The organism is Bacillus sp. FSL K6-0042 (genome assembly GCF_038006685.1).
Classification (GTDB): domain Bacteria; phylum Bacillota; class Bacilli; order Bacillales; family Bacillaceae_G; genus Bacillus_A; species Bacillus_A pseudomycoides.
In genome coordinates, this window is record NZ_JBBOVS010000002.1 from 1 (window position 1) to 57,671 (window position 57,671).

General features: G+C 32.7%; 49 protein-coding genes and 7 pseudogenes. 31 read left to right on the forward strand and 25 right to left on the reverse strand.

The window, feature by feature from the left end; genetic code table 11:
- Positions 1-27: 27 nt before the first annotated feature.
- Positions 28-507, reverse strand: a complete 480-nt coding sequence (locus tag MHH45_RS25610) for a hypothetical protein (protein ID WP_088094544.1) — start codon at positions 505-507, stop codon at positions 28-30.
- A 640-nt stretch (positions 508-1,147) separates the two neighbouring features.
- Here MHH45_RS25610 and MHH45_RS25615 point away from each other — a divergent pair.
- Positions 1,148-1,723, forward strand: a complete 576-nt coding sequence (locus MHH45_RS25615; RefSeq protein ID WP_088094543.1) for a DUF5710 domain-containing protein — start codon at positions 1,148-1,150, stop codon at positions 1,721-1,723.
- A gap of 787 nt (positions 1,724-2,510) precedes the next feature.
- Here MHH45_RS25615 and MHH45_RS25620 read toward each other — a convergent pair.
- On the reverse strand, positions 2,511-2,876 hold the full coding sequence (locus MHH45_RS25620) for a hypothetical protein (protein WP_088094542.1): 366 nt from the start codon (positions 2,874-2,876) through the stop codon (positions 2,511-2,513).
- Positions 2,877-3,785: 909 nt separating this feature from the next.
- On the opposite strand from MHH45_RS25620, the gene MHH45_RS25625 reads away from it, so the two are divergent.
- Positions 3,786-4,607 (forward strand): ParA family protein, encoded by an 822-nt coding sequence (locus tag MHH45_RS25625; protein ID WP_088094541.1) that lies wholly within the window; start codon positions 3,786-3,788, stop codon positions 4,605-4,607.
- Position 4,608: 1 nt separating this feature from the next.
- Complete coding sequence (locus MHH45_RS25630; RefSeq protein ID WP_088094540.1) at positions 4,609-4,980, forward strand: hypothetical protein; 372 nt, start codon at positions 4,609-4,611, stop codon at positions 4,978-4,980.
- 66 nt (positions 4,981-5,046) lie between these two features.
- Here MHH45_RS25630 and MHH45_RS25635 read toward each other — a convergent pair.
- A pseudogene (locus MHH45_RS25635) lies at positions 5,047-5,184 on the reverse strand (DUF3967 domain-containing protein); the annotation flags it as partial.
- 159 nt (positions 5,185-5,343) lie between these two features.
- Here MHH45_RS25635 and MHH45_RS25640 point away from each other — a divergent pair.
- From MHH45_RS25640 to MHH45_RS25660, 5 genes and pseudogenes are all read left to right on the forward strand, one after another.
- Positions 5,344-5,736 carry a DUF5412 domain-containing protein gene (locus MHH45_RS25640; protein ID WP_088094538.1) on the forward strand — a complete coding sequence of 131 codons (393 nt, stop codon included), beginning with the start codon at positions 5,344-5,346 and terminating at the stop codon, positions 5,734-5,736.
- A gap of 266 nt (positions 5,737-6,002) precedes the next feature.
- Positions 6,003-6,131 (forward strand): annotated as a pseudogene (locus MHH45_RS25645) (GNAT family N-acetyltransferase); the annotation flags it as partial.
- Positions 6,132-6,204: 73 nt separating this feature from the next.
- Positions 6,205-6,519 carry a hypothetical protein gene (locus MHH45_RS25650; protein ID WP_088094537.1) on the forward strand — a complete coding sequence of 105 codons (315 nt, stop codon included), beginning with the start codon at positions 6,205-6,207 and terminating at the stop codon, positions 6,517-6,519.
- A gap of 148 nt (positions 6,520-6,667) precedes the next feature.
- On the forward strand, positions 6,668-7,012 hold the full coding sequence (locus tag MHH45_RS25655; RefSeq protein WP_249922733.1) for a hypothetical protein: 345 nt from the start codon (positions 6,668-6,670) through the stop codon (positions 7,010-7,012).
- 12 nt (positions 7,013-7,024) lie between these two features.
- Positions 7,025-7,675, forward strand: coding sequence for an IS6 family transposase (locus MHH45_RS25660; protein ID WP_249922732.1), 651 nt, complete (start codon positions 7,025-7,027; stop codon positions 7,673-7,675).
- Between the two features lie 1,007 nt (positions 7,676-8,682).
- On the opposite strand, the gene MHH45_RS25665 is transcribed toward MHH45_RS25660, so the two are convergent.
- On the reverse strand, positions 8,683-8,844 hold the full coding sequence (locus MHH45_RS25665) for a hypothetical protein (protein WP_167332935.1): 162 nt from the start codon (positions 8,842-8,844) through the stop codon (positions 8,683-8,685).
- 324 nt (positions 8,845-9,168) lie between these two features.
- On the opposite strand from MHH45_RS25665, the gene MHH45_RS25670 reads away from it, so the two are divergent.
- Positions 9,169-9,369, forward strand: coding sequence for a hypothetical protein (locus MHH45_RS25670; protein ID WP_088094536.1), 201 nt, complete (start codon positions 9,169-9,171; stop codon positions 9,367-9,369).
- A gap of 78 nt (positions 9,370-9,447) precedes the next feature.
- Here MHH45_RS25670 and MHH45_RS25675 read toward each other — a convergent pair whose 3' ends face one another.
- The 7 genes from MHH45_RS25675 to MHH45_RS25705 all read right to left on the reverse strand — a co-directional run bounded on the left by MHH45_RS25675 (position 9,448) and on the right by MHH45_RS25705 (position 16,880).
- A complete protein-coding gene (locus MHH45_RS25675) occupies positions 9,448-10,092 on the reverse strand; it encodes an ATP F0F1 synthase subunit alpha (RefSeq protein ID WP_088094535.1) in 645 nt (214 codons plus the stop codon).
- 306 nt (positions 10,093-10,398) lie between these two features.
- Positions 10,399-12,078, reverse strand: coding sequence for a helix-turn-helix domain-containing protein (locus MHH45_RS25680; protein WP_088094534.1), 1,680 nt, complete (start codon positions 12,076-12,078; stop codon positions 10,399-10,401).
- A 449-nt stretch (positions 12,079-12,527) separates the two neighbouring features.
- The gene (gene istB / locus MHH45_RS25685; RefSeq protein WP_088094545.1) at positions 12,528-13,289 is read right to left on the reverse strand and encodes an IS21-like element helper ATPase IstB; all 762 of its coding nucleotides are present in this window, start codon (positions 13,287-13,289) and stop codon (positions 12,528-12,530) included.
- The gene (gene istA, locus MHH45_RS25690; RefSeq protein WP_088094533.1) at positions 13,279-14,832 is read right to left on the reverse strand and encodes an IS21 family transposase; all 1,554 of its coding nucleotides are present in this window, start codon (positions 14,830-14,832) and stop codon (positions 13,279-13,281) included. Before istA ends, istB begins: the two co-directional genes overlap by 11 nt.
- A 28-nt stretch (positions 14,833-14,860) precedes the next feature.
- On the reverse strand, positions 14,861-15,571 hold the full coding sequence (locus tag MHH45_RS25695; RefSeq protein ID WP_088094532.1) for an ABC transporter permease: 711 nt from the start codon (positions 15,569-15,571) through the stop codon (positions 14,861-14,863).
- On the reverse strand, positions 15,564-16,274 hold the full coding sequence (locus MHH45_RS25700; RefSeq protein WP_088094531.1) for an ABC transporter ATP-binding protein: 711 nt from the start codon (positions 16,272-16,274) through the stop codon (positions 15,564-15,566). The genes MHH45_RS25695 and MHH45_RS25700 overlap by 8 nt, the downstream gene beginning before the upstream one ends.
- Positions 16,275-16,340: 66 nt before the next feature.
- Positions 16,341-16,880 (reverse strand): PadR family transcriptional regulator, encoded by a 540-nt coding sequence (locus MHH45_RS25705; protein ID WP_088094530.1) that lies wholly within the window; start codon positions 16,878-16,880, stop codon positions 16,341-16,343.
- A gap of 1,143 nt (positions 16,881-18,023) precedes the next feature.
- Here MHH45_RS25705 and MHH45_RS25710 point away from each other — a divergent pair.
- The 5 genes from MHH45_RS25710 (at position 18,024) to MHH45_RS25730 (ending at position 22,952) form a co-directional block, all read left to right on the forward strand.
- Entirely contained in the window at positions 18,024-19,724 is a 1,701-nt protein-coding gene (locus MHH45_RS25710; protein ID WP_335357334.1) for a hypothetical protein, read from the forward strand.
- Between the two features lie 909 nt (positions 19,725-20,633).
- Positions 20,634-20,930, forward strand: coding sequence for a hypothetical protein (locus MHH45_RS25715; protein ID WP_088094527.1), 297 nt, complete (start codon positions 20,634-20,636; stop codon positions 20,928-20,930).
- 1 nt (position 20,931) lies between these two features.
- On the forward strand, positions 20,932-21,117 hold the full coding sequence (locus MHH45_RS25720) for a hypothetical protein (RefSeq protein WP_003203313.1): 186 nt from the start codon (positions 20,932-20,934) through the stop codon (positions 21,115-21,117).
- Between the two features lie 100 nt (positions 21,118-21,217).
- Positions 21,218-22,399 (forward strand): FtsK/SpoIIIE domain-containing protein, encoded by a 1,182-nt coding sequence (locus MHH45_RS25725; RefSeq protein ID WP_088094526.1) that lies wholly within the window; start codon positions 21,218-21,220, stop codon positions 22,397-22,399.
- Complete coding sequence (locus tag MHH45_RS25730) at positions 22,338-22,952, forward strand: replication-relaxation family protein (RefSeq protein ID WP_088094525.1); 615 nt, start codon at positions 22,338-22,340, stop codon at positions 22,950-22,952. The genes MHH45_RS25725 and MHH45_RS25730 overlap by 62 nt, the downstream gene beginning before the upstream one ends.
- Here the strand turns inward: MHH45_RS25730 and MHH45_RS25735 are convergent, their stop codons facing one another.
- The 9 genes and pseudogenes from MHH45_RS25735 to MHH45_RS28130 all read right to left on the reverse strand — a co-directional run.
- Positions 22,953-23,183: a helix-turn-helix transcriptional regulator gene (locus tag MHH45_RS25735; protein WP_033799359.1), complete on the reverse strand. Its 231-nt coding sequence runs from the start codon at positions 23,181-23,183 to the stop codon at positions 22,953-22,955.
- A gap of 334 nt (positions 23,184-23,517) precedes the next feature.
- Positions 23,518-24,567, reverse strand: a complete 1,050-nt coding sequence (locus MHH45_RS25740) for a hypothetical protein (protein ID WP_088094524.1) — start codon at positions 24,565-24,567, stop codon at positions 23,518-23,520.
- Positions 24,568-25,372: 805 nt separating this feature from the next.
- Positions 25,373-26,083 (reverse strand): 4'-phosphopantetheinyl transferase family protein, encoded by a 711-nt coding sequence (locus MHH45_RS25745; RefSeq protein WP_088094523.1) that lies wholly within the window; start codon positions 26,081-26,083, stop codon positions 25,373-25,375.
- Between the two features lie 88 nt (positions 26,084-26,171).
- Positions 26,172-26,675 (reverse strand): thioesterase II family protein, encoded by a 504-nt coding sequence (locus MHH45_RS25750; protein ID WP_088094522.1) that lies wholly within the window; start codon positions 26,673-26,675, stop codon positions 26,172-26,174.
- On the reverse strand, positions 26,647-26,931 hold the full coding sequence (locus MHH45_RS25755; protein WP_088094521.1) for a thioesterase II family protein: 285 nt from the start codon (positions 26,929-26,931) through the stop codon (positions 26,647-26,649). Before MHH45_RS25755 ends, MHH45_RS25750 begins: the two co-directional genes overlap by 29 nt.
- A gap of 271 nt (positions 26,932-27,202) precedes the next feature.
- A complete protein-coding gene (locus MHH45_RS25760) occupies positions 27,203-27,550 on the reverse strand; it encodes a ribosomal-processing cysteine protease Prp (RefSeq protein WP_088094520.1) in 348 nt (115 codons plus the stop codon).
- Positions 27,551-27,723: 173 nt separating this feature from the next.
- Positions 27,724-30,771 carry an amino acid adenylation domain-containing protein gene (locus MHH45_RS28120; protein ID WP_416076155.1) on the reverse strand — a complete coding sequence of 1,016 codons (3,048 nt, stop codon included), beginning with the start codon at positions 30,769-30,771 and terminating at the stop codon, positions 27,724-27,726.
- A pseudogene (locus MHH45_RS28125) lies at positions 30,754-33,837 on the reverse strand (amino acid adenylation domain-containing protein); the annotation flags it as partial. The gene MHH45_RS28120 and the pseudogene MHH45_RS28125, both read right to left, overlap by 18 nt.
- A gap of 66 nt (positions 33,838-33,903) precedes the next feature.
- Positions 33,904-35,289 (reverse strand): annotated as a pseudogene (locus MHH45_RS28130) (condensation domain-containing protein); the annotation flags it as partial.
- Between the two features lie 511 nt (positions 35,290-35,800).
- Here MHH45_RS28130 and MHH45_RS25770 point away from each other — a divergent pair.
- From MHH45_RS25770 to MHH45_RS25780, 3 genes and pseudogenes are all read left to right on the forward strand, one after another.
- A pseudogene (locus tag MHH45_RS25770) lies at positions 35,801-36,498 on the forward strand (IS6 family transposase).
- A 184-nt stretch (positions 36,499-36,682) separates the two neighbouring features.
- Complete coding sequence (locus MHH45_RS25775; protein WP_006096976.1) at positions 36,683-36,856, forward strand: hypothetical protein; 174 nt, start codon at positions 36,683-36,685, stop codon at positions 36,854-36,856.
- A 336-nt stretch (positions 36,857-37,192) separates the two neighbouring features.
- Positions 37,193-37,558, forward strand: a complete 366-nt coding sequence (locus MHH45_RS25780) for a carboxymuconolactone decarboxylase family protein (protein WP_006096975.1) — start codon at positions 37,193-37,195, stop codon at positions 37,556-37,558.
- Positions 37,559-37,682: 124 nt separating this feature from the next.
- On the opposite strand, the pseudogene MHH45_RS28135 reads toward MHH45_RS25780, so the two are convergent.
- Positions 37,683-37,790 (reverse strand): annotated as a pseudogene (locus MHH45_RS28135) (hypothetical protein); the annotation flags it as partial.
- A gap of 428 nt (positions 37,791-38,218) precedes the next feature.
- On the opposite strand from MHH45_RS28135, the pseudogene MHH45_RS25785 reads away from it, so the two are divergent.
- Positions 38,219-38,611: pseudogene (locus MHH45_RS25785) on the forward strand (IS6 family transposase); the annotation flags it as partial.
- A 178-nt stretch (positions 38,612-38,789) separates the two neighbouring features.
- Here the strand turns inward: MHH45_RS25785 and MHH45_RS25790 are convergent.
- Positions 38,790-39,950 carry a tyrosine-type recombinase/integrase gene (locus MHH45_RS25790; RefSeq protein ID WP_088094681.1) on the reverse strand — a complete coding sequence of 387 codons (1,161 nt, stop codon included), beginning with the start codon at positions 39,948-39,950 and terminating at the stop codon, positions 38,790-38,792.
- A gap of 354 nt (positions 39,951-40,304) precedes the next feature.
- Here MHH45_RS25790 and MHH45_RS25795 point away from each other — a divergent pair, with 354 nt between their 5' ends.
- From MHH45_RS25795 to MHH45_RS25810, 4 genes are all read left to right on the forward strand, one after another.
- Entirely contained in the window at positions 40,305-41,288 is a 984-nt protein-coding gene (locus MHH45_RS25795) for a DNA-binding protein (RefSeq protein WP_088094679.1), read from the forward strand.
- Positions 41,289-41,444: 156 nt separating this feature from the next.
- Entirely contained in the window at positions 41,445-42,380 is a 936-nt protein-coding gene (locus MHH45_RS25800) for an Rpn family recombination-promoting nuclease/putative transposase (RefSeq protein WP_416076154.1), read from the forward strand.
- Between the two features lie 333 nt (positions 42,381-42,713).
- On the forward strand, positions 42,714-42,818 hold the full coding sequence (locus MHH45_RS25805; protein WP_000505684.1) for a YjcZ family sporulation protein: 105 nt from the start codon (positions 42,714-42,716) through the stop codon (positions 42,816-42,818).
- Between the two features lie 535 nt (positions 42,819-43,353).
- Positions 43,354-44,748, forward strand: coding sequence for an IS4 family transposase (locus MHH45_RS25810; protein ID WP_340863557.1), 1,395 nt, complete (start codon positions 43,354-43,356; stop codon positions 44,746-44,748).
- 148 nt (positions 44,749-44,896) lie between these two features.
- On the opposite strand, the gene MHH45_RS25815 is transcribed toward MHH45_RS25810, so the two are convergent.
- Both MHH45_RS25815 and MHH45_RS25820 read right to left on the reverse strand, forming a co-directional pair.
- The gene (locus MHH45_RS25815) at positions 44,897-46,108 is read right to left on the reverse strand and encodes an IS110 family transposase (protein ID WP_016132771.1); all 1,212 of its coding nucleotides are present in this window, start codon (positions 46,106-46,108) and stop codon (positions 44,897-44,899) included.
- 562 nt (positions 46,109-46,670) lie between these two features.
- Positions 46,671-47,480, reverse strand: a complete 810-nt coding sequence (locus MHH45_RS25820) for an alpha/beta fold hydrolase (protein ID WP_088094693.1) — start codon at positions 47,478-47,480, stop codon at positions 46,671-46,673.
- 348 nt (positions 47,481-47,828) lie between these two features.
- Between MHH45_RS25820 and MHH45_RS25825 the strand changes: the two genes are divergently transcribed.
- The 8 genes from MHH45_RS25825 (at position 47,829) to MHH45_RS25860 (ending at position 55,327) form a co-directional block, all read left to right on the forward strand.
- The gene (locus MHH45_RS25825) at positions 47,829-48,716 is read left to right on the forward strand and encodes a thymidylate synthase (RefSeq protein WP_088094692.1); all 888 of its coding nucleotides are present in this window, start codon (positions 47,829-47,831) and stop codon (positions 48,714-48,716) included.
- Positions 48,713-49,243: an inosine/xanthosine triphosphatase gene (locus MHH45_RS25830; RefSeq protein ID WP_088094691.1), complete on the forward strand. Its 531-nt coding sequence runs from the start codon at positions 48,713-48,715 to the stop codon at positions 49,241-49,243. Before MHH45_RS25825 ends, MHH45_RS25830 begins: the two co-directional genes overlap by 4 nt.
- Positions 49,240-50,127 carry a DMT family transporter gene (locus MHH45_RS25835; RefSeq protein WP_088094690.1) on the forward strand — a complete coding sequence of 296 codons (888 nt, stop codon included), beginning with the start codon at positions 49,240-49,242 and terminating at the stop codon, positions 50,125-50,127. The genes MHH45_RS25830 and MHH45_RS25835 overlap by 4 nt, the downstream gene beginning before the upstream one ends.
- A gap of 13 nt (positions 50,128-50,140) precedes the next feature.
- On the forward strand, positions 50,141-50,821 hold the full coding sequence (locus MHH45_RS25840) for an HAD family hydrolase (RefSeq protein WP_088094689.1): 681 nt from the start codon (positions 50,141-50,143) through the stop codon (positions 50,819-50,821).
- Positions 50,773-52,077 (forward strand): amidohydrolase family protein, encoded by a 1,305-nt coding sequence (locus MHH45_RS25845; RefSeq protein WP_170927986.1) that lies wholly within the window; start codon positions 50,773-50,775, stop codon positions 52,075-52,077. The genes MHH45_RS25840 and MHH45_RS25845 overlap by 49 nt, the downstream gene beginning before the upstream one ends.
- Positions 52,078-52,080: 3 nt before the next feature.
- The gene (purN, locus tag MHH45_RS25850) at positions 52,081-52,710 is read left to right on the forward strand and encodes a phosphoribosylglycinamide formyltransferase (RefSeq protein ID WP_088094687.1); all 630 of its coding nucleotides are present in this window, start codon (positions 52,081-52,083) and stop codon (positions 52,708-52,710) included.
- 99 nt (positions 52,711-52,809) lie between these two features.
- Positions 52,810-54,432, forward strand: a complete 1,623-nt coding sequence (pyrG, locus tag MHH45_RS25855) for a CTP synthase (protein ID WP_088094686.1) — start codon at positions 52,810-52,812, stop codon at positions 54,430-54,432.
- Positions 54,433-54,760: 328 nt separating this feature from the next.
- Positions 54,761-55,327, forward strand: coding sequence for a plasmid pRiA4b ORF-3 family protein (locus tag MHH45_RS25860; RefSeq protein ID WP_088094685.1), 567 nt, complete (start codon positions 54,761-54,763; stop codon positions 55,325-55,327).
- 352 nt (positions 55,328-55,679) lie between these two features.
- Here the strand turns inward: MHH45_RS25860 and MHH45_RS25865 are convergent, their stop codons facing one another.
- Positions 55,680-55,865 (reverse strand): aspartyl-phosphate phosphatase Spo0E family protein, encoded by a 186-nt coding sequence (locus MHH45_RS25865; RefSeq protein ID WP_088094684.1) that lies wholly within the window; start codon positions 55,863-55,865, stop codon positions 55,680-55,682.
- 240 nt (positions 55,866-56,105) lie between these two features.
- Between MHH45_RS25865 and MHH45_RS25870 the strand changes: the two genes are divergently transcribed.
- Positions 56,106-57,536 carry an IS4 family transposase gene (locus MHH45_RS25870; protein WP_016113305.1) on the forward strand — a complete coding sequence of 477 codons (1,431 nt, stop codon included), beginning with the start codon at positions 56,106-56,108 and terminating at the stop codon, positions 57,534-57,536.
- Positions 57,537-57,671 lie beyond the last annotated feature (135 nt).

Here is a 57,671-nt window from a genome sequence, read left to right on the forward strand (position 1 = left end):
TAGGTGCAATCCTGAAGGTCTTTTTGTTTACTTCAATATAGAAATGAAAAAGGCTGAATCTGCCGTTTTCTGAGCTTTTTTTGCTGCTTTATGGACTTTTGCTAAATCTTGTTCTAATACCTTAATTTTTTTATTTGATTGAGCCTCTAATGCAGTGATTTTATTTAACTGTTCTTGGTGATGCATTTCAGCTACATAAAGATTAATTGCCTCTGGTATTGTACTTGCTCTCCTCTGCTTAATCACTTTATTTAAAAACTCTAAAATTCCCAAGTCTTGAAATTCTGCTGGAACATATGAATTTACCAACACATGATTTAGTTCATTATATTTATCTTGAAGGACCTTCTTTTTATACAATATTTCATTTAATTTTAATCGATGTGCTGTAGTTCTTCGAATAAACAGTCCAAAAATATAATTTAAGAGTTTTACAAGTATACCTACTACAAATAAGATTAGTGCTAATACAATAAGTGCTATTACAAATAATATACCCAATAGCATAAAAAATACTTCCTAATAAAGAAGTTGTAGATATAGTTTGAAAAAACTCTGATCCAAGAACTAAAACAATAAAAATTAAACCAATAATCCCCAAAACTCCCAAAGTCCAATATGAAGAAATAACATTACGTGGTTTTTCAGAAGCAACTAAATCAGAATATTCCTTTTCAAGTTCCTTCCGTTTATATAGTGCAGTATAAGTTTGTAATAAATCAAACATATCTCAATTCCCCATTTCGTTCAAAATTCAAATGTTACAATTTGAATTTCTATATTTTTGAACTTTGAGCTTGTATATTTGTATAAATAAATTCCAAGAGTTCAATTTTGAGATTGGATGTGAATGAATATTGAATGGAGCCTGTATTGAATGATATCGTAGGTAGTCTAATTTGATATGAAGATATTCTTAAGAAAAAGAGAAGTTTCTACGTTTAATAAATGTTTTTGGCGATAAGCGATTATATCACTTTAACTTAAATCTTGTATGATCATTATTTTATATATTCATTGTTATAAAGATCTATCTTGTAATACACATTATTCCAAATTATGGAAAGTGTTACAATTAAATAGTTAGAATTTTTAGTTATAATTGATCTGAAGTGGATTAAAATAAAATTTTCTGGGGGGAATTAACTTGCCACGAATTAATCTGTGTGTGCCTTACGCTCAGAAGGAAACAGTAAAAGACCTTGGTGGAAAATGGGACATGAAGAATAAGACATGGTACATCTTTGCAAAAACCTACAAAGAAACAAAGCCTTTTTCGAAATGGATTTATACTGCACAATCATCTGAATTTTGGATTATAGAATTACATAGAGCATGCTGGAGATGTGGGAAACAAACTCCTATTTTTGCTTATTGTTTTCCCAGCGGATACATTTCATTAGAATTTGAAAACGAAGATGATGAAGACTGTTCATTTTTTTGGGAGCCTATTCAATTTTTCACACTATTAACCTATGTAGATTGTATCAGTCGTAATGCATTACAAAACATGAAAAAAATCACAAATAACTATTATCTAGATTCTACAAAGATGGGCGGAGAATATTATTTAAATCATTGCAAACATTGTAATGCAAAATTAGGGGATTTTCCATCTTTTGAGGATAACCCACTGCATACAATAGAAAATAATGAGGATATAAAAATTCATAGATTTTCTGCAGCCATTGAGATTAGTGCTTGTTATTCCTGGTATGTGTAAAACAAAAGGATACAACTATGCATTTTTTATAAATAGTTAATCTTTTTTCAAAACGGTACATCTTTTTTTCTAATCGATGCGACTTTATTTCAAATCCACAGCTGATTTTATTGCATGTACTAAATATCACTGCTATAAATCTCTTTACAATATAAAAATATCCCTATTTCTATAAGTGGATATTTCCCTACTTTCCTACCTTTGCTATCAAAAATATTGAGATAGATCATTGCCATCAAGTTACGCTCATGCAACATCGATTATAGGAAAGCTTGTTTCTTTTTTATAACGCCCCTAAACAAAAAAAATTGTACAGTCCACCTGCAGATGTCAATTCTCTCGTTTTAGGATATTTGCTTTTCTTAGCTTGATGGGCATGAGATAAAGGGCTATAAGAAATTTTTCAAAAAATAAATGGAGTGGTATAAATGACAGATTCTATTGCATGTACCACATATCACTGCTATAACCTTCTATAGAAATAGGGAAATATCCCTATTTCTATAATTAGATGTTTCCCTATATATCTAATTTCGTTATCCAAAATATAGATATAAGGATTCTTTTAGAAAGTAACTAGATTGGTAGATTGGACACTCCCCCCAAAACGGGCGCTGTCGTATCGTAGTGAGCTTTCTCGTTCGGAACATCTGTCAAATGACAATAAAGTTATTTATTTTCGATATAAAAATATAAGAGCTTTGCTACATTTTTTGTAGTAAGGCTCTTTAAAATTGTTTAATTCCTATTAAACTAAAGCGCCTGTTACTCTATTTAGTTAGATAAGTTATTTATTAGAAAAATTGTCAATCCCTTGGATAGCTAGTTTCAACGCTTTTATTCTTCTTTCTAAAAGCGTTCTTTGGGGACTACCAGCCTTTGACTTATCATAAATGTTCTCAATTGATGGAAGCAAATCAGTAAGAACATTGCGAGCTTCCGCTATATATTCCTGGGTGTAATGATAGGTTCTTTGATTCCAAACGTTTTCGAGCATTGCTAAGCCGATACAAATAGCTTTGAGTCGTTTCTTTACTAAGGTAGTATTTGCGCCTTTCTGAGTCATTTGTGACAAGGCATTTTCGAGTTTACTGATTGTCGATTGTAAAGATTTTATTGATTCCAATTTGTCTACATTTGATACGTTTTCCATGTTAGCACTGTCCCTTCTTCGTTTCTGAATTATTTTGCTTGATACTTGATAAAATCGTTAAGAACCTGATTTCACTCGCAATATTTTAACATAAATAACCAACTCTCTTTGAGAGGGATTCTCAATAAACCGGCCCAATTATTGAACACAAGTTAACTAACCCTCCTGTTAGTCCAATAAGAATTAAACAACTCTATTATTTTTTAAACTACTTTATTGAAAATTAAACAACTTTTTGGCACTTAACAAAATACTTTCATGTACAGAAAACACCTTATCAGTCTACAACTACTTTTTAACAGTCTAATGCTTTTTTCTATAGTCTAAAACATTTTTTTAATGAGACAATATCTCTGCTTTTGTTATCAGAAATGGAGGTATAGGGGGAAATTTCGAAAAATTACTGGAGTAATATAAATTGCTGATTCTACTGCATGTACCACATATCACTACTATAATCATCTTTACAATATCAAAATATCCCTATTTCTATAAGTGGATATTTCCCTATGTCCCTGCTTTTACTATCAAAAATATTGAAATAGGTCATTGCCACCTGGTTAAGCTCATACAACGTTGATTATGGAAAAGTTTTTTTATAACGCTCCTAAAACAACCTGTACATTCCCACCTGGAGATGCCAATTTTCTCGTTCTAGGATATTTGCTTTTCTTAGCTTGATGGTGATATGGGTATGAGGTATAAGGGGGGGGGTTTTAAAAAATAAATGGAGTGGTATAAATAGCTGATTCTATTGCATGTACCACATATCCTTGCTATAATTTTCTTTATAATATAGAAATATCCCTATTTCTATACATGGATATATCCCTATTTCTATATTTAGTTATCGAAATATAGAAATAGGGATATAGGTAATTTTTTAAAAAGATAAATGGAGTGGTATAAATGGCTATTACAATTACTGTTGGGAATTACAAAGGGGGCGTTGGTAAAACCACTAATGCTGTATTAAACTCTTATGAATTCGCAAAAAAGGGGAAACGAACTTTACTCGTTGACCTTGATCCTCAAAGTAATGCAACAAAGTCTCTAATGTTAACGAAATCTATCCTTAATCCTGACGAAAATATAAATGTTGAAAAAACATTAATGAAAGGAATTCAAGAGGGGAATTTAGATGGATTAGAAGTTGAAATAATGGAAAATTTATATTTAATTCCTTCTTATGTTGATTTTCAAGATTTCGCAAAATTTCTATATAAATCTTGTTCTTCTGAAGCTGAAGAAGATTACTATTTTAAGGGATTACTTGAGAAAATAAAATATAAATATGATTACATATTTATCGATGTTCCACCTATGTCAATTGAAGTCACAAAAAATGCAGTTGTAGCTTCTGATTATGTTCTTATAGCTTTACAAACACAAGAACGTTCTCTTACAGGTGCAGAAAACTACATTAACCAACTAATAAAATTAAAAGAGCAATATAATCTTGATATTGAAGTTGTAGGTATTCTTCCAGTGCTATTAAAAAATAATGGTAAAGTGGATGAATACATTATGGAAAATGCTCGTGAAATTTTTGGTGAAGAAAACCTATTTAAAAATATCGTTCCACAGATGGAACGTATTAAAAGGTTTGATGTTAACGGTATTACTGAAAATGATAGACATGATTTAAATGTAATAGAACTATACGAAAAGATTAGTGATGAATTATTGTCTCGTATCAATATTTTTGAAAGTCTGAAGGTTGGTGTATAACATGGCAAGAACTCCTGGATTATTAGGCAGAAAAAAGAGCAATTTTGACCCAACAGATCCTTATATCCCAAACGAGGATTCAGTTGTAACAAAAAGTGGCGAAGATACTCCTACTTTTTCACCTATAAATGAACAAGAACAAGTGAATCAGCAGGCGAAAAAGAAGGAGCTGACACCGGAGAAAAAGAAATTTAAAAACCAACAAGGCAGTATTAAAATTTCTAGTCAATCTAAGGAAGAGCTTGGGGCACTAATGAAACTCGCTAATAAAAAATATACTCATGAAATAATTGATTTACTTATACATCATTATGTAGAAAATCAATTAACCCCTGAACAGAAAAGGAAATTTAAATTATTAACAGAGATTTAGAAATATAGAAATATCCCTACTTAGAAATAGGGGTATTTCTATATTTTGTAGTTTAAAAAAATATCATCAACAGAACTTCTTCCACGACTTTCTCTTCCCTCTCGTCGCCGCAATTTCCTCATGATATTCCTTCATCAATCGTTTTGTCTCTTGAAGCTCCCTTAATGTTTTCATGAGATTCTCATCTCGTTCTTCTAACCTTTTTAATTATCATTTCTATTCTTACTGATAGTGATAGGTTATGTTAACATTACATGAATAAAGTGTGTAACTGTTTTTTTATTTTTATAGCTTATTCTTTGTGATGAAAATGGTATAATATTGTTTTTATGGATTTATATTCAATATTATGGAGTTGATTGAATGAATGCTATAAATGCTGAAAAGGAAATAAAAAGAACTAAAAGGAAAGTAAGAATTGTATTGCTTTCTATATTAGTAGCCGTTGTTGGATTGGGATACTGGAAGTTTTTTAGTTTGCAAGGTGTTCCAGAAGGAGAATTGATTCAAACAGTTAAATCCCCAGATGGTACATATACGTTAAGAGCATATGTTGTAAATGGTGGAGCGACTACTAGCTTTGCAGTTAGAGGAGAACTTGTTTTTAATAAACGAAAGATACTTAAAACAAAGAACATTTATTGGAATTACAGAGAAGACCAAGCCAATATTGAATGGAAAGATGAAGATACTGTTATTATCAATAATCATAAGTTACACGTACCAGATGAAAGATATGATTTTAGAAATGATTAAAAGTAAAATCTACTTCTGATAAGTGAGATTATTTAGGTATATAGGTAATAGAAATAATTATTAAACGAATATATGAGACACCGCCACATGCCCATCGCCTTAAGAATGTTTACTACCGGCATTATCCGTTCATTCTATGATTCTATTACATGTATCACATATCACTGCTTTAATCTTCTTTACAATATAGAAATTTCCCTATTTCTATAAGTTGATATTTCTATATATCCCTACCTTTGTTATCAAGTATAGCGGTATAGGGGGGAAGCATTCCTCTAATTATGATTGGGTATAATCCTAAAAATCTTTCAGCAAAAATTGTTTATAAAAAGGCTGGATTTGTTGAAACTGAAGTATCTTCATGGGATGAACAATTGGCGAAGTTCTCTTTATAAACTCCGATGGAGAGATAGGGACTATTTTCCCAGATGCTACTCAACAACCGTAGATAGAGTTTGGAGGATTAATATGAATATAGAAAATAAAATGGAAGTAATATTAGATAAAAGAAAAAAATTAAATTTAAATGATGATTATGGAATACAAAAAAGTTGGAATGAAATAATAGAAGTTCTCTCAGAAAATGCGGAAAATACTATAAAATATTTTGAGAATTGTAGTAAAGAAGATTTATATTGGATAAGTGAAGTTTTTGAAGATATAGTAGAAATTGTGCGAAGTAAAGAATTTATTAATTGCTTAAGAAAATTAGATAAAAAATTTCCAGAGTTAGAAATGACAAAGGATATTGATATAGCAGAAAGTTATATAGAAAATCTTTAACACCCGCCTAAAACTGAGCGGCTTTCTTCATTATCTAAGGGGGTTTTATCTTAGAGAATATTTTATTTGGATGATGAGATTATGACACTTGAATTTATAGCACTTCATAACAATATATCACAAAATAAAATGGGGGATGAGCTTGAATATGAAAACAAACACTGAATATGGATTAGTAACTGAACGAAGAGAAGAGAAAGTAATTATTAAGCATCTCAAACAATTTTTAGCTAACGATAAACGGACAATTTCAAAGATTAAAAACCCTTCATTATTAGAATCCAAATTACCCTTTAAGTATAAATATTTTTACTTTAATCTTAATAAAGAAATGGGTACATATATTGCCTTATTTCCAAATCGAGATGAAGATTCAAATTATAAATATCCCGATAATAAAGAAGGGTTCTGTTGCAAAGTTTCCTACATGAAGCTACACTCTAGAAAACAGGATCTAGGAGAATCAGACATGAGATATTTTAAAGGAAAATAATTCAAGAAAGATATTATTTTAGTAGCTGTCGGCTACTACTGCCGTTTTTCTTTAAGTTATCGCGATGTATCTGAAATCCTGAAAGAACGTGGTATTTCAGTTCACCCAACAACTATCATGCGATGGGTTCATGAATATGGCAATCTCATCTATCAAATTTGGAAAGTGAAAAATAAATCTGCACGCTTATCTTGGCATTTGGATGAGACTTATATCAAAGTTAAGGGAGAATGGCGTTATCTCTATCGTGCAATTGATAAAGATGGACACACATTGGATATTCAACTTCGTAAAAAACGGGATCATCAGGCTGCCTATGCCTTTATGAAAAGATTAGTAAAACATTTTGGAAAACCAACAGTTCTCACTACAGACAAGGCTCCGGCCTTGCTTTGTGCGTTCAAAAAACTGAAGAAAAACGGCTTTTATGTACGTACAAAACATTGTACCGTTAAATATCTCAATAACCTGATTGAACAGGATCATAGGCATGTAAAGAGACGTTTTGCCAAATCCGCAGGATTTCAAAATCTTCGTCATGCTTCACGAACTATAAAAGGGATTGAAACGATTCAGGCCATATATAAACAAAGACGAAGTCTTGAATCAGACTCCGTCTTTTCAGTGTACAAAGAACTACAGCAATTAGTAGCGATTGCTTAAAGCCTATTTCCAATCTGTAGACCTCTCTATATTTTTTCCAACTTTGCAACAGAACCTAAAGAAGCTAGTTGGATATTACAAGTAAGATTAAAAAAATATTCCCCTGGTTACGCTCAAGAAAAGACAAGCAATTATATAAATTCACTTTTAAATTCTCTTAACTGTGAGTTCACTATTGTATTTGAAGATGATGAAATTGATAATAATTAATAAAATCACTACCTTTTAAATATTTTGCGACACTTTAATATAATGTTTACTAAAGGTGCCTTCGTGTACAGAAAACACCTTTTCAGTCTACAACTATTTTTTAACAGTCTAATACTTTTTTCTATAGTCTAAAACATTTTTTTAATGAGACAAATATAAATTGCTGATTCTATTGCATGTACCAAATATCACCGCTATAAATCTCTTTATAATATAGAAATTTCCCTATTTCTATAAATAGATATTTCCCTAAATCCCTAATTTTGTTATCAGAAATATAGAAATAGGGATATGTTTTTTTTGGGAAAAGAGCTAGAGTGGTATATTTGACACTCCCATCCCTAAAGAAGTCTCTGTCGCACCGTAGTGAGCTTTCTCGTTCGAAACATCTGTCAAATGACAATAAAGTCGTTTGACAATCTAGGTTTTATTCAAAAAATAACGCCCTATAATTGGATAACATGGATACTGAACTGAAATTTGCTAATGCAAAAAATCCTAAAGATTGTCTGACTTACAATGAAATAGTCCTGATATCATTACTATAATTCCTTTTATAGAAATAGAGAAATATCCCTATTTCTATAATTAGATATTTCTCCATATCCCTCAACCTAATATTTTGAAGTACCCCCAAAACGAAAAGTCCCTTCATCTTCTGAAGGGACTTTCTCTAGAAGCCTAGAGACATGGACTTCTGATAAGTGGGATTATGATAACTAAATTTTATAAAAATAACCCCTTACCACTTCAAAGGTAAGGGATTATTCTACTACTGTTGTGTAATATAAAAGATGTTATTTCTTTTGCTTTATTTTAGAAACTCCAAATCCAATAGCAACACCAATCATCATACCAAGAGCAAGGTTATTAATAAGCAACCCGAAAGTTGTCCCCAAACACATTCCTATAGATATTCCAATTACCGTTTTTGCATCACTTTGTTTATTTTTATTCAAAAAGATATACTTCCTTTCTGCAGAATTATGAATTGTAAGTTTTATATACATGACCTATTTATAGTGTCGTAAAGATGAATAACAAATCATTAGTTTAATTATATAATAATATTTATTTATTTTTATATCTATATTATAAATTCTTAACTTGCAGTATTTTGAATGTATACTTTTCTTGTGAATTTTGAGAATATCTAGGGATTTAGGATGAAGTCAATATTTACGGGGTATTGAATGTAAACAAATAATAAAAAGTTTAATTCGCTTGTCTTACATTATTTTCTAATTCATTGTGCTATATTTATTAGAAAAGTGGACGAATTAATGCTGAAATATATTTGGTCTTTAGTTTTTGCTCTTATATTTTTTTGGGTGGTACGTGGTCCACTGATGTCATATATATCTTCAAATCAAAATATTGTTGCTATTTTAGTTATTTTCACAATAGTTATTATTAATCCTTGGATTATTGATTTAATAAATCGTTTATACAAGAAAAAGAAGACTGAACTAGAGAGTTCATAATCTAGTTCAGTCTTCTTTTTCTTGTAATACTAATGTTAATGGTCAAACGATTAACTAAAATAAATAGATAATGTTTTATTAAGACCAAATCCATTGATCATCATTATTTTGATTTGAAGTTTTCAATTCTTTAATTTTTTCAATGTTGTTTTCTATGTTCCAATTTATAGAACTTCCACCCCATTGTGCAAATTCCATATTATTTACTTTAACTTTGTCACCAACATTAAACTTTTGTCCTTGTGTTAAGTAAACTTCTAGAATCTCATCCCCACCGTTGATTTTAGGATATTTAACAAGTACATAATCTATAGGTGTGTCTACGTATTCATCAATTTTTCCTTTTTCACTAATTTCTCCTACTACATAATCAGGTCGACCATTTTCTTTTAAATGCATTCCTGGTGTTAATGATTTATTTTCAATAGAATTTGCAATCATATATTCAGTAAAATTACGCATCATTGTACCAGTAACTTTTACTTGATCTCCTATTTTTACATTTGGTGTAGAATCAAAATTGATACTGATAGGATCTGTATATTGTTTTGATTCTACAAAAATAACATTATTACTAATCTCAACTACACGCCCTTCAATTGTTGATATATTTGATTCAATAGAAGCTGCACTAGCTTTTGTTGCTTCTAATCCTGGTAAATTTGTTCCTGCAAGTGCTGCGACTCCTAATGCACCAGCTAAAATGATTTTTTTCATACCCATTTTATAACATATCCATTCATGTTGTAATTTTAATATTGTCCTCACTGTAACTATTGTAGTTACAGTGAGGACAATATTAAACTATAAATTATATGCAATCTTGAATATTAAAAAAGTAAAATATTTAAGTTTAGTGTTTAAAAAATGAAAGTAAACTAATATTCAACAGTTTACTTTCAAAAAAGAAAAGGCACTCATTAGAGTGCCTTTCGTGGACTTGAATGTATAGTTATTACTGCTTATCAACAATTACATTAAAAAGAGTCCTACTCTAGGACTCTTTTTAATGCTAATTTTGGCTTTAACTTACATTTTATCGAGGATTATTTGTCTTTTATACCATTGGTTTAATTTGTCTCTCGCAGTTCCAGAGAGACGCTTTGTTTTTTTATTATAGAATCTTGAAAGAGTGGGCTGTGATATGCCTATCTCTGCTGAGAGCTCTCGCATAGTTATGTTCTTTCTCCTATGCATAAATTCTATTCTATCCCTGATTAATTGTTCGGTTCCATTCATATCTAATGGTTTTTCTTCAATTTTTACTGGTTGATTTTCCTCATGTATTACATCTAAAGTCTTCTTTTTTGCTAAGTTTTCCATTGAATGAATTAATTCTTTAGGTGGTAGTATTACTATTCCTAACTGTGAATAATAATTTTTAAACCAATTCTTCTTCGTCAATTGTTCCTCATCTAAACCTTTATCATATCCCCAATGGGAAATTACACCTTCTTTTTCTAAATCAATCAAAACATTTTCTAGTTGATCACGAATACGGTTAGGCTTTTGCTTTTGGTTTATGCCCATTACCGCTAATAACCCTTTATCTCCCCCTATAGAATAGGGCCTTTTTAAGTTAGAAAACATTTGACGAATTCTCCACTGCCATGTCAAATAACGAATTAACCTTTTATGATATTTGTGTCTATAGCTATTATATTCAAGGGCCTTTTTTGATAATAGTGCTGTAGTGCTATTAGATCCATATAGATAACTGGATAAGAAACTTCCCGGTTTAATTCGGCACGATTCTATACCCATGTATTCATTTGTATTTTTATCTCTCCAAAGCACTACAGAATCTAATACAAATAACCTTTTAATTACTTCACGCTTTACTTCATAATGTTTACCTGTTTCAGCGCGATCATTTAGTACGACTACTTCATTCTCATCATTTAAGTATATGAAAATACTTGCTAGAGCCGCTATACGTTTAGCTACCTTAATCTTATCTTCCACTCTATAATATTCAACACCACTTGCTTTTGCTTTTGAAATACTGCACATTTCTAAAACTTGTTCATATGAAAAATCAATAAATTCATCAGGTGAGTTTGCTTCATTTAGCCATTGAATTGTGATGGTATCTAATACGTCCGCTGTTAAATCATCCATATTACTCATTACACCATCTACTAATGTATTCCATCTTGCGGCTTCTTCAATATTCGTTAACCTTAGGTCTTCATCTTTATGAGAGGAAAGCTGTGCTACTCCATTACTATCTTTTGTTTCAATGGGATATGATTTTAATTTTGTATTTTCATCTTCCTCAAATTGATTCTTTGCTATCCCATCCCTTAACTTATAATAAACAGCGGAATTATTTACTTCTAAATAATTTTCAGGCACTATATTCGCATCAGGTTCAATCACTTGTGTATTTGTTATAGTATTAATTGTTTCATCATTACGAAACTCTTGGGCTATAAAGACACTAATTGTCTCATGAATTTTTACCTTGTAAGTATCTATATTTTTAAATATATCTAAAGCTGAAATACCTTTTCCTTGCTGCTGCTTCACCCACTGTACAAGCATTGAAAATGATGGAGAAAGGTATTCTGAAGTTACAATTTTACTATTATCTGCTTCAACGTCTACATAGTATGAATTCCATTTACGCCACAATGGCTCGTTCTGTTTATAAATTGGTTCTGTTATTGATAATGCATCTCTAAACAATTGTAGAACGTCTTCCATATATATTTTGCTCCTTATATAAATTTAATAAATGTTATTTAAACGTGAAAATACTTAGCTATATGATGTCCCTTTCTAAATAACAAGAAAGATAATTAGAATATTTTATTTGAAATTTTCTACGTTACACCTTTACAAGATCCTAGTATTTATACTTATAATCATCCCTTTAAATGATTATACAAGACCAACTCAATTTGTAAAATCCAAATACGACTTAATTCAAAGGCTTGCGTAATATCCTAGTTTTTTTCATAGATCCTACTTCTATTAGTATCATTTTTCATAAACATGAAAATCTGTTGAATATTCTAATCGAATTGGGCCGGTAATTTATAGTTTTGTACCAGTGAATTTCATTCTATAGTCCACCGATTATCTTATAATGAACCACTATAAAAAGCAGGGAATAGTCTCTACATCAGTAGATACTATTTCCTGCTTATCATTTACTTTTTCTTTGATTTTGACAGCCCATGACGTTCTCTCATAGATACCTCTCCATCAATTAAGATTTTGTAGGAGTCATGAACAATTCTATCAAGTATGGCATCTGCCAATTGCGCTTGACCAAGTTTTGAGTGCCATCCTTCAGGGGCAAATTGCGAACATAAAATCGTTGAAGAAACTCTAATACGAGCTTCAATTATTTCAAATAGATAAGTAGCTTGCTCAAGGGTTAAATCCACTAGAAGCCATTCATCTAAAATTAATAGATCGACTTTTTTATACTTAGTAATCAGTTTTCGGAAGCTTCCGTCTGCTTGGTTTTTAGCTACCGTGAGTTCATCAAGCAACTCCGACAATCGAATGTACTTAACACGATAGAAGTGCCGGCAAGCCTGAACGGCCAGAGCATTAGATACCCACGTTTTACCATTTCCAGAGGCTCCCATAAGAATGACATTATGAGCTTCTCGAATGTAATTACAGGTTGCTAATTCGAGGATTAGTTCTTTATCTAATTGACGATCTGGATGATATTCTATATCTTCTACACAAGCGGTAGGAACGTTAAGGGAAGCTGATTTTATCAGTCGCTGCAGTCGATTAGATTGACGCCTAGAATATTCGAAATCCACTAATAGCTGAAATCTTTGTTCAAATGACATTTGCTTGTATTCTGGATTGACCGATTGAGCTTCATAAGACTCAATTATTCCTTTTAAATTCATCTCGGATAATTTCCGAATCGTTTCACTATTCATCAGATTTCCCACTCCCAAAGTATCGTGCTCCTCGTGTGAAGCCATAGTCTTGCGAAACTTCATGACCAATGTTTTCGTCACTGGAGCTTATTTCAGTTTTTTCTCTATTTCGTTTCAGTATTGTGTTCACTAAAGATACCGTTGGATTGCTGGCAACTGAAACGGCAGTTTCACAGGCTATTTCTAGCTCGGATTTTGAATGTTTTTTCAAAGTATTTTGAAGAGACAAGAGAGATCGAAGAGCTTTTTTTTCGATAGTAGAATCGAGAATAATCTCAACCAATTTTCTCGTGTTTTCTCCAATGTTATCTGCCCATGTTAAAGAGTTTTCGGGAGTATGTTCAAGATATTTTAGATGATTTTCAGGCATATGAGCCGTGTTGGTTGAATGTTGCCCTAGAGGGCTGTATAAACGTTTGTGAGTGGCAATCCGTAGCTCTTTATAATAGATTTCCACTAGATCTTTGGACAAGCGGATTTCTACATTATCTTGAACGTACTCAAATGGAACGGAGTAATACATCCGATCTACTTGAACATGGTAATTAAGTTGAACTTTAGCTGTTTTCCACTCAGAAAGTTGAAATGGTTTTTGCGGCAGCGGATGAAGAAACGGAAGCTCTTCCTCAAGAAAAACAGATTCTCTCGAACCTGCTCTTTTTTGGAATGGAGTTTTGTTGATCTCTTCCATTTTTTCATGAATTCTATTGTTTAACTCTACAACGGAAAAACACTGATAGTTTCTTAAAGAAGCGATAATATATCGGGATACAAACCCAACTGTTCCTTCTACAGAGGCTTTATCTTTGGGTTTCCGAACTCTTGCTGGTACTATGACTGTATGATAATGATCAGCCAGTTGTCTGTATGCTTCGTTTAAGATAGGATCTAATCGATCAGCTTTGATGACACCGGTTTTCAGATTATCTGACACCAAGGCATCAGTTACACCATTGAAATATTCGTAAGCGTGAATGTGACCACTAAGCCAACTATCCATCTTCATATCCATAAAACCTTCCACATAGAAGTATTGGCTGTACGGAAGAGTCGCTATGAATAGGTGTACTTTTTCATTTTGCCCTGTTTCACAATCAATCAGGTTCAAAGAAGATCCTACCCAATCTACTTCCATTAGTTCTCCTGGTTTTCGTTTTATGGGCATAGTTAATTTATAGGTTTTCGCATAAGAACGATATCTTCTACAGAATGTACTGTAAGAATAGGGAATTTTCTTCGCGTTTCTGGCGCTAGTTTCATACTCTTTATGCAGAAGGTGTAAAGTTACATTCTTCTTCATCAGTTCTTTATGAACGTATTTCCAATTAATAGGAAAGTAACCTTTCTCTATAATTTGTCTTTCAGGAAATAAGTAGTTAAATAACCAAAGATTATCCATTTCTTTTGTTAATTCCGTGATGTTCTTCTGATTCGCTCGTTGAATTACTTCTCCTATGGTTGTTCTTGAGTGACCTGTAGAGGCACTGATTGTTCGCTGAGAGTTACCATTAAAATACATCTGTAAAATCTTTAGATAATTGATCAATGACAGTCCTCCTCATCTTGATTCTTCATCATTTTTCTTTTGTTTGAAATGATTTCTTCGAAATAACCAGAAAAACTGCTAAGAAAATCAAGAGAACAACTATTGAAATCAGATAACTGGGAAGAGAGCTGCTTATCACAGATCTATACCCATTTTGTAACCACTCAACTGGGTTTATCCAACTGATCCACTGAACTAATTTAGGTGTATTGCTTAGATTTAAGAAAACACTACTACATAGTAACAGAGGGATCATTACTAGATTAGAAGTGATACTTAATTGGCCTTCGTTCTTAGGAATCGCTGATAGGCAAAAACCAAGTAAGGTGAAAATTGCCGAGCCAAGAAAGAACAGTGGAATAAATAATACAATTTGTAGAACTGACATTCCGATATTAAATAAGCTGTTTTCGATAGTTACCAGTATCGTAGATACAATACAAGCGATAATCGTTTGGCTTAAAGTAATGCTGCTGAGATATTTCCACAATGAAAAGGGAGTGATCGTTAGTAAATCAAAAACACCGCGCTTTCTTTGAGCAAATACGGAAAAAGAATTTGTCGTGCAGCAGTAGAAAAAGATACTTATCGTTAATATTCCAAATAAAGTATTATCGCTTATGCCAATATTGAAATAGGAAAGACCAATCAATACTGCCAAAGGCAAAAAAATCGACCAAAATAACAAATAGATATCCTTAACATTCTTATTGAGTGAGATCCGAATTATATTAGACATACAAATTCTCCTTTTTTGTTAGTCGATAAAACAATTCTTCTAAATCTAAAACGCCATATTTGTTGAGTAAAAATTCCGGTGCGCCGTCTTCCAACAAGGTACCTTGATCCATAATCATAATTCTGTCAGCAGTATTACGAACTTCCAACATATCGTGTGACGAAAATAAAACACTTTTTCCTCGAGACTTTAATTGACGTATCATGTTTTGAATATCTCTTTGTCCACTAGGATCAAGCCCTGCAGATGGTTCATCTAAAATGACAAATTCAGGATCATGTAGCGTTGTAATGCTAATAGCTAATCTTTTCTGTTGACCAAGTGAGAGTTTTGAGGCTAAAGTGCTTTTTGCATCCGCTAAATTGTAATTCTTCAAAATCTTCTCCATCGTTTCATTCGTCATATCGGATTGATAAAAAGTACCAAAGAGTTTTAAATTATCCTCTACATTGAAGCCTTCAAAAAATGGTGTTGCTTGTAATTGTGCTCCGACTTTTTCATTAAAGTCTTTAGTCCACCGCTTAATGACTCCACTATCCGGTTGACTTATTCCTAAAAGCATTCGAATAGTTGTCGTTTTTCCAGCACCATTGGTGCCGACTAATGCTACAACTTCGTTGCTGTTAATAGAAAAGCTCAGATTATTGATTACTTTTCTACCCTTGAAACTTTTCTCAACATTTGTAAATTCGATTAATTTCATGTTTATTCTCCTTTGTATATTCAACTTTGACTATCGAGGTAATAAGTAAAGCCACAATAAATGGCTTTACGATTTTTGTTCAATAATAGATATAGTAGCTTCAATCAGCTTGATCTGAACCTTGATAACATCAAACATATGCTCAAAAACTATCTTTGTCAGTTGTGGAATTTCTCCTTGTAATGCCTTTTCCTTAGCTTCCATACCAGTCTTTACAGCTTGTGACTCACGGACTAATTGTTCTTTGTTTTTCATCAGTTTTTCGATCGCTTCATCTTTAGGAAGCTGATATGCTAGAGAAATTCCCGAATACAGATCGGTAGGGTAATTGATTTTTGCGCTTCCAAGACATTCTAGGACTAACTGCTTTTGGTATTCTTCACCCTTTGAAGTAATCTTATATATTGCCTTTTGGCGGTGGCCGCTATTTTCTATACTAGCTACTTCAATATATCCGTCTTTTTCAAGTTTTTTTAGCGCATTGTAGATCGAACCGGGTAAAACACCGGCCCATCTTTGGGCATCGTTCATTTCTAGCATAGATTTAATTTCATAACCAGACATGGGCTGCATACTAAGCATAGCTAAAACTAATAATTTTGTCATTCGGATTTCTCCTTTGTTTATTCAACGTTGAATATGTAAAGAAGTATAATCACAAATCAAACTATTGTCAACTGATACTATCAATGAAATATTATTGGCTCAGCAGGTGAGACATTATGGCTTAGCACATGATATGCTGCGGTATAAATTTGACAACTGTTGGATCAATCAAATGCTAATATTCATCTGTAGCTATATCATTCCCCTTTCAACTGCACAATCTTTTTAAAAAGGAGGGCTAAAGCTTGATATAATAGATTTTCTTTTGTAATTACAATATGCAACATGAAAATTTTTAGCTATATGATGTCTCTTTTAAATAATGTAAATGTTCTATAAACCCTTTGATATCATACACCCACTACCTTTTATTCGTATTTTTAACTATTTATATAATATGAAAATCTGTAGCGGTATGATGTCCTTTATTCATACAAAGATGAAAAGGCCTTAGTTATATGATGTCCCTTTTAAAATTTGAAATTTTGAGATTGAATCCTTTAATATCAACGCTTAAAGACTATTCTATGAATAATTTCATATCTAAAAACATGAAAACTCAAAGCTATATGCTGTCCCTTTTGTATGACGTGAATGTTCTATAAACCCTTTGATATCATACATTCACTTCCTTTTGCTCTTATTTTCGACTATTTATATAATATGAAAATCTGTAGCGGTATGATGTCCCTTTTTTTATAAAAAGATGAAAAGGATTTAGCTATATGATGTCCCTTTTAAAATTTGAAATTTTGAGTTCAAACTCTTTAATACCAACGTTTAAAGGCTATTCTATGAATAATTTCATATCTAAAAACATGAAAAATTATAGCCATATGATGTCCCTTTTGTATTTATAAAAGAACCTCATAAACATTGTTGTATCAATGTTTATGAGGTTCTTTCTAATGATTTATTGATTTTCTAGAAAGATGAAAATCTGTAGCGGTATGATGTCCATAAAAAAAAATCGATAAATCTTCAAATCCCTTGATGCACAAGGGATTAACGCGCATTTCATCTTTTCATTTTTTCTCTTAAAGGGGCATATTTCATCAAATTTCGATTTGATATAATCATAATTGGTATATTTTATAGTGTTTTGGCATATATTTCTGGATTTATGTGTAGGAGGTGAAAAAGATGGGACAATCATTTATTATTCGTAATCAACGTAGTCTAAATGGACAAGATACAAATGCAGTTTTAGTAACATTGAAATCTTGGCAGAAACTTGTTGAAGCTTTTGAAGAAAAATACTACAGCTATAAAGATACATACCTTGAGGATATTCTGGATCATATGACATATGAAGAACGCATTGCTGATGTAGATGGCTTTGTTGCTCAGGCGAAACCATCTTTTTCACGTCGTACACTATCTGCTATTTCAGAAACAATGGGACGAAAACATAAATTATATGGCATTACAAATGCAGATTTAGAAGTCTTCTTATATCTACACAAGAAATGTTACACGAATGGGATCATTCCAAATGTAACAGTACATATGATGTGGGAAGATTACAAGCAATATAAAGAGGAATTTGCTTATATACAACATTCTCAATTCTATATTGCATTAAAGAAACTAAGTTTACATAACATTATTACAATAGAAAATGAATTAGATGGTCGCTATACCATTAAGTTAACTCATTTTATGAATGAAGAAACTGAAAAGGCAAATTCCTATGTGTATATTAGCCCGGTTGTGTTTACTAAGGCTTTCTTTGAGATGTCAGTTGCGGCTAAAAAGCTCTTCCTGGACATTGCTATGCAACAGTACAGCGAAACGACGCTTAAACGTTCCTTAGATAAACAGGATGAAAGAGGAAATACAACTCATTTTGGCGGAATGTACCGCTTTTTACATAAGAAATACCCACATCAAATCCGTGCGGTTATGACAGAATTAACAACTGCATTGCCATGTACAGGGACTCCCCTATTCAAAATTTGCAAGTTGCAAAAAGGGAGTAAAAATAAAAAAAGATATACGACTTTATATCTATCCTTACATACAGATTTCTTATGTACAAAAGAAGCTGGGGAAATACAGTATCGTGATCCATTTCCCCCAAAGGTTACGTATGCACGGAAAGCTCGTTTTATTGAATCTGTGCTACAAGAACTGAATATCGGTGAATTTGCACAAGACATGAATAAATTTATTCATGTACTTAAGTATACTTGTCATCGACAAATTCGAAGTGTCATTCGCAGCTTACGTGACATGATAGATCGTAATGAAGAATATCCAAGTAAGTTAGTGTATACGCTGAAAAAAATATTAAATCAAACATCACAATATCAAATTCTTGATACAGCGGCAAAAGAAGGCATTTACCCTCTTATTACACAACATGTTTCAAAAGAACAAAAGGAACAAGCTGTATTTGATTTTGGATTGCATTTCTCTATGTACTCTCATCGAAACATCAAAAAGTTGTTCCGTAAAACATATGAGTTACTAAAATCCAAATTCGCTGTACCAGTTACAGAGGAATCGTATCACCGTAACTATTTAAAATATCAAGAAGAAACATTGTTTAGAAAATACGCCTATGAACAAGGTGCAAATCTAAATGCTTATATAGCTTTAGAAATAGAAATACGTGAACTTCTAAAAACAAGAGGACATAAAGATCGCTTTATTCCGAGTGATGTTCGCGAATTGTTCATTGAAAAGATAGATAGATTACCTAAAGAAACACTTCGCGTTATTGAAGTGCCGAATGAGTTCAATTTGATTACGTTTATTCGTGCATTTGAACAATTAGTACGCGCTGGTATTCAAGTAACGACAGCTGAACAAGTACTTGAGGTAATAGAAACAAATTAACGATACTCCGCTCTCTATTTTTGAAAAAAATATAAATAGAGGGCTATTCGTGTTGGTTCCATTATTTAAAAACCCTACACTGATTTCTCCTTATAGACACCTTTACTCGATTCTATTCATAATAGAGTCTTTTTTTATACATTCCTATACAAAACTGTACTGCAATTAACTAATTTTCCACATCTATGTTTAAATAAAAACATTATTTTTATCTAAAATACATTCAAATACCTACAAAAAATCATAAGAAAAACATTAAATTTCGTGGGTATGTAGATAAATAAAATCTAATGTGAATAATATTATGTAATTATTATTGAAATAAAGGGGTTTTCGTACTTCACCTATCAAAAATCATCAATATTTATGTGAGTCATGTGACAAATTCTAATTATGTTGATTAGTTAACCTATATTGTGAATGTTCTGTGAGTAAATATTAAGAAATTGTGGACATACGGTGGATAAATTGAAAATTTATTACTTGAATAAATATATTTAACAATGCATCAATTTGTTTCATTTTTTATGTAGAAATACATGATATTATTTATGATTATTTGTAGGTTTTATACCGTACTAATAGCTAATTTTGTGTTGTTAGATTCTGCTATTTATGATTTTTTACGCTATGGCATGCTCAAATCCCTTGTTATAGTAGAAATAAAACCCTATTTGCTCTTCCTATATAAGTTTTATCTTTATATTTTAAATATATATAAGATATATATTTATATAAGATTTTATTAATTAATAAAAATATGATTAAAAAAGGGTAATTTATTATCGAACGTCATTCTAAAATGGGAATGGCGTATTTTTGTATTTTTTTGAGGTACAAATTCGAAAAAATGAATCCTCATCATATGTATTTAGTGTATCTAGAAATCTATATGGATGGTGAGACAACATGAGTTATTATCAGATGTTATATAGTACTCCTTATCTGTATTCTTCAAAATCATTACGTCAGATGTACCGGGATACTAAAAGAGAAGAAGATATTTCAGCAATACAAGAGCACATGGTACGTCATGAAGTGTATTTAGACCGACAATACAAAGGTTATTATTATTTGAGTCAAAAAATCGAAGAGGATTTGTACGGTGATGAGTATCCGGTCTCATGGAATGAATTGTTGGATGAGTATCAACTTTATAAGGATCGTAAGGGAAATTTGTCTATTAAACCAAAAGGGTGGGATTAACATGACAATCATTGGAGAGTTAGGAGTTGTGTATGGTGTGACAGGAGTCTCTATTTTAGGGATTAAATTGCTGAAAAGGAAAGGTCTTTACCTTCCAGATTGGTTGCTACGTGCGGGTCTCAAATGCTTATTAATTGGGAGTGTTTGGTATGTGCTAATGGATATACTAGATGTGTTTCTACGTTAGTATTACATCTGGTAGTTGAAAATAATTGTAATAGTGCGTTTTAATCTGTTTTTTCTAACCTTCCATACAGGCTCAACTACCTAAAGGAGGTATGGAGGATATGATATCACTTTTATTAATACCAGCAACCTTTATAACAGTAGCTTACTTTTATAAAAGTACAGGAATGAGTGATAAGAAAAAAATTGCAACGTTTTTTGAAATTGCAAAGATATGTGTTCAACATAAAGGTGAATTACAATACCCTATTTTTATAAAAGAAATAGAAGATGACATAAGTATGAATTATGTTTACAAGTTACCGCTCGGCGTACCTAGTCAACTTATCAAAAAGTTAGCTGAAGTATTAGAAGAAGGACTATATAAACCTGTTAAAATATCGTTTCATCAAAGAGAGCTTCATATTCGAGTATTTAAGCAACGAATACCTGAAATGTGGAATTGGTCTAAGGAGCTGTTAAAAGAGCACACATGGAAAGTTATGATGGGGAAAGCATTAGATAAACACGTGTATCATGATTTCGAGAAAACACCGCATATGTGTGTAAGTGGAATGACTCGTTTTGGAAAGACAGTATTCTTAAAAAATGTGATGACTAGTTTAATTTTACAACAATCTCAACACGTGAATTTTTTTATTATCGATCTGAAGGAAGGGCTAGAATTCAGTCCTTACAAAGAGCTATCCCAAGTAGTAGAAGTAGCTGAAAACCCGGAACAGGCGTTAGAAATGTTGGTGAGAGTACGTGAAAAGATGGTAAAACAGATTGAGATGATGAAAAAGTCCTATTTTACCAATGTTATAGACACATCAATTAGAGAGCGTTGCTTCATCATAGTAGATGAAGGAGCGAATCTTTGTCCGACACAAGGTTTACCTAAAAAACAACGGGATTTATTATTTATGTGCCAGGAGATGTTATCTGAAATCGCAAGAATCGGAGGTGGTTTAGGATTCCGGCTTATATTTTGTACTCAATATCCAACCTCTGACACATTGCCAAGGCAAATCAAACAAAATGCTGATGCAAAGCTAGGTTTTCGATTACCAACAGCGGTTGCTTCACAAGTTGCTTTGGATGAACCAGGTCTTGAGGATCTACCTTCCCTTCCAGGAAGAGCGTTATTTAAGACTGATCGCACAGAAGAAATTCAGGTACCTTATTTAAAGGATATGGACATGTGGGAATTACTGAAGCAATACAAGGTGGTGAAACAAAATGAGGCATCAAACACTCAAACAGAAAGCGAGACAAATCGAGATTTTATCCACTTTGAGTAAGTTAGATTTTGCAACCAGGAGACAATTGCAAGCCATCCACTGCCTAGGAAGTATTCGAAATGCAAATCGTGTACTAAAGGATCTGACTCCGTATTGTCATATTACTAAAATAGCTCGTGAGCATGTATATTATTTAAATAAAAAAGGACGTGATTTATTAGGAATTACAAGAGAAGTAAAGAAAAGTAGTCAATTACAGCACATATTAATGAGAAACGAAAGCTGGATGTGGCTTGGATTTCCAGAATGGAAAACAGAAAGATCTATAGAGTTTTCAATCAATGGTCAACGGTATCAAATTATTCCTGACGCAACGTATTTTGAAGATAATGTTCCCCATTTCGTTGAAATAGATCGTATGCAACATATGAAGGCAAACGAACATAAAATACAGTTATATGGCCATATAACAGATATTTACAAAAGACAGAATGCTATTGTTCCAGTGATTATCTTTTTTACACTGTCAGACTATCGGCAATCTAAATTAGAGCAATATGCTGTAAAACAAAATGTGTTTATGAGAACTTTTGTGATGAATGATATTTTTTAACTAAAGCCAAAAATCATTGTAATCTACATTTTTATTTGTTAACTTTTTTAAAGTATCAATAATCTTGGAACCAGTTTTTAAAGACGGAAGAAATGCATTTCCTTTGCATAAACGACTAATCGTCCCTTGACTTACACCGCTCCTTTCTGCGACTTCCTGTTGAGTTAAATTATGCTTATCTATAAATTTACCAAATTTACTCCTAGGTTTCCCTACACCAAACCAACTCATATTCTCACCTCGGAAAATCATTATTTATAAATCTAGCTTGTCCAAATCTATAATTTTTAAAACCTTCAACAAATTGTAATTTTGGTGTAGTTTTTATCATAAAATAAATTAAGAAGTAAAAATGAAAAAACATGTAATAATTTTGTGGAATCTAGCATTCATAGTAATAGCTACAAGTTGCTGATACACTATCCTAATGGCAACTTGTTGCAAAGAGTATTCCTATAAAATAAAAAGCTAAAACCCCTTGGTATATAAGGGGTTTAGCTTTTTATAAATTGAAGGCTAGAATATTATGTTTTGTTCAATGAAAATTAAGGTAGTCGAAATTTTGCTATTTTTTATTTTTTTGTTGATACTTTTGTAATTCTTTTAATAGCTGTTGGCGCTCTGTTTCTATATCCTTCTCTGAATGTTGTTGTGTTTCAACTGCATTTGGGTATTCATTTTTTTGCTTATATAGCCATTCTGGAATCATCTCTTGTCTAATTGTTTTCTTGTTCTTTTGTTTAGATTTAGGGATTAAATCTAATAATTTTTTCTCTTGTTTTCTTCGAAGTTCAAGATCTGTTATTTTGTTTTCTATGGATGTAATTAAGTAATTTTCATAATTTGGTACAGTACCTTTTTTATAGTTATTAATACATTTTTTTAATACAGAATCAAATGATCTCTTTTGTATTTTACCTTTAAAAATATCTCGAACTTTATTGGTAATCCATAAAATGTCGTCATCAGATAAAGATAGTGTATATACAGTATTCGTTTGTGTAACATTCCTAATTTTTGAATTTTGAATGTCTTTTGCATCTGAATGTAAAACGTTCGGTATATCTTCATCATCAATATTTGTTATTTTTTCTTTTGTAGATATTTCTTTTGTAGATGTACCGACAGTACTGTACTGAGAGTACTGTACTGTCGGTACAGTAGTAATTTTTTTTAGAACTTTCGACTGATGTACGTTTAGTACATCAGTTAAATCATGAGAAATATCAAGGGTTCCGCCATTCATTAAGCTCAAAGATTTGACGGAAGATCCCGAATTTATTAGTTCCGATATAGATTCTAGAAGAAACCCGGAAAGTTCTTCGGAAATGAATGGAATATCTGAAACATTATAAAAAGATTGTTTTTTTCCATCTATGTAACAATTAAAACCAATTATATAGTTTTTACTTGCAAGTTCTTTCCAAGCTGCATCTACATTTTTTCTACTAAACTTTTTATATAATTGTGTTTTATAAATTACCCAATCACTGGGTAAACTCATAAGGTGAGAAAGAAGCCCAATTGCTCGTAAATCAATTAAGTCATTTTGTAATGGGTTATTGTGTATCTGAGCATATTGATTTGTATGACGTCTTTTAATTATATTACTCACGATGTTCCCTCTCCTTTTAAAGACAAAAAGAAAAAGCATGTTTTCTATTTTTAGTTATAGGAAACTACACCTCTTGAAAATTCGCTTTGAAAAATGTACACTATATTTAATAAATTCATAAAACGAGATTTATAAGAAGCCTTTTTAATTCATTGGGAGTTGTTCTATACCGGCCGAAGTATGAAACAACTTCTTTTTCTTTTGTCATTTTCATGTTAATTTTTATAGATTAATAAACAAATAAAAATGTTATCCATAATTATCATGTGAAAAATACCTAATTAATAATTGCGAAAAAACATGCAAACGTTTTCTGTATTATTTTACCACGTCGGTAAAATTAAGGATACAATATGCAAATTTGCATATTGTATCCTTAATTTTACATTAATTAGAAATATTTTAGTGATTTCTTTACAATGTGTACTATGAAGGAGAGTTTAAGTATTTTGATAAGGAAATCATAATTAGTTTCATGCATATAATTTCACGTACTATATTAAGAGTAAACCCTAATATATATGATATTAGGGTTTACTCTTAATATCAGTCAATAAGATCCATATTAATTGTTTCCATATCCTAATTAGAGGGGATTATTAAAGATTAAAATATAAAAAGAGGGTAACTTTACCCTTTTCGCTTATTTCAAGATTATTCGGAATGTCCGTTAGTGCTTGTTGTGTCTTTGGGGTCCATTGCTACACATGGGCTAAATCTAGTAATCTCCTTAATTCTTTATGACTACAAGCTAGCTCATATCATCAATAATTTATTACATCTTGCAATTTTTGTTTAAGTTCCATTATAAATTAGTTATATTATTAACTAATACATCTTGAACAATTTCAGACATGTTTTTAATGATAACTTTCTTTGGAAACCGATTAGAAGTTGCACATACAGATAATTTGTAATTAGAATCTATTTGATATTGCGTAAAAAAATAAGAAGAATAAAGATCATCTTGTTTAACGATAATGCCTTCCTCTTTATTTTTTTTAATTGTAAAAGAATTTAAAGGAATCGAAAGACCCTTTCCTATTGCTTTTATATAACTTTCTTTTAATGTCCACAAGTCATAAAAATAATCAATTTTCCCAACCAATGACCTAGTATCTAAATCTTCTACTTCTTCATCTGAAAAAAAATGCGAAACTATTTCTATGTTTATAGGACATATTTGCTCAATATCTATGCCTACAGGAAATTTATCTACAATACAAACAATCCAATCTCCGGAGTGCGAAATATTAAAGAAAAAATGATTACTTCCTTTCCAGAAAGGTTTACCATACTTATTGTAATCATACTTAATATCTTGATTAAATATTTTATATTGCTTACAAATCACAGATCGTATCAAAACATCACCTAACAAAGATCTATAAGCTTCTTCTTTTTTTACATAACCATCTATTTTTTTCTTTTTTTCTGCAGACACCAAATTTAATAAGGTATTATATCTATTTTCATCTATAAATTGTGGCTTTTTGATCGCATAAATATTAACCATTTTAAATCCTCTCTCACTCTCTATACGATACTATTTAATTTCTTATAATATTTTCAATATACACCCTTTCTAAAATAAAATTCTATCTTTACACATTACATTTTAAATCATTAATTATTGCATTTTGGATAAAGTCTTGCTGACTATGAAGAAAAAAATGATCTCCTTCTATCATACGTACTTGATTAAAGCCTGTTGTAAGTTCTCCCCAAGCTTTTAGGTTTCTCTCATCAACTCTTTCATCCTGTAATCCACCAAAAACAGATATAGGACAGGTTAAAAGACTCCCTTTTTTATAAAGGTACGTATCACAAACTTCAAAATCCCCACGCAAAATTGGCTCGTATATCTCCATTAATTGCTTATTTTCAAGTACTTCCTTAGGTGTACCATTTAGGTTCCTCAAATCTTGAAGAAACTGCTCTTTAGGAAGATTATAAATAGTTCGGTGAATATTTTTTAAATGTGGAGCCGCTTTTCCTGATACAAACAAGTGAAGTGGAGAGACCTTCTCCTCTTTCACTAAAGTTTTTGCTAATTCAAAAGCAAGGAGTGCTCCCATACTATGACCAAAAAAAAGCAAATGGCTCATTCACATAAGGCTGTATTCCTTGTTTTAGCCCCTCTACCATTGTGCTTACCGGACGTGGTATCTCCTCCAAAAAACGTTTGTCTCTTCCTGCTAGTTGAGCAATATGTATTTCAATATCAGCAGGCAGTTTATTTTCCCATCCCCGAAATACCATACTTCCCCCTCCTGCGTATGGAAAACAAAAGAGCCTTAATTTAGGATGATTCCGCAATAAAGGACAAGTAAACCAGTTAGAATTATTTATCTGTTGCATCATGTTATTTCTCCTTATCTAAGTTATAAATTCAATACTGATTATCATACTTAAGCATTAAAATATTTTAGTCTTTAATTAACGCTTATTTAACGCTCACCTTAAATCCTAAATTATTTTCACTATATTTAGTATCACAATAAAAAACGTACTGACAACAGTCAGTACGCCTTATAAAAACTGAAAAGTTGTTTACACTATGTTTGACCAATGGCTATACATCCAAACATGATTAATTTGTTAGCCGCTACGAACAACTAAAAGCTCTATAACTTTAGCATCTATCCTTCATCTTCCTGACAATAATACGAATATACTTTTCATAATTTTCTTCTAAACATTGCAGTGTATACACCATAGCTTGAAGTAATAATTGCACATCATTTTGCTCCTTTTGGGAAGCTTTGTTCGTTGGGAGCATCGCTCTTAAATAACCATCCCGCGTCTCTACTTCCATCTCTACATGACATAACTTCTCTATTGAATTTACCGTGCCAATAGTGACTGTAGACACACTCGAACAGACAATATCTTCACCATAGGAAGCATAATCTGCATGCCCTTCCACAATAAACCCTTGAATATAATTGGGGTTTTCAATTAATACTGAAACAGAGATCATAAAATTCATCCTTATCTTCTGATACCTAAATAACACTCTTCAGATATACAATATACGTTATCAAAAAATTAATGTCCTATTTAATCCCTCCCATTATACAAGTAATGCCGATAACAGAAGGGATAAACAGATGTTTTTTACCACTAATTTTTAGATAATCCTAAAAAACACAATTATTTTGTGACTGCATGTAATATTCCTAATTCATCTGGTAATAAAAAGCCAGATGAATTCATATATTCTACAACCTTTTGTAAGTATTCAATATTAATTTCCGGCCACCCAAAATCAATTATTTCTAACTCCTTTTGAGTCCTAATTGAATCTAATTTTACTACTTTATATCGATCATCCATCTTTTCTCCTGATACCATGAGCATTTGAATATCTTCTTGTCTATTTTCATCTTGAGATATTTTTAACATGAGTTGTTGGTACTCAGAATCGCCAAGAACTTCAATCGAATGTCCTATTTGTTTAAATATTTCCACCATATCTTTAAGTTCAAGCTTCTGATGATTATACATATGGAAAATATAATCCTGAACATTATCGGTATCTATATTCGAAGTAACTAATCTTATAATCGCATTACTGCAATAGTCAACAGGCGTGAATTCCACTTTACTTGATAATAAACTATTTGATACAACGCCGTACTGTAACACAAATTTAAGACGACTCATAAATGCATTGTCTATAATATTAACTTGGTGCTGACCATCACTATATCTATTAGTAAGATTACCTACTCGATAGATGTTTGCGTTGACTCCTTTGGATATTGCTTTGAACACCTCATGCTCTGCTAAAAATTTACTTTTCACATAGACATTATCTTCATAATTTTGTTCAATATAAAAATCATTTTCCCGGAATACTTTTTTCTCTTCTCCTAGTGCAAACTGTCCAGACACACTCATTGTAGATATATAATGTAGCTTCTTATCATTGCCCACAAATATTAGTATCTCTTTTAATGACTTAACATTTGCTCTCTCAAAATCAGCGTAATCTCCAAAGTGTTTAGTTAGGGCAGCTGCATGAATTACAGTCTTAATATTTTTATGAAGGGTTACATACATATCTTCATTTAGACCAAATCTCTTCTCAGCCAAATCTCCATTTACAATAAAAATCCGCTCATTTATTAATGCCTCATACTTAGTAAATTTGTCTTTAAAATAAAACCATAAATTTTTCAACAAACGTAATTGAGCTTCTTCTTCATCTCTTCCACGGATTAAACAGTACACTTTACATTTTGTAGTATCAAGTAATTGTTCCAATAAATGTATACCTAAATATCCTGTAACACCTGTTAACAACACCCCAATACCCTGGTCAAATGTTTGGTGTGATTTTTTTGGTCCTACTCTCTTCTTCGGTGGCTTTAGAAATTGGAGCTGTGATTTATTGGATTGTGCATATATACTAGTTCCATTATCGATTTTTTTCGCAATTTTACTTATTGTTTGTAATTCATAATAATCCTTAATTGTTACATTCCAGCCTTCAGATAATGTTTTCACTAATGTTTCCATGATTTTCATTGAATGTCCACCCAATTCAAAGAAATTATCATGCACATCAATCGCTGATTGCTCAATACCCAATACACTCGACCAAATTGTCACTAATTTTTTCTCCGTCTCATTGCGAGGTCCGATACGCTCCACACTTGCCTGCACTGCACTATTCCACTTAGGTAAAGATTTCGTATCAAATTTACCATTAATCGTCAGTGGTAAAGCATCCATTTTTACAAAATGAGCTGGTACCATATAACTTGGAAGTTGTGCCTTTACATGTTCCCTCCAGTCTTGTACGCTTCCTTTACCTACGACATAAGCAACTAATCGTTTATCTCCATGTTCATCTTCTTGAGCTATTACAACAACCTCTTTAATCATAGGATGTTGGCCTAATACGGTTTCAATTTCTCCTAATTCAATTCGGAAACCTCTAATCTTAACTTGGTTATCAATTCGACCAATATACTCTAAATTTCCATCTGGTAAATACTTAACGGAATCACCGGTTCGATATAATTTGGTATTAGAATCCCCATTGAATGGATGCGGAATAAAGGATGCCTCTGTCAATTCAGGACGATTTAAATAACCACGTGCTAATCCAACTCCTCCAATACACAATTCTCCAGCTACACCGATAGGTACAGGTTGCTGATTTTGATCCAATACATACACTTCCACATTAGAAAGCGGGCGTCCAATAGGAGGTTGACCATTTCCTTTATAAATTCCTGCCGTTGCACAAACTGTTGCTTCTGTTGGCCCATAAGCATTGATAAATACACGATTATTTGACCACCGTTTCGCAATCTCTTCACTACAAACTGAACCCCCAGAGACAACTACCTTGAGATGTTCAAATTTGGATTCCTCTAGGACATTTAACACCGTCGGTGGTAAAACAGCGTGTGTAATCCTATTATTTTGTAAGAATCTCGTTAATGGTTCTCCCGGCATAACATCTTCTCGGCTACTTACACACAATGTTCCACCCGCTACAAGCGTTGTAAATATATCAAATACTGCCGCATCAAATGATAAGGAAGCGAATTGGATTACTCTACTGTTTGAGTTTAATTGCATTAAATCAATAATGGTATGAACAAAATTGCATAATCCTTTTTGTTCCAGTAATACACCCTTCGGGTTTCCAGTAGACCCCGATGTATAAATTACATAGGCTAAATTCTCTGGAGTCACTTTAATTCTCGGGTTAGCAATACTCTCTTGTGAAATCATTTCTTGATTTTCGTCTAAACAAATACTCTCTATTCCCTCAGATAACCATCCGTTCACATTTCTTTGTGTTACCATCAGTTTAATATTTGCGTTACCCAAGATGTACTTAAGTCGTCCTTCTGGATAAGTTGGGTCCAGTGGCACATATGCACCGCCTGCTTTTAAGATTCCAAGTAAACCAATAATCATTTCTACAGATCGTTCTACACAAATTCCAACCATAGTCTCAGGTCTTACACCTTTTTTCAGTAAGGAATGAGCCAATTGATTTGCTCTTTCATTTAATTCTCTATAAGTAAGTTGTTGATTCTTATATACTAAGGCTACTGCTTCTGGTGTTCGTGCGACCTGTTGTTCAAACAGGTCCTGAATAACAGATTCTGTCGGATACTCTACTCTTGTATCATTCCATTCTTTTAATAATTGCATCTCTTCCCCTTTACTCATCAGTTTCAAACTTCCAATCGATTTTTGAGGAGAATCCATCACTTCACTTAACCAATTTTCAAAATGCTTAGCCATTCTCTGTATTGTCAAAGCATTAAACAAATCTGTATTGTACTCAAAGGCTACTTGTAATCCTTCTTCAGTTTCTTCCATCGCTACTGTTAAATCAAACTTCGCTACTGCCATATAACTTGGAATTGGTTCTAAACTGTGATCCAATATTTTTGGTAGCTTTCTTGAATGAGTTTGTAAGGTAAACATCGTTTGAAATATTGGTGAATGACTAGGGTTTCGTTCCGGTTGTAATACTTCAACTACTTTTTCAAAAGGAACATCTTGATATTCTTGAGCTTTTAATGCTTTTCCTTTCACCTGTGCTACCAATTCTTTAAATGTTAAATCATCAGTAAAGTTTGCACGATATACAAGTGTATTAACAAAGAATCCAATAAGTCCTTCAATTTCCTTATAATTTCTATTCGCAATAGGACTTCCTACTAAAATATCTTTTTGTCCTGTATAACGTGAAAGAAATCCTTGATATCCAGCTAATAAAGTCATAAATAATGTAGCACCTTCTTGACGGGAAAATGCTTTAATCTTTTCCAGTAATGCAACTGGTAAAATAACTTGATATGTATCTCCCTTATAACTTTGTACCGCTGGGCGTGGAGAATCAAATGGTAGTTGTAATACTGGAAGCTCTCCACTTAATTCTTTCTGCCAATACTCTAATTGTTGTGCGAGTACCTCGTCCTTCAGCCAATCACGTTGCCATTGTGAAAAGTCAGCATATTGAAGTGCTAAAGGTCGTAGTTGCACCGGTTTCTCCTCTACAAATGCTTGATACATGGCAAACCATTCATCAAGTAAAATCCCCATAGACCATCCATCAGAAATAATATGATGCATCGTACAAAGAAGTACGAGTTCCTCTTCTTCCATGATAATTAACTGAGTTCGAATTAATGGTCCTTCACTTAAATGAAATGGTGTTTTTATTTCGCTTTGAGTTAAAACCTTCAATCGTAGCTCTTTTTCTTCCTGCGAAAGATGACGTAAATCAATTACCTGTAACGCTTTCGGAGTGTAAGCTTCGATGACTTGCATCGGTTCACCATTAATTTCTTGAATTACCGTACGTAATACTTCATGACGTTGTATTAACGCATTACATCCTTTTTCTAATGCTTCAATTCCCCATTGTCCTTTCAAGCGCCAAGCAGTTGGAATATTATAAAGCGAGCTATTTGGTTCAAGTTGATCCATGAACCATAAACGCTGCTGAGCATAAGACAATGGTACTCGTTCTCCTCGTTCCTTTGGTTGTAATGGCGAAATATCATAGTCTTTGTTCTCTTGTAATAACGTCGTTATTCGCTGTGATAAACCTTCAATAGTAGAGTACTGGAATAATTCATGAAATGGTAGATTAATTTCAAACACTTCTCGCAAACGAGATACAACTTGAGTCGCCAATAGAGAATGCCCGCCTAATTCAAAGAAACTATCATGTACACCAATTGTTGATTGGTTAATATCCAATACACTCGACCAAATTGTCACTAATTTTTTCTCCGTCTCATTGCGAGGTCCGATACGCTCTACACTTGCCTGCACTGCACTATCCCACTTAGGTAAAGCTTTCGCATCAAATTTACCATTAATCGTCAGTGGTAAAGCATCCATTTTTATAAAATGAGCTGGTACCATATAATTTGGAAGTTGTACCTTTACATGTTCCCTCCAGTCTTGCACGCTTCCTTTACCTACGACATAAGCAACTAATCGTTTATCTCCATATTCATCTTCTTGAGCTATTACAACAACCTCTTTAATCATAGGATGTTGGCCTAATACGGTTTCAATTTCTCCTAATTCAATTCGGAAACCTCTAATCTTAACTTGGTTATCAATTCGACCAATATACTCTAAATTTCCATCTGGTAAATACTTAACGGAATCACCGGTTCGATATAATTTGGTATTAGAATCCCCATTGAATGGATGCGGAATAAAGGATGCCTCTGTCAATTCAGGACGATTTAAATAACCACGTGCTAATCCAACTCCTCCAATACACAATTCTCCAGCTACACCGATAGGTACAGGTTGCTGATTTTGATCCAATACATACACTTCCACATTAGAAAGCGGGCGTCCAATAGGAGGTTGACCATTTCCTTCATAAATTCCTGCCGTTGCACAAACTGTTGCTTCTGTTGGCCCATAAGCATTGATAAATACACGATTATTTGACCACCGTTTCGCAATCTCTTCACTACAAACTGAACCCCCAGAGACAACTACCTTGAGATGTTCAAATTTGGATTCCTCTAGGACATTTAACACCGTCGGCGGTAAAACAGCGTGTGTAATCCTATTGTTTTGTAAAAATCTCGTTAATGGTTCTCCCGGCATAACATCTTCTTGGCTACTTACACATAATGTTCCACCAGCTACAAGTGTTGTAAATATTTCAAATACTGCCGCATCAAATGATAAGGAAGCAAATTGGATTACTCTACTGTTTGAATTTAATTGCATTAAGTCAATAATAGTATGAACAAGATTACATAATCCTTTTTGTTCCAGTAACACACCCTTCGGGTTCCCAGTAGATCCCGATGTATAGATTACATAGGCTAAATTCTCTAGAGTCACTTCAATTATCGGATTGGTAATACTCGCCTGTGAAATCATTTCTTGATTTTCATCTAAACAAATAATCTCTATTCCCTCAGGTAACCATCCCTTCACATTTCTTTGCGTTACCATCAATTTAATATCCGCGTTATCCAAGATATACTTAAGTCGTTGTTCTGGATAAGTTGGATCCAGTGGGACATATGCACCGCCCGCTTTCAAGATTCCAAGCAGACCAACAATCATTTCTAAAGATCGTTCCACACAGATTCCAACCATCGTCTCAGGTCCTACACCTTTTTTCTGTAGGGAATGAGCCAATTGATTCGCTCTTTCATTTAATTCTTTATAAGTAAGTTGTTGATTCTTATAAACTAAGGCTACTGCCTCTGGTGTTTGTGCTACCTGTTGTTCAAACAATTCTTGAATGACATATTCTGTCGGATATTCTACTCTTGTATCATTCCATTCCTTTAATAATTGCTTCTCTTCAGCCTCAGGTAATAAATTAACTTTAGAAATGACTTCTTCGCAATTATGTAAAACGGATGCAATAAATTGCTCTAAATAACAAGTTAATCTCAAGATTGTATCTTCATGAAAAATATCTCTATTATATTCGAAATTACCACAAATCGCTTTATCACTTTCTTGTTCAATAAATAATGTTAAGTCAAACTTGGCTGTATTCTTTTCTAAACTACAAGGGGACAATGTCAGTCCATGTAAATTAAATTCATTCGTAGAATTCCCCAAAACAATCGCTGCATCTTGCCTACAAGCTCTTTGTAACGCAAATCCAGTTTGAAAAATAGGTGAGTAACTAACATCACGACTTGATTCTAATTCCTTCAACATCATGGGAAAAGGATAGTCTTGATGTTTCACACACTCCTTTAGTTCCTCATTAAGAATATTTAAAAGTTCCTCAAACGAATAATCATCCTTAAAATTAATTCTAATCGGAAGCATATTAACAAAATATCCACAAGTATTACGGAAATCTTTGTTCCGTCTTCCAAATCTAGGCGTTCCTACTATAATTTCATCTTGTCCTGAATAACGATGTAACAAAGCAAAATAAAGAGACAATAAGACTGTATTAAGAGTAAAACCTTTTCTATCACAGAATTTAAGTAAACTCGTACTAATCTCTCTACTTAGCTTAAAAGGTACCAATCCGCCCTCATATGAAGGAACAGGTGGTCGCTTCTTATCAATCGGCAATTCTAATACTGATATCTCACCTTTAAGTTTATTTTTCCAAAATACCTTCGACGCCTCTCCAGTTTCGCTTAACAATAAACTTTCTTGCCAAGAAACAAAATCTGAATATTGGAATATCACGGGTTCTAAATCGTAATTAGTTCCTTCTTTTAAGTTTTTATATATCATTCCAAACTCATCTAATATTAGTGATAAAGACCAACCGTCAATAGCAATGTGATGCCATACTAAAAGCAAAATATAATGATTTTCAGCATAGCGAAACAATCTCACTCTAAACGCTGGTTCTTTTTCCAATATAAAAGGTTTATACGATTCTTGATACAACTCTCTATTAATAGAGGCTACTTCTTCAGTCCCCACATCAATAATTTTAAAATCTAGAAACGGCTCACTATAAACTTTCTGGACAGGATCTTTCTCCATAGCAAAAGTAGATCGATAAATCTCATGGCGTTTGATAATTTCAATAAAAGCTCTTTTTACAAGTGAAACATCTAGTTCCGAATAAACATGCCAAGCAAATGGTTCGTTATATGAAGATTTATCTGGATACAAACAATACTGTAAAAAAAAGTCCCTTTGTCCTTTTGATAAAGGGATAGTTTTAATAAATTTTTTACTTATCAACCCACTCAACTCCATTAGATTTTTTTACAAAATACAGCTATTAACAATTCCCTATAACTCAAGATATCGTACTTAAAATTCATGACATGCTTAGCTCTTCCGAAAAATGATTAAAAATAGCATGAATAACAATATTTCTATTTATTTAACTGATTTCTACTACTAGTTGACTTTTTTGCATCTATCTCAATTCCTAATTAAAATAACTCTCCTATTTGAATTGATTTCTTTAGTAATGTGATTAACTAAGATGCATAGAAGATTGAGAAACGTGTTATTGCTAATACTGTAATTTAAAAAATAAAAATTGTTTTGGATATTAAAAATTAAACTTTTGTTTTTAATATCCAAAAATCCTATTAATTGTATATTATTTTTTTATAAAAAAATGTCGAAACTTGGAAGCATTAAAAATTTTTTGTTGAATAAAGTGTAAGGTTCTGGTGCAAAAACTCTAAAACTTTTGCAAGTAATCTTCTAAACTTAAACATACTGCTACTAGTACTTTCAAAAGGACGTGTTCAGTATGGAAAAGCAAAATTTATTCAAGTGGAAACATTATCAACCTGATATTATTTTGTTAACAGTCAGATGGTACCTACGGTACAATCTCAGTTTTCGTGATTTAATCGAAATGATGGAAGAACGTGGCTTATCTCTTGCTCATACCAAAATCATGCGTTGGGCTCATCAATATGGTCCTGAATTAGATAAGCGGGTACGACGTCATCTTAAGCCAACCAATGATTCTTGGCGCGTCGATGAGACGTATGTGAAAGTTAAAAGTCAATGGATGTACCTATATCGTGCCGTTGATTCAGAAGGAAATACGATTGATTTTCACTTAAGCAAAACTAGAGACCACAAGGGTACAAAGCGATTCTTCAAAAAAGCTTTGCGGTCTTTTCATGTTTCAAAGCCCCGTGTGATCACAGTAGACAAGAATCCAGCCTATCCTATGGCCATTGCTGAGTTGAAGAAAGAGAAAAAGATGCCTGTAGGCATCCAAATAAGGCAGATAAAATATCTGAATAACATTGTAGAACAAGATCATCGTTTTATTAAAAAGAGAGTTCGTTCAATGTTAGGATTGAAATCTTTTCGTACAGCTAAATCTATCCTTTCAGGAATAGAAGCGATGCATAAGGCCAACTTATTTTACGGGACAAGTCTGTCCAAAATGAAGTGAAGTTTATTCATCAACTATTTGGAATGGTGGCATAAGAACAGATTCCAATAGAGATCTATATACCTTTTTCAAATAAATACAATCTTTGCACCAGAACCTATTTCCTTGATATTGGTGTTTACATATTTATATAAAAAGCGACCATACTAATTTTTATGTTAGTATTTTATTGTGAAATACTACATGTTTTACTAACTACGATGCTAGGAGGATATTACGATGGATATTCGTGAAGGATTAATTCCAACTGCATTAGGTACAGCGGTCACAGCTGCAGGTTATGCACTTAAGCAGACACGTGGTTCTAATAAGATGATTGCTAATACGGTATTTGGATTTGGTTTAGCTCATGTTGTTTTAGGGGTAATTGATTTAGTCGAGCATCGTCGTTAGAACGAAGGCAAGCATATTTAAATGCTTGCCTTTTCTATACCCAAAACTTAGATATGCTCATGTGAAAATTTAAATTAGGTATATATTATGCTGAGAAGGTAGTCATACGCTATACATGTATACAAAAAATCTTACTATTTCTATTGAATGATTGAATTGATGTACAAGAACTTTTATATGAATATATATAAAATTTATCTGTTTATTTTAGAAGAATTATTTTTGAAAAGTAAAGATGCCCCCCTAAATTACATAATGTCAAACATGATTAATCAAAGTACTTTAAGCTCATACTAACGTATGTTTTATAAATACTAGAAATGGGGTTGATTAAATATGGAATTTGAAGGTAGAAATACTACTGAATCTGCACTTCTTCAATATAAACATGGGTTGGGTTTATTTACGGAAAAAATGCCAAAACTGGCTGAACAGTTTAATTCTTTTACAGAGGAATGCTTTAAAGAAGGTACATTATCAAAAAAAGTAAAACAATTGGTTGCTTTAGGGATAAGCCTTTACTCTCAGGATGAGTATTGCATTATTTATCACACTAAAGGATGTATAGATCAAGGAGCTTCAGAGCAGGAAATTCTTGAGATCATTGGCGTAACAGCTGCATTTGGCGGGGGAGCTACCATGAGTCAGGCGGTCACACTTGTTCAAGAATGTATGCAAGAGTTAAATGAATTAAAGCAGTGACTATCCAAGATATTGTTAAAAACATGTTTAATTTTTTTGGTTGTATTTATTACATTTTCTTGATAAAAACCAAACAATACAAAAACTTGAGCATTTTTAATTATGCTCAAGTTTTTGTAATTTATCAATTCATGCTGTAAATTGTCCAAGATAAATATGTAGCAAAAGCAGACCATAAAAGATAAGGGGTACGGCAACGATTCAAAGAATAACCCGCCACATCTGAAAAATTTTCCAATTCGGGCGGGTATTTTTATTATGATTTATCTTGTAGTTTCCTATATAGGGGCACGGCAACGATTCCTTCTTTTTGGGGCCACTCACAAAACAATAGGTAGAACTCAAAGGTCTTTTTGAATTTGTAATCAGTATAGCAATGTAACCTAATCACGCAGCAAACATTAGTACACATTCAGCACCGTATCAAATGAAAGTGTCAAAGGACCCCAAATAACTATACTGTTTACTTTATGACAATAGAAGTTACCTAGCAAAAACAAAAAAGCATATTACAAGAAAGATCTGTTATGTGTTTTTACTTTTAACATATATTAGGGTTTGTAAAATTGGTTCTGGTGCAAAGATTTTAAAATATGTGAAACTGGTCTAGTAAACTTGGACATACTGATAGTACTACTCTATAAAAGGTGTGTGATCCATATAGAAAAAGAAAATGTATTCAAATGGAAGCATTATCAGCCTGATATTATTTTGTTAACGGTAAGATGGTACCTACGGTACAACCTCGGTTTTCGTGATTTAGTGGAAATGATGGAGGAACGGGGCTTATCCATTTCTCATACAACGATTATGCGTTGGGTTCATCAGTACAGTCCTGAATTGGACAAACGAATCCGACGTCATCTTAAACAAACAAGCGACTCCTGGAGAGTCGATGAAACATATATCAAAGTAAAAGGTCAATGGATGTACCTGTATTGTGCTGTTGATTCGAAAGGAAATACAATCGATTTTTACCTGAGCAAAACATGAGGTCAGAAGGCTGCAAAGCGCTTTTTCAAGAAGGCCTTGCAGTCTTTTCATTATAGCAAGGTTCTACACGCTTCCCTATGGATATGTTAATTGTTTAGGGAATCTTGGCGAAGAACTAATGAATCCTTATAAGAACAACAGAAAAAACAGGTAGATAATCAATTTTAATTATGTAAAAAATACACAACTAAAAACAGTTGTATTGAAGCTGTTTAATACAAAATATAAAGCGATATAATTAGAATTCATCTTCCGAAATTAGATTTCCAGCATCATTATCTTTCGTTAATCGTTGTTTCAAATAATTTTCTTTTGTCGTTCTATCATTTTTATGACCAACTGCAGCTGCGATTACATGAGGTGCAAGCCCTTTGTAATCATATAAGTACTGTACATAAAAATGTCTAAAGAAGTGAGGGGTAATTCTTATATTCTCTGTAAAGGCTAACTTGGTATCCTTAATGACTTTAGAAATATATTGTGACAAGTAATTCTCTCTATAAGCTGAATGGTTCTTTGTTTGAAATATAGTCCCACCATTTTTATTCCCAATGTTTATAGGTAGCCTTCTCCGGATTCGAAATGCAACAATACGATTAAAAATCTCCTTATTAATAGAAACAATCCGTTCATTATCCCCCTTTGTATCTACTGTTAAATAATAACGTCCACGTATATCGTCATACTCAAGATCTTCCCACTTTGCATGCGCAACTTCTGCAACACGTAATCCAGTGGTAGCTAAAACTGATAATAAAGCGTAATTGATTTCATTATCCTTATAGTAATGAAGCAACTGCTTCACTTCCTCATATGATAACTCTCGTTTTGGTTTATGGTGTTTATTCACCGTCGTGCTTAGAATCTCCACATGAAGAGGTTCCTGAATATATTGGATTTCATATAGCCATTTCAAATACGAACGGATCACACCAAGTTTCCGACTAATCGTAGATGCTTTGTATTTCTCCTTGGATTGATAGGAAACAGCCTCCTCCGACAACCACCTCTGATAGTTACGGATATGACGTTTTCGTAGATTCCTCCATATACGATCATCTTCGTAGTCTTTTACATCTTGCTGCAGAAATTCTGTACTTTGTTTGATGAAAAAATAGAACTGGCTTAAATCACGTGCATATAGAGTCCTGGATGCATCCTTTATACGTTTTTCTTGATCAAAATGTGTTTGCCGATTTAAGTAGTAGTACAATATTTCTTCATCTGAAAATCCCTCATATGTATATTTATCGTCTCTTTCATTATTTTCCTTTTTAAACTCAGCTTCATCTATATATTCACGATTCCATAATGTAATTATGTTCGTGAAATTTTGTTTTTGTTTTTCAATACTGTCTAAAGAAGTTTCATTATGAATTGATATCAATTCAAATTCCATTATCCTTCAACTCCTTATTAATTACTTTTATATCTATTATTATAACTGAAATACATTCAAAATTATTTACATAGTAAGATTAAATTTTATAAAAATGAAAGTAAATAACAACCATAGAAAAACGCCCATTTTCTATGATTATTATGCATTTACTTTTATTCATTCTTACTTATTCGTTTTATAATATAATAAAAATGAATTTAATTATAAATTATATCCCGTTATTAGATATCAATTTAAATAGTTTACTTTTTATTTATGTTATAATAAATTTAAATTATTTTTTTATAAATTATAATTTACATAATAATATTATTTCTTATATATATAAATGGAATCTTAGGGGGAACGTAAATGCTTAGTACATATGAAATAAATATGACCACGAATGAAGTAAAAAAGTATTTAGATATTAGTCACTTCACATTTAATAATTTGATGAAACAGGGACAACTAAATCCAATTAATAAGGATACATGGCGTTTAGATGGAAGCTTTTTATTTAAAAAAGAAGAAATAGAGAAATTAAAAGAAGAACTTGAAGTAGAAGGAATTACTTTATATCAAGCAAGTAAAGAGTACCATATCAGTATGTATCAACTTGAAAAATGGATAGAAGAGGGCGAGATAACTTGTACTATACAGGAGCATCGTAATCGCAAAACAAAATTTGTGAAAGAAGATGATATTCGTAAATTGGTACAACAAATAGAGCGGAAAAATAAGATCTATACATACTCACAAAAGCATAATGTAGTATTATTACAAAGGTTTATGAAAGGGAATACGTTAGCACGTATTATCTCGATTCCAAAACGTGGAGACATAATACTTCGTGATGAATTTGGGAATGACATGACATTAGGGGATGCAATAAAAGTAGGATATGAGCCTGCCTATGTTTTATCTGATCAACCGCGAAGTCATCATCAAAGATTTGTAAAATTCCGCTTCCCTAAATCTGACCGATTTCGAAGTGATATTTTTCGATTTATTGATCTCATATTACAGTATGTGTCACCAAGAAACTTAAAAATATCAGTGGAAGATGAATTTTGGTATTTTGATATTCGGCAATCTCTAGTATCATTACCATCTGGAATGCAGGCCGAATGGATGAATAGTTTAGCATCCTATATAATAGAAGGAAAAATGATACCACGTGTTAACAATAGTGTATATTTAGATAGCAATACTGTAACAAAGCCCGTAACTCTCACAAGTAACGAGTATAAATCTATAAAAAAAATTGTAGGAGAAACAAATAGTTCCATCGAAGAATTTATTAAAGATGCAATTCAAGATAGAATTAATCAGCACTTGCTTATTCAAAAATAAAAAAACGTTCCAAAAAGTAAAGGTTTTGGAACCATATTAATTAGGGATAATTACAATTGAATGTTGTAACTTTTTAGTGCTCCAAAAATTGATGCCAAAAGTGAGTTTAGAAATTTGATTCATATTTGTATAAGTTTGCATGTCCAGATTGTTTTTATGTACAATAAAGAAAAAAATAGCATTAGACAGAGAGAGGAAAAACCTGTGTCCAATCAAAAATTAGTAAATTTACGCATCGATTTTGCTTTTAAGCAATTATTTGGTACAAATGGTAGTGAGGATATTCTCATCGCGTTTTTAAATGCGATGCTACAAGATTCCTTAGAAGCACCTATTGTTTCTTTACAGCTAGAAGATCCACATTTACATCGAGAACATGAAGAGGATAAATTATCGATTTTAGATATTTCAGCTACATTAGATACAGGAACAAAAGTAAATGTAGAAATACAGCTCAATAATAATCACGATATGATCAAACGAAGTTTGTATTATTGGGGGAAGCTATTCACATCACAATTGCAAAAGGGGATACCATACAGTTCTCTTCATAAAACTATCACCATTAATCTGTTAAACTTTGTGATGTTTCCAGAATATGAAGCGTTTCATACAACAGGAATCTTGTGGAATAAGCAACAACAGAAGATATTGAGTGATGATATAGAAGTTCATATGGTTGAGATTCCGAAGTTAATGCAACAGTGGCGGAATGAACAAGTAAATCCCTGGGAAGATTCTTTTGTTCGTTGGTTATTATTACTTCCAGCGAATGAAGATGAACACTTAACTCAAACATTGGAGGACATTGCCATGAATCAAGATCCAATTTTACAAAAAGCAATGAATAAGTGGGAACGCATGAGCCAAGATTCTTCTTTCCGACAAGCCTATGAGGCAAGGGAAAAAGTGTTAATGGATGAAGCTGCAAAGGTTGCTCATGCTCGTAATGAGGGGAAGAAAGAAGGAATTCAAGAAGGAAAAATACAAATGATTAAAGGTATGCATGAACTAGGTGTACCACTCGAAACAATTGCTAAAGCAAGTAAATTAAGTATAAATGATATTGAACGTATTTTAGAGGAGAAATAAAATAAAAAAAGCACATGGAATGGGGATAACATGCGCAAGAAAATAGTAATTTAGGTAACTTAACCATAACATAAAAGCTCTGATTTATGGGGCTTTTTCTTTTTTCTCAATAAACAATATAGATAAATATGGTAAAATGGTAAGTGGATGGGAGTCCACATACATATTATTAAAATTAAGATGGTTCAAGTCGGAGAAAGGTACCTTAGGGTGCCTTTTCTTTTTTAAACGAACCTGCTCATATATCATTTAAAAACATAAGGTAATGTAAACCGTTAAAACACATGAAGATGACCCCATTTTTCCCCTCTTATTAGTAAAGGAGGAACTATTATGGGCTTTGGTGGTAGTTGTGGCGGTGGCTTTGCTGGAGGCTTCGCTTTACTCGTTGTCCTCTTTATATTATTAATCATAGTCGGAGCTGCTTGCTTCTGCTAAAAAAAACCATCAGAAAAGACACTCTTATGGGTGTCTTTTCTTTATGAAAAAATCCCTGCAATTGTGCTTTTATACTATTTTCATTATAGTAATAGTGAAAAATATCTATACCAAACTTTGGTAATATTCTGCATAAATGTTATCAATTTACAGTGTTTTCTGTTAATGTTAAGCTTTAAGTGTAATATATATCTGTTTGAACCATGTCCCCTAATACAAGGTTTGAATAGTCATCTCAATACGCGAGAACAAACAAAGAAAAGGCACCTAAGGGTGCTTTTTCTTTATGGGGGATCTCAGGCCATGCCCATTAACTTAAGAAATTTGTTGTTACCCAAAACTAAAAAAATGAGCTGAATTGTTATAAATAATTGTAGATAGATAAAAATTTTCGTTTAGGGGGTACTTCATAACCTTAGCTTGATAGCGATGGGGTAGCACCACATCGCTATCAAGCTAATAAAACAAAATCCCCCCTAAAATAAAAAAATACGCTATTCTTTCTGTAGAATCATAAGAAAGGATGGCGTTTTTTATGTCTATTTCTGTATCCGATGAATTACAGCTATTCGCTCAAGAGATTCAAAGCTTGTTATCTCCAAATACTTTACGGGACCTTGCTAAAGACGTTGGTTTTGTGCAACGAACCAGTAAGTACCAAGCAAAAGATTTAGTTGCTTTATGTGTATGGATGAGCCAAAATGTCGCTACGACTTCTTTAACTCAGTTATCTAGCTGTTTAGAAGCATCAACAGAAGTGCTCATCAGTCCTGAGGGATTGAATCAACGGTTTAATAAAACGGCCGTCCAATTTTTGCAACACATATTAGCTGAACTACTAAACCAAAAATTGGCCTCATCTATACCGATTTCTTCTCCATATACTTCTGTTTTTAAGCGTATTCGTATTTTAGATTCAACTGCATTTCAGCTCCCAGATTCCTTTTCATTCGTTTATCCAGGTGCAGGAGGCTGCAGCCATACAGCGGGGGTGAAAATTCAGCTTGAATATGATTTATTAAGTGGACGGTTCCTGCATATTCATACCGGTCCAGGTAAACAACATGATCGAACCTACGGTTCTCTGTGTGTCCCAACTGTGACAGCGAATGATTTATGTATCCGAGATTTAGGATATTTTCATCTGAAAGATCTTCAACATATACAGGATAAAAAGGCTTACTATATCTCTCGTATCAAGTCGAATACACGTATTTATCAAAAAAATCCCAATCCTGATTATTTTAAAGATGGAAGAATCAAGAAAGGTACAGAGTATATACAAATAGATATGGAGGATTTAATGAACTCTCTTCTGCCAGGACAAACATGTGAAATATCCAACGCTTATGTAGGAATGAAGGATAAGGTACAAACTCGTGTGATTGTTCATCGACTAACAAAAGAACAACAAGAAAAACGACTACAAGATCAAACCGTAAGAGAAAAAAAGAAAGGAATGAAGTATTCTCCTCGTAGTAAACGACTCAGTGGTATCAATGTATATATGACAAACACTTCTACAGATGTTGTACCAATGGAACAAGTACATGATTGGTATTCTTTACGTTGGCAAATCGAAATTTTATTTAAAACGTGGAAATCATTCTTTTGCATTCATCATTGTAAAAAGATAAAACAAGAACGATTAGAATGCCATTTGTATGGGCAACTGATTGCCATTCTACTCTGTTCTTCTATTATGTTTCAAATGCGGAAGTTACTTCTTATGAAGAAGAAACAAGAATTAAGTGAATATAAAGCAATTGGAATGATTCAAGATCATTTATCGATTTTGTATCAAGCCATACAACAAAACACCCAAGAAATAATAAAGATTTTAATCCGCCTGTTCCACTTGCTCCAAAAGAATGGGCAGAAATCTCATCGATATGAGAAGAAAACCGTCTTTGATATTTCTTACGATTAGTCAATTGTTTTTTATAGATTTTTCACAGAGTAAAGGCTAGAGAATTCATATCATATATCCATAAATAAAAAGTCATACGAAATACCCCTAATATCTTTTAGTTTTTTTACTAGGGGAGAAATATGTTATGATAAATTAGGCTATGGTTTCAGGTAGTTAACCGATAATCATAGTGTGTATTATGTGTAATAAGGTAGAAGAGGAGCTTCAATAACTTATTTACACATGCGATAGACGCGACTTTATGACACTTGTTATAAGGTTGCGTTTTTAATTTATCATAATACTCGACAATATGGTTCTGTCCGTAACGCCGTTGTTTAATCATGTTCTGGATAATGAGAAAAAGAAGTTTCCGCAAGTGTTTATTTCCACGCTTATTAATCTTATCTTTGAAAAAAGTTTTTCCTGATTGAAAACGGCGTATATCAATACCTGCAAATGCATTGAGTTGTTTGTTATTTTTGAAGCGAGTAATATCCCCGATTTCAGCTAACAAACGTATAGCCGTATTGGGACCGATTCCTGGAAAACTAAGAATAATTGGATACTCTGTGCGACTTTCAGCTAATCGTACCATCTTCTCGATACACTGTTCTTTTTGATGAAGGAGCTCCTGATAGCGTTTTGCGTATGATTTGAGTTGTTCACATAAAACGTCATCCTGACGTACGGCTGGATAGGAATCCTTGGCAGCATCAAGTACTTTCATGGCTTTCTTTTCCGCAATGCTGATTGATATGTTTTTATTGGTATTCGTACGAATCCGATTCTTTATGACCGTTTTGGAAAGATTTTTAATAAGATCTGGGTGAGGGAACAACTGAACAAAGTTTAAAAATAAATCTGATTTAATTGTAAAAATCTGTTCCAATTCCGGAAATGTCAACTGAATGACTTTATGCATACGACTACGAATCACGGATAATTCGTCATCCAGTTCACTGTAAAACCTTGAGAGTGATTTTAATTGATAAAATAGGTGATCTGTACTTACCTTTTCTCTCCGGGAAGCCGTGAAATGAGTGAGAGCTAATTGATGTGCGTCGCTTCTATCGGTTTTATGAATCCGTAAGGAATCACATTGTAATTTCGCTTCTAAAGGGTTCAACAGACAGTATTCATACTTGTTATCTTGCATAAAACGCTCTAGTTGCCTGGAGTAAACACCGGTTGCTTCGAACACAATATGAGGTGATTTTCTATTTTCATTCGTAAGTTGGTCTATTCGTTTTCGTAGTTCCTCAAAATCAGGCTTAGAATGATTTATTTCACTTTCAAAAATACATTGTTTTTGAACATTATAAATAACCATATAACTCTTTCCCATACTAATATCAAACGCAATCACATGTCGCATATTTTGCCTCCTCATGTAGAGTTGAAGTCTTCACCTTACTCTTATCGATTCCCATTTCTTATACACGATCTCAGGGACCAACATACTAAACTGATTCAAATAAGGTAAGTGAAGAAGGTCTGTTTTGGGTACGGATTCGAGATCCCAATATCAAATCGACCTACTCTTCACTTCTACTATAAAAAAATAGTAGTGCAAACCAATGCCTTGGTCTACACTACTAATCTTAGTATGTTTTGGGTGTTGTCTATGAATATAATGGATTGAGAAAACAAAAGAAAGCTGCATAATTTTAAAAAACGATACCTATCTAGGTTTATTTGGTATGCTCATTTTTAAAGATGCCAAATATTTCAAGAGTTTTTTTGGTTATATAAACGAGAGTTCATCTTGTTTCCACTCTTAAGTTGATGGGCATGTATGGTGACCCCAAGTATGTTAAAAGTATCTTACACGTTTTTTCGCAATGATAGTTTACTATTATTTGTGAAAGAAAAAGGACACTTCTAAAATAGAAGTGTCCTTTTTCTTTCATAAATAATATTTCATTTGAAATGCTAAATTATTTGGTGATTTCAACGATAGTTTTTATAATTTCTTGACTAATATGAGGTTCTAGTTCAATTAATAAATGATTTGCATCATCTACTTTAATAAAGCTTGCCTCAGGAATATACCTAAGGATTTCTTTGCTGTAGTAGTTCGGAAACATAGTGTCATATTCACCATGAATTAAATGTGTTAGTTTATTATGTAAAATTGACATATCTCCAACAACATTTACATTTAATAAAGCTTTAATTAAAGGAATAAGTTGCTCCTGTGAAAAGAATTCCAGGCGATCTTGAATAGATTTCTCCCTAAACCCTGACCAAATTTTAGATTTTGATCCTAATAGTAAACTACTATTGATGTTCCAAAATAATTCCATATCACCTCTTTGAACTAATTTTAGAAAGTTTGTCCAAAGAGCTTTTAAAGGCTCATCAACATAAGTAAAAGGTGAGATTAACATTAACTTGTCAATGTTATCAGGATACTGTAACGTGTATTGAGTTGCAATAGCCGCCCCTTGACTATGACCAACGAGAATTATTTTATTAATCTGCTCTTCTACTTTTAAAAAGTTAATTAGAGATTTTAATTGATCTACATATGTTTCAAACGAAGTATCATTCCATAAATCTGAATTATTTCCATGCCCTATACAGTCATATGTAACCACATTCGCATGATCCTTCACCTGGTAAACTATATCACTCCAACATTCTTTGGACTCAGAAAAACCATGAACGAACACAATGCAGCATTCTTTATTTGCTGTACGATGGATTTCTCCCGCCGAGTATGTATTTGAAAATTGAAATGTCATAAAAAAACCCCCTTTTTGTTTTTTCAATAAAAGTATACTTTTATTTTTTTTAATAAGCAATGTGCTTAACAATTAAAGTGTATTGCTTCATAGCTCCAAAAATAAAGAAAGGAATCTCGTTGAGAATAAAAGCATTAGAGTAGTTTTATTGTTTTGACATAAATGACAAATCTGAATTTTCGCATTAATGTATTGTTTTTTTTTTCCAGAACAGATATACTGGTTGTGCCGGCCGGAAAGTATACTGAAAAATATATTATGCGTATATATATACAATATAATGGTTTCGTATTCATAAAGTTAACAATTTTATACAAAAATATCAGTTCTCAGGGGGTATATGTAACAATGCCAATTAATACTATCGAGAGAGATAAAGAGATTGCTAAAAGTGAACATGGTTTAGAGTATATAAATATTTATGGGGAAAATGTAGATGAGTTAGTTAAGCAATCAATAGATTATATCTTTAAAAATGGTGAGAAAATTCAAGTGCGTGCTGGGAAAGCCTTACAATCTTATGGGGTGAATTATATTTTGACTAATCCTAGAAATAGAGTTCATTGTTTAAGAAAAGGTGCTACACAATACTTATGTAGAGAATTACTGGCTTATTTTAAGGGGAGTCTAAAGGCATCTGATGGATTAGCTCAAGCCTCAAAATTTTGGATGACACTTGTTGATGAGGATGGAAAAATCAATTCTAATTATGGTTATTATGTTTTTCATGAAAATGTAGATGATGTTAACAATCAATATGGTTGGGTTATTAAAAGGTTATTAAGCAATCCGGATAGTAGACGAGCGATCATTAATATTAACCAGAATTATCATAAAAGTGATACTAAAGATTTTCCGTGTACTGTTGCCATGCAATTTTTCATTAAAAATAATCATTTGAATTGTGAAGTCGTGTCAAGAAGTACTGATGTCATAACTGGTTTACCATATGACATGGGATTTTTCTCTTTTATTCATGAATTAGTATTTCAAGATTTAGTGGAACAAAAATATTCAAACTTAAAACTAGGAAATACGGTCATGAAAACATCGTTTACGCAGATTTATGATAAAACGAAAGATAAGGCGTTTGAAGTTCTCGAGCAATTAGAGAGTAAAAACACTAAAATGCCTATAATTAGCAATGCTAGAGAAGTTTTAAATGATATCTATTATGGAACTGAAAAATCAGATGTTTTAAAATGGATTAAGAAAGAGGCGAATTTAAACCAATGAAAGTTGTATTGACATCTACTAATCAGGCAAAAATGAAGGCGGTTTCATATGTGTTTGCTAGTATTTTTAATGATGATTTCGAAATTATCCCTATTTCGGTAGACTCTGGAGTTTCAGAAACACCGGTCAATGATGAAGAAGCTTTAGTCGGATGTCGAAAAAGAATTGAAAATGCAAGTATTGATGATTTTGATTACATAGTATCAATGGAAGGATTAATTCAAAATTTTAGCTACGGGACATTTGTATATGGAATTGTAGTTATTTACGATAAAGCTAATGATCATGAAGCGATAGGTTGTAGTGCAAAGGTCAGGATTCCTGATAGGTTAGCAAAGGCCATTACTCCCGATACAAAGTTAAGTGATTTAGTTCTAAACATGTATTCAGCTGATAAAACGAAAGAACTATCCCTAATAGGTACAAATGGGGTTATTACAAATGGTATGTTTAATCGAGTAGATGAATTTGATGGTGCTTTAAGAAGTGCTTTAGGGTATTTGATAAATAAGGAAAACTACCTATGATCAAGAACTCCACAGTCCCTTTATTTTTTCTATTAGTATCTGCTGTGATATGGGGATATAACTTTGTGGCTACAAAGATTTTATTAGGTGTCTTCACTCCAAATGTTTTAGCATTTTATTCAACATTTGGAGCTGCATTAATCCTTTCAGTTATTTTTAAAAAAGGATTAATGCAGTACTCTAAAACTATAATGATTCGAACCTTTTTTGCTAGCTTTTTTGGGATATTTCTATTTAACATTCTTGTTAACTATGGAATGACGCAGATTTCGCCTATTGATGCATCGTTAATAATTGCATTAGTTCCGCTGGTAAGTAATATGGTAGATTGTATTTGGTTAAAGAATAAATTACAAGTAATCAATGTATTAGCTACACTGTTATCTATTTCAGGAGTTATGCTACTGGTTACAAATGGTGATTTTGATTTTAATCATTTCAATAAAGATATGTTACAAGGTTATTCCATAATGATGGTAGCGGTATTTTCATTTGTTATATACATAACATTAGGAAAGCAAGTTATGCAATCTATGAAACCTACACATTACACTACATGGTGCTTTATATATGGAAGCGTTTTGTTAATCATTCCAGCATATTTCTTTGGAGGGCTAACATCCTATAGTTCACTACGTTTGGAGCACATGGTTTATTTAGGGTTTGCTATTGTTTTTACGGGAGTAATTGCTAATAGTGCTTACAATTATGGGGTTGAGAAAACTAACATTGTTATCGCTTCCTTATTTTCAAATTCTATTCCCATTTTCACCATGTTATTTTCATATTTAATTTTTAGTGAAGACATCACAATGGCAAAGTTGCTAGCTGCTGTTTTGGTTATTTCTGGTTTAATTTTACCAGCTGTAAAACGAAAGAAATGAGTGTGAAAAATACATGAAGTATGTAGTGTTTGATTTAGATGAAACAATTTTTGATCATACAGGTGGAGAAAAAGAAAGTCTAAAAGCTATATATCGCACAGATTTTAAAAATGTAGGGTTATCATTTGATGAGTTTCATAGTACATTTGCCAAATTTAATAAAATTTTATGGGAATATTTCGAAAAAGGTATTCAAGATGTTAAAGAAACTTTGTTTAATAGATTTAAGTTGTTATGTGAGTTTTATGAGCTAGAAAAAGATTTAACAGATTTAACTTCACGATACAGTATTGAATATATTAAGCATTGTGCCCCTTTTTCTGGCGTACATACATTACTTAAAGAGTTGCAAAATATGGGCTTGTCACTTGCAGTATGTAGCAATGGCATGGAAGAAATTCAGATAGGGAAAATGGAGTATCATAAAGTTAAAGAGTATTTTTCTTATTTTCAATTTGGAAGCAATTATCCATTTTGTAAGCCGCATTCACAATTTTTTAATGGTTTATTAGAAAATTTAAATGTACAACCGCATGAGATTTTGTTCGTTGGTGATTCTCTAGCTAATGATATTATCCCAGCTAAAGACTTAGGCATGAAAAGTTTACACATTAATGAAAAATTTTTAAGAGGTGGTGAATTACAGTGTACTCTAATCTTGAACCAGATACAAAATATGACCGTATTGTCTTAAGTAATGCTGTATATTATTCGGAAAAGCATAGCTTTTGTGAAGCTGACATTGTAATTTCAAGAAATCGTATTGAGAAGATACTTCCTCCTAATTCGTTAAAAAGTGATGATTGCATTGATGCTCAAAATCTTGTTATATTCCCTGGCTTAATCAATGCTCACTTGCATCCAAGTAAGGAAATCTATGGGGGGATGGAGGCGTTTTGTAGTATTAGTGATGTTTTAGATAAAGTACATAAAAATAACCATCTTGAAACGCCGAAACTACAAAGTTTAGCATCCCTATATTCCATTTTGAACTCTATTCGCCAAGGTGTCACTACTATTGGTATGTTTACAAGTCGGGCGGAAGTAGATGCTGAGCAAGCGAAAGAGGCCGGAGTTAGGGCAGTTGTACATTTTTCTCAAAATGATCACTGGATTGGTAAAGAGTCTAATCCGGAAGAATCTTCACTTGAGAAGATTCTCCAAAGATATATAGACTGTTCCGAGAAATATGAATCAGAATTAATACAGATTCATCCAGCTACGGCTTCAGAGTTGACGGCCACGCCGGAACTTATGCAAGAACTTCATAAAATTGCAAAAGAACAAAACAAAAAATTTGTAATGCATATCTGTGAAGGGAATAGTCAGGTAGAACAATGTTTGGATCACTATGGAGAGACTGGGATTGAACTGTTAAATAGATTAGGCTTGTTGGATTCTTCGACGTTATTAGTTCATGCAGCTAAGCTTTCTGAACGCGATATTGAAATTCTATTAGAAAGACAATTAAATTTCATTCATTGTCCTGTAAGTAATAGCTTTACAGGTGCTGGGCGTTTTCCATTTAAGAAATTATTACATAATAATATCGGTCTAGGAACAGACGCTGCGATGGTAAATTTATTTAATTCTATGTCCTATGAAGCTGCTTTTGCACTATATTTTCATGGTGAGTCATCCCTAGAGGAAAAGGTAAGGGTAACTAATATTATAGATTCGCTTACGAAAGAAAGCGCCTTAGCCTTAGGGATAGAAGACTTAGGTACTATAGAAGAGGGTATGCTCGCTGATTTATGCTTTTTTGATAGAAAGAGTATATTTATAGATTCTCAGGAGCCACCTTTATTATTTTTAAATACAATTCTAAAAAAAGAGCCTGTTCATGTAATGATTAATGGGAAATTCAATATGTTTAATAGAAATATTTCTAAACATGATTTTAGTCAAATTGAAAAAGAGTTTATTATGAATAAAAGATTGGAGAGATAAATTATGAAAAGAGTAGCTTTTCTTTTTTCTGGTCGTGGGTCATTACTTAAAACAGTTGAAGAGTGTTTAAATACCTTATCAATTGATTCGCAGCTTTCTTTAGTTATTACCAACAATTCAGAATTAGATTTAAATCAATTACCTATTCCTAAAGGCTGTGATGCTTACTGTATAGATCATAAAAATTTTTCAAATAGGCAAGGTCATGAAGAGGAAATCTCAGCCTTAATTGATAAATATAATATTGATTTAATCGTTTTAGGCGGATACCGTAGAATATTTAGCAGTGATTTTATTAATAAATATGGTGATAAAACCATTAATACACATCCATCACTTCTTCCAGCATTTGTTGGAGATAAAGCTCAATTAAAAGCAATCCAAAAAGGTGTAAGAATTACAGGAGCTACTGTTCATTTTATAAATAATGAGGTTGACCAGGGACCAATTATTACGCAGGCTGCTGTTGAAGTAAAACCACATTACTCAGAATATGATTTAAAAGAAGCGATTATAAATGTGGAAAAAAGAGCATTGGCAAGGGCAATAAAATTATATATTGAAGATAAACTTCGAATTGAAAATAATGTTGTTTATATAAATAGTGAATTTGAACATGAATTGTTTGTATAAATAATTGTATTTTTGCATTGGTAAAAAAGAAGAATTCATAACAGAATTCTTCTTTTTTGAGAAAATATAATACCTATGAGGATTTAGTGGGGGAGAAAGATGACTAAGTATATTTTTGTAACAGGTGGTGTAGTATCGTCTTTAGGAAAAGGTATTACAGCAGCATCTCTTGGAAGACTTTTAAAAAATCGTGGTTTAAACGTAACGATTCAAAAGTTTGATCCATACATTAACGTAGACCCAGGGACTATGAGCCCATACCAACATGGTGAGGTATTCGTAACAGATGATGGTGCAGAAACTGACTTAGACCTTGGTCACTATGAGCGTTTCATCGACATCAACTTAAACAAATACAGCAACGTAACAACAGGTAAAATTTACTCTTCAGTTCTTCAAAAAGAGCGTCGTGGTGAATACCTAGGAGGAACAGTTCAAGTTATTCCTCACATTACGAACGAAATTAAAGAGCGCGTATACCGTTCTGGACGCGAAACTAATGCGGATGTTGTTATTACAGAAATCGGTGGAACTGTTGGTGATATCGAGTCTCTACCATTCTTAGAAGCAATCCGTCAAATTAAGAGCGACATCGGTCGTGACAATGTAATGTACATTCACTGTACATTAATTCCATACTTAAAAGCAGCGGGTGAAATGAAAACAAAACCAACACAACATAGTGTTAAAGAACTACGCAGCTTAGGTATTCAACCAAATATTATCGTTGTTCGTACAGAACTGCCTGTATCTCAAGACATGAAAGATAAGCTTGCATTATTCTGTGACATCGATCCAAAAGCGGTTATTGAAGCACGTGACGCAGATACTTTATATGCGGTTCCATTATCTCTTCAAGAGCAAAACATGGACCAAATCGTTTGTGATCACTTAAAATTAGACAATCCAGCTGCAGACATGACAGTGTGGACTGCGTTAGTTGAAAAAGTACGTAATCTTTCTAAGAAAACAAGAATCGCTCTTGTTGGTAAATATGTAGAACTTCAAGATGCATACATTTCTGTTGTAGAAGCACTTCGTCATGCGGGTTACTCTTTCGATGCAGATGTTGAAATCAAATGGGTAAACGCTGAGCACGTAACAGCAGAAAATGTACAAGAATTAGTAGGAGACACAGATGGTATCCTTGTACCAGGTGGCTTCGGAGATCGTGGTGTAGAAGGTAAAATCGTTGCAATCCAATATGCTCGTGAAAACAAAGTTCCATTCTTAGGAATTTGCTTAGGTATGCAACTTGCATCAATTGAATTCGCACGTAACGTATTAGGATTAGAAGGAGCTAACTCTTCTGAAATTAATCCTGACACACCTTATGCAATCATCGACTTATTACCAGAACAAAAAGATGTAGAAGACTTAGGTGGTACACTTCGTCTTGGCCTATACCCATGTAAGCTTTCTGAAGAAACAAATGCTTATAGAGCTTACAATGAGCCGGTTGTATATGAGCGTCATCGTCATCGTTATGAGTTCAACAATCAATTCCGTCCAGATATGGAAAAATCAGGGTTTGTATTCTCTGGTACAAGCCCAGACGGTCGCTTAGTTGAAATCATTGAATTAAGAGAACACCCTTGGTTCGTGGCAGCACAGTTCCATCCAGAATTTACATCTGGTCCAATTAAGGGACATCCTTTATTTAGTGCTTTTATTTGTATGTCTATTAAATTATCAGAAACAAATAAAATGGCTGTTTTATAAATACTACAAAAAGTACCCATTCTTGAAAATGGGTACTTTTCTTATTCCACTTTTTCGGGGGATGGGCAAAGTTACCCATCTTATTTTTACAATATTGAATTTTCTGTTAATTTTAAATATTAAATTCACAAATAACAGATATATCTATAATGAGAAATTTACTATCAAACGAGATCTGTGTAGTAATGGAACAAGAACGGCAATAAGGCTTGATTGTATTATCAAAAACGATAATTTTTGATTCCTTTCGCTGATTTTTACTACCCATTTCTCATGATTTCAGTGAAAATGAGAAATATGCCATTATTTCAGACGGGAGGAAATAAGAATGAAATGTTATCAATTACATTTGGAATTAGTGGGATGCCCTTTCCCCATTTGGAGAAAGGTTATTTTACCCGCAAAATTAACTTTTGCTGATTTACACGATGTGATTCAATGCTTATTTCAGTGGGAGCACCAACATTTGTTTGAATTTACTGTAGGGAAGTATGCTATATCGGATTCACCTGATTCGAGCATTTCCTTTTCTACATTGGAAAAGACAACGCCATCTCGGATGCTACGTGCTGGTAGAACCATGTTACTTGAACAGATCAAAAAGAAAGATCAGATTTTTCAATATGTATATGACTTTGGAGATCATTGGTTGCTACAGATTCAAGTTGAAAATATACTGGATCAATCTTCAGATGAAGTAACATGTATAGGAGGAGAAAATGCAGCCCCATTAGAGGATATTGGAGGTATTCCAGGATATCTTGAATTTTTAGAAGCTATCAAAGATCCTTCACATCCTCAATATTCAATTTATGAGGACTGGAATTTATTGGATTTTGATCCCTCTTTCTTCGACATACAAGAAGTGAATAAAGGATTAGCCTATTGTGATTGAATCATAGGTAAATGGTAGTTTGCTTTATATAGATTTGAAAAAGGACCTAACCTTTTGCTATGCAAAAGGTTAGGTCCTTTTTTGTGTACAGAAAATTCTATGTTTATGAACAGAGGATAAAACTCGATAATATCAACGTATTCTAGCTATAATCATGTTCATAAAGTGTGTAAACAAATCAATGTTCAATTAAACTTAGGTTTTTATCTTTCTGAACATGTATTCATCTTTATAAAATACTGTAATGATAAGGGTTTGTAGTCCTTAGCGTACAATTTTCCCGTAATGATATAGTGACCCCTTATAGCAAACTTAGGATGATTAAATGAATATGGTAGTTAACGGGGAAATTTTACTTACAGGCATTTACTTTAGAATTTTTCTGTATGCAAAGTCTTGCCAGATTAAGCAATTGATCTAATTGTTGACTTGCTTGAATAGTTTCCTGAGATGTTAAGCCATAAAGCTTACTTAAAAAAAACATCTCTTTTCTTTTTTCCTCAATTTGAGCATTTAGTATTTCATATACATTTTTCATTGAACTAATATCTCCTTAAATTACGAATACTAGAAAACAAAGATAATTATATAAAATCAGACAAAAGTTATCTATAGGAAGAATAATAAAAGGTAATCAACGTGTTGAATAAACCCATACATTTTAGTTTCAAGTTGGGGGCTCGCCACATCGCTATCAAGCTAATAAAACAAAATCCCCCCTAAAATAAAAAAATACGCTATTCTTTCTGTAGAATCATAAGAAAGGATGGCGTTTTTTATGTCTATTTCTGTATCCGATGAATTACAGCTATTCGCTCAAGAGATTCAAAGCTTGTTATCTCCAAATACTTTACGGGACCTTGCTAAAGACGTTGGTTTTGTGCAACGAACCAGTAAGTACCAAGCAAAAGATTTAGTTGCTTTATGTGTATGGATGAGCCAAAATGTCGCTACGACTTCTTTAACTCAGTTATCTAGCTGTTTAGAAGCATCAACAGAAGTGCTCATCAGTCCTGAGGGATTGAATCAACGGTTTAATAAAACGGCCGTCCAATTTTTGCAACACATATTAGCTGAACTACTAAACCAAAAATTGGCCTCATCTATACCGATTTCTTCTCCATATACTTCTGTTTTTAAGCGTATTCGTATTTTAGATTCAACTGCATTTCAGCTCCCAGATTCCTTTTCATTCGTTTATCCAGGTGCAGGAGGCTGCAGCCATACAGCGGGGGTGAAAATTCAGCTTGAATATGATTTATTAAGTGGACGGTTCCTGCATATTCATACCGGTCCAGGTAAACAACATGATCGAACCTACGGTTCTCTGTGTGTCCCAACTGTGACAGCGAATGATTTATGTATCCGAGATTTAGGATATTTTCATCTGAAAGATCTTCAACATATACAGGATAAAAAGGCTTACTATATCTCTCGTATCAAGTCGAATACACGTATTTATCAAAAAAATCCCAATCCTGATTATTTTAAAGATGGAAGAATCAAGAAAGGTACAGAGTATATACAAATAGATATGGAGGATTTAATGAACTCTCTTCTGCCAGGACAAACATGTGAAATATCCAACGCTTATGTAGGAATGAAGGATAAGGTACAAACTCGTGTGATTGTTCATCGACTAACAAAAGAACAACAAGAAAAACGACTACAAGATCAAACCGTAAGAGAAAAAAAGAAAGGAATGAAGTATTCTCCTCGTAGTAAACGACTCAGTGGTATCAATGTATATATGACAAACACTTCTACAGATGTTGTACCAATGGAACAAGTACATGATTGGTATTCTTTACGTTGGCAAATCGAAATTTTATTTAAAACGTGGAAATCATTCTTTTGCATTCATCATTGTAAAAAGATAAAACAAGAACGATTAGAATGCCATTTGTATGGGCAACTGATTGCCATTCTACTCTGTTCTTCTATTATGTTTCAAATGCGGAAGTTACTTCTTATGAAGAAGAAACAAGAATTGAGTGAATATAAAGCTATTTATATGATTAAAGACTATTTTTTTCTTCTATTCCAAGCTATACAGAAAGACACCCAAGAGCTATCAAAGATTCTAATTCGCCTGTTCAACCTCCTACAGCAAAATGGGCGAAAATCTCATCGATATGAGAAGAAAACAGTCTTTGATATATTAGGTGTCGTTTACAATTGTACCACGTCTGATAATCAAGCGGCTTAATTCAAAAAAATGAAACCCGATAGGGTTTATTTCGTATGCAAATCTTTAAATTCTCTACACATAATCTTTATAAAAAAGAAACAACCTCTATAATAATTAACGTTGTATGAGCTTAGCTTGATAGCGATGGGGGCT

Bases quoted from the DNA above. Each gene is read 5' to 3' on its own strand.
- purN (WP_088094687.1), top strand. From the start codon at position 52,081: ATGAAAAGAGTAGCTTTTCTTTTTTCTGGTCGTGGGTCATTACTTAAA.
- MHH45_RS25680 (WP_088094534.1), bottom strand. From the start codon at position 12,078: ATGGAAGACGTTCTACAATTGTTTAGAGATGCATTATCAATAACAGAA.
- MHH45_RS25625 (WP_088094541.1), top strand. From the start codon at position 3,786: ATGGCTATTACAATTACTGTTGGGAATTACAAAGGGGGCGTTGGTAAA.
- MHH45_RS25775 (WP_006096976.1), top strand. From the start codon at position 36,683: ATGGATATTCGTGAAGGATTAATTCCAACTGCATTAGGTACAGCGGTC.
- MHH45_RS25755 (WP_088094521.1), bottom strand. From the start codon at position 26,931: ATGATGCAACAGATAAATAATTCTAACTGGTTTACTTGTCCTTTATTG.
- MHH45_RS25805 (WP_000505684.1), top strand. From the start codon at position 42,714: ATGGGCTTTGGTGGTAGTTGTGGCGGTGGCTTTGCTGGAGGCTTCGCT.
- MHH45_RS25630 (WP_088094540.1), top strand. From the start codon at position 4,609: ATGGCAAGAACTCCTGGATTATTAGGCAGAAAAAAGAGCAATTTTGAC.
- MHH45_RS25670 (WP_088094536.1), top strand. From the start codon at position 9,169: ATGCTGAAATATATTTGGTCTTTAGTTTTTGCTCTTATATTTTTTTGG.
- MHH45_RS25820 (WP_088094693.1), bottom strand. From the start codon at position 47,480: ATGACATTTCAATTTTCAAATACATACTCGGCGGGAGAAATCCATCGT.
- MHH45_RS25825 (WP_088094692.1), top strand. From the start codon at position 47,829: ATGCCAATTAATACTATCGAGAGAGATAAAGAGATTGCTAAAAGTGAA.
- MHH45_RS25720 (WP_003203313.1), top strand. From the start codon at position 20,932: ATGACAATCATTGGAGAGTTAGGAGTTGTGTATGGTGTGACAGGAGTC.
- MHH45_RS25865 (WP_088094684.1), bottom strand. From the start codon at position 55,865: ATGAAAAATGTATATGAAATACTAAATGCTCAAATTGAGGAAAAAAGA.
- MHH45_RS25840 (WP_088094689.1), top strand. From the start codon at position 50,141: ATGAAGTATGTAGTGTTTGATTTAGATGAAACAATTTTTGATCATACA.
- MHH45_RS25750 (WP_088094522.1), bottom strand. From the start codon at position 26,675: ATGAGCCATTTGCTTTTTTTTGGTCATAGTATGGGAGCACTCCTTGCT.
- MHH45_RS25655 (WP_249922733.1), top strand. From the start codon at position 6,668: ATGAAAACAAACACTGAATATGGATTAGTAACTGAACGAAGAGAAGAG.
- MHH45_RS25790 (WP_088094681.1), bottom strand. From the start codon at position 39,950: ATGGAATTTGAATTGATATCAATTCATAATGAAACTTCTTTAGACAGT.
- MHH45_RS25830 (WP_088094691.1), top strand. From the start codon at position 48,713: ATGAAAGTTGTATTGACATCTACTAATCAGGCAAAAATGAAGGCGGTT.
- MHH45_RS25675 (WP_088094535.1), bottom strand. From the start codon at position 10,092: ATGGGTATGAAAAAAATCATTTTAGCTGGTGCATTAGGAGTCGCAGCA.
- MHH45_RS25815 (WP_016132771.1), bottom strand. From the start codon at position 46,108: ATGCGACATGTGATTGCGTTTGATATTAGTATGGGAAAGAGTTATATG.
- MHH45_RS25780 (WP_006096975.1), top strand. From the start codon at position 37,193: ATGGAATTTGAAGGTAGAAATACTACTGAATCTGCACTTCTTCAATAT.
- MHH45_RS25760 (WP_088094520.1), bottom strand. From the start codon at position 27,550: ATGATCTCTGTTTCAGTATTAATTGAAAACCCCAATTATATTCAAGGG.
- MHH45_RS25745 (WP_088094523.1), bottom strand. From the start codon at position 26,083: ATGGTTAATATTTATGCGATCAAAAAGCCACAATTTATAGATGAAAAT.
- MHH45_RS28120 (WP_416076155.1), bottom strand. From the start codon at position 30,771: ATGAGTAAAGGGGAAGAGATGCAATTATTAAAAGAATGGAATGATACA.
- MHH45_RS25705 (WP_088094530.1), bottom strand. From the start codon at position 16,880: ATGACAAAATTATTAGTTTTAGCTATGCTTAGTATGCAGCCCATGTCT.
- MHH45_RS25695 (WP_088094532.1), bottom strand. From the start codon at position 15,571: ATGTCTAATATAATTCGGATCTCACTCAATAAGAATGTTAAGGATATC.
- MHH45_RS25800 (WP_416076154.1), top strand. From the start codon at position 41,445: ATGTACAATAAAGAAAAAAATAGCATTAGACAGAGAGAGGAAAAACCT.
- MHH45_RS25810 (WP_340863557.1), top strand. From the start codon at position 43,354: ATGTCTATTTCTGTATCCGATGAATTACAGCTATTCGCTCAAGAGATT.
- MHH45_RS25620 (WP_088094542.1), bottom strand. From the start codon at position 2,876: ATGGAAAACGTATCAAATGTAGACAAATTGGAATCAATAAAATCTTTA.
- MHH45_RS25870 (WP_016113305.1), top strand. From the start codon at position 56,106: ATGTCTATTTCTGTATCCGATGAATTACAGCTATTCGCTCAAGAGATT.
- MHH45_RS25860 (WP_088094685.1), top strand. From the start codon at position 54,761: ATGAAATGTTATCAATTACATTTGGAATTAGTGGGATGCCCTTTCCCC.
- MHH45_RS25610 (WP_088094544.1), bottom strand. From the start codon at position 507: ATGCTATTGGGTATATTATTTGTAATAGCACTTATTGTATTAGCACTA.
- MHH45_RS25735 (WP_033799359.1), bottom strand. From the start codon at position 23,183: ATGAGTTGGTTTGGTGTAGGGAAACCTAGGAGTAAATTTGGTAAATTT.
- MHH45_RS25715 (WP_088094527.1), top strand. From the start codon at position 20,634: ATGAGTTATTATCAGATGTTATATAGTACTCCTTATCTGTATTCTTCA.
- MHH45_RS25725 (WP_088094526.1), top strand. From the start codon at position 21,218: ATGATATCACTTTTATTAATACCAGCAACCTTTATAACAGTAGCTTAC.
- MHH45_RS25650 (WP_088094537.1), top strand. From the start codon at position 6,205: ATGAATATAGAAAATAAAATGGAAGTAATATTAGATAAAAGAAAAAAA.
- MHH45_RS25835 (WP_088094690.1), top strand. From the start codon at position 49,240: ATGATCAAGAACTCCACAGTCCCTTTATTTTTTCTATTAGTATCTGCT.
- MHH45_RS25795 (WP_088094679.1), top strand. From the start codon at position 40,305: ATGCTTAGTACATATGAAATAAATATGACCACGAATGAAGTAAAAAAG.
- MHH45_RS25710 (WP_335357334.1), top strand. From the start codon at position 18,024: ATGGGACAATCATTTATTATTCGTAATCAACGTAGTCTAAATGGACAA.
- MHH45_RS25730 (WP_088094525.1), top strand. From the start codon at position 22,338: ATGAGGCATCAAACACTCAAACAGAAAGCGAGACAAATCGAGATTTTA.
- pyrG (WP_088094686.1), top strand. From the start codon at position 52,810: ATGACTAAGTATATTTTTGTAACAGGTGGTGTAGTATCGTCTTTAGGA.
- MHH45_RS25640 (WP_088094538.1), top strand. From the start codon at position 5,344: ATGAATGCTATAAATGCTGAAAAGGAAATAAAAAGAACTAAAAGGAAA.
- MHH45_RS25700 (WP_088094531.1), bottom strand. From the start codon at position 16,274: ATGAAATTAATCGAATTTACAAATGTTGAGAAAAGTTTCAAGGGTAGA.